This window comes from Microcoleus sp. SVA1B4, assembly GCF_036700545.1.
Classification (GTDB): Bacteria; Cyanobacteriota; Cyanobacteriia; order Cyanobacteriales; family Microcoleaceae; genus Microcoleus.
In genome coordinates this window covers 1-57,671 of record NZ_JAUBPB010000034.1, presented here as the reverse complement: position 1 = coordinate 57,671, position 57,671 = coordinate 1, and the positions used below count along the sequence as shown (strand labels likewise).

The following is a 57,671-nucleotide window of genomic DNA, read 5'->3' as shown; positions in this document are numbered from 1 at the left end:
CGATGCGATCGAGTTCTATATATTCCGGCGCCGTGAGTTCCCTCCAGTGAATCTGTCCCGAAACTAAGTCTTCCCTCGTATATCCAATCATTTCCAGCAAGGCGTCGTTAGCGTCAGTAACTTCCCCGTTGCCATCCCAGAAACCGATGCCTATCATGTTAGATTCTACCACACTGCGGAAGCGCATTTCGCTTTCCCGCAAAGCTAATTCTGTTTGTTTTGCTGCGGTAATATCTGTGATAATTAGGCCAACTCCGATTATTTCTCCCCTTTCATTTTTCACTGGGTAGTAGTTGGCTACCCAGTAGCCGAAATATCCTGGTTTTCCATCAGGTTCGCCGCTAAATTCTATGTTTAAAACAGGCTGACCGGTGTCTAAAACTTGCTGAATAATCGGGGCAAATTTGGCGGCGGATTCTGGCAACAATTGCCGGAAATCTTGGCCGATATGCTGTTCGGCGGGCAAACCGTGGAGTTCTGCTAAGACTTTATTGATACGGATGAAGCGCATTTCGCGATCCAGAAAGCAAATGGCTAGGGGAGATGCTTCTAACAGCGCGTCAATTAAGGCAAAGGATTGCGATGTTTGAGATAGTGCTTGTTGCGCTTCTGCGTAAAGTCTGGCGTTGTCTAGGGCGATCGCCACGCGGTATGCTAGGTCTTCTAGCATTGCCATGTCTTCTGCATTGTAGCGGCGGCCAAACTTTGAGGTAAAGCAAGTGATGGAACCCATTACCCGCCCGCGAGCTCTCAGCGGTACGCAAGCGTGAGATCCGATATTGAGCGATCGAAGTATTTCCAATTCTGCTGCATTTTCGGCTCCTGCTGCTAAAATCTCCTCATCCACTTCGGCAATTAGTTCGGATTTGCCGCAGCGGATTACCAGCGGATAGCCGTTAACAGCATTTTCGGCGATCGAACTGCGGATGCTGAAGTTATTAATAGTCTCAACTGTGGAGGGTTCTGCGTGAGCCACAGCGACTAGACGCACTTTTGACCCCGTTTCGGTCAAATGAATGCAGCACCCATCCGCGATCGAATTTATTGCTAATTCGGCTACCTTTTGCAGCACCGTTTCCCCGTCAAACGCATCAGCCAGCATTTTGCTGACTTCTGCTAAAAATGCCGAGCGCTGCTGTTCTATTTCCGCTTTTTCCCTTGCTGTTTGCTCAATTGTTAACTGCAATCTTTGAGTTTCTGCAAGTTTTATTTCTGTGATATCGCGGGCGACAATTAAGGCTGATTCTGGTACGCCATTTTTGTCAAATTCTGGAACTACGCGGGATTGATAACTTCGGATGCCGTTGATTGAGAAAGCCTGAAACTCGACAATTTCTTCTCTACCTGTTTCTAACACTTTGTGCAGGGTTTCATCCCACATCTGGCACTGTTCCGGCGGTATTCCTATTTCTTGACTGGTTTTACCAAGGAAGAATGAAATTGGTTTTCCTTGGCTTCTTTCAACGGCTTGATTGACATAAATATAACGCAGCTCTTTGTCCGTGCGGATAATTATATCTGGCGTATTTTCTAGCAGTGTTCTCAGTTGCTGTTCGCTATTTGCCAAAGCTGCTTGCGCTTGTTGTCTTTCCGTGACATCTCTCACCGTACCCACGTATCCGATGAGTTCGCCGGAGTCGGAAAACATCGGCGAGGAACAAACGTTAATCCAGCGCACAATCCCCTCTGGTGTTTGCAGGCGATACTCGATCGCATATTCCCCACCTTGCCGAGTATAATCCAGCCATCGGCTCAATACGCGATCGCTGTCTTCCGGGTGAATGCACTTCTCCCAACCGTCTCCTAAAAGTTCTGTCAAACTCAAGCCGCAAATAGCCTGACAGCGTGGGTTTGCATAGGTGTAGCGCCCCTGGGAATCGGCCATAAAAATGCCGACAGGCGAACAGGAACTTAAACAGCGAAATCGTTCTTCTTGAGCTTGCAGCGCTTCTTTAGCTACTGTCAGTTCTGCTGTGCGTTCTTTGACGCGAGTTTCTAGGTTAGTGTAGGATAATGCTAGGGCTATTTCTGCTTCTTTGCGATCGGTAATATCAATACCAGTTCCTATCACATATTCTACCAAACCATCGCCATCTATGGTCACAGTATTCGACCAAGAAATTAAGCGCTTGTCCCCATTTTTAGTGCGCCAATAATTTTGATACTCGCTGTTAAAGTTTTCGACATTGAGCTTGGTAAAAACAGTTTTAACTGGCTCTACTTCTTCGGAGATTAAGAACACATCCCAAACACATTTATTGAGCACTTCTGCTGTCGAGTAGCCTGTAATTTTTTCGCAAGCTTGGTTAAAGCGCACAATCCGTCCTTGGTTGTCTAGGACTACAATTAAGCAAGCCGTCGTGTCAATTACTTTGGAAATAATATTACGTTCAATTTCTAGTTCTGGTTCTGCGAACTTTAAGCCAGCATACCAAGCGATAACCGCAGCGGCAAAAAGTAAGATTGCAGGAACTTCCTCGAATAAAAAAAGTAACAGAGTTGTCAGCAGTAAAGCCGTGCCGGCACTAAATGTAGCAATACTGTAAGATTTAATGGGTAAGGGCAAGACCTGAAACCGACTCATTTTGGTTGACCTGTAGCGATGGCGCGATAGCACTATTGCTGATGTCGATGAAACAACTTAGTTAAAACTTAGTTAAAACTAAGTATTTATTTTTTCTATACAAAACCACATTTGTCGGCTCTTTGCCATCTTCCCAGAGACAGATTGGCTGCGGGATTGCTGCTGAAGCAACTGCTATCATAGATCAAGGGACAAATGAGATTATCTAATTTCTGGGAGCAATAAGCGAGTGAATCACAAGCTGGCCAAAATTATCGGATTATTTTTCGCAGCCGCCACCCTCTTTGGATTTGTCGGTTATGCGCTGCAAAATCCCAACTTCGCCAGCAGCTCAGCGATATCGATCGGCTTCCCCAATCTTACCACCGCGGCCGTCGGGGCGATCGACAACAAACGATCCCAAATCTATCTCAACGGAAATTGGCAATTTGTCCCCGCAGTTGGCAACCCCCAAAACCCCCCCGTCTCGCCAAATTGGGGCTCCATCCAAGTACCCGGAGACTGGCAAAAAGAAAACAACGAATCCGTACCCGGAATCATCACTCGCGGCAGCGGCAAAGATTGGGAAAACTTCAACAGTAAACAACTATCAAAAGCTTGGTATCAGAGAAAAATAGACATTCCCGGCGACTGGACAAACCGCCGAATTTTTCTCGACTTAGCCAGAGTTAGCACCGATGCAGTCATCTTTGTCAACGGCATTAACTGCGGTCAAATCCCCTGGCCCTACGGCACTATTGAAATTACCAAAGCAGCAAAACCAGGTCAAAACACCCTATCTATTTTAGTCGTGGCAGTATCCGATGAAAAGGAAAAAGCCGTCATCATGGGCCCCACAGAAATCTACACAGAAAAATCCCAGTTGCAATCGCGGGGAATCATCGGCGAGGTACGGCTTCTGAGCCTTCCCCCAGGCCCGCTAATTAGGGACGTATTCGTCCAAACTTCCACCCGAAAAAAGCAAGTTAAATTAGATATTGAACTCAAAGACGTTGCCCAAAGCGGTCAAGTAGAAATAATAGCGCAAATGCTCGACGAAAAAGGCAAACTAGAACAAAAATTTACAGGCACTGCCAACGTTAAAGCTAAACCTATTCAAACCCTACAAGTTCAGTGGAATTGGCAAAATCCCCGTCTTTGGGATGTCGGGGAACCAAACCTTTACACCCTACAATTAGAAGTAAAAGGCAGCGGCATTGACACGCAATACGACCAACCTTTTGGCTTCCGCGAATTTTGGATAGAAGGGCGCAAATTTTTCTTAAACGGAACTGAATTTCGGCTGCGACCAAACTTGCACTCCGATACTTGGCAAGGCGGGACAGTAGAAGTTGCTGACAGCCTAATTGATGGCTACGTAAAAGCAGGTTTTAACATAACAGAAATGTGGCCTTGGAATCACGACGAACGGGGTAGATGGCACTTCCGAGAGTTATTTTCCGAAAGAGCAGACCTCAAAGGTTTTCCCATTATGGCTCCCGCTTTAGACATTAGTCCTATCGCTTGGAACGGCAAGTGGAAGAACCCCCTGTGGAAAAACCGCTGGAAAGACCGAATGGTGACTGAAATGCGCCGTTACCGCAATCATCCATCAGTATTAATGTGGGCGACAAGTCCTAATTTTTTCGGCAACGCTGACGATTTAAATCCCCGTCGCATCGGCAAAAGCAAAGTAGAAGGAACTCTCAGTCCCTCGGAAAACCAGCGTTTGCGGGTCAACACTCCCCTAGGAAATGACGCTTTAGCGACGATTAAATCTGCCGACCGAACCAGACCTGTGATGGTACACCAAGGCGCACACTTCGGCGATGTTTATGCGCTGAATTCTTATTTAAATCTGATTCCCTTGCAAGAACGAGAAGAGTGGATTTCTGAGTGGAGCAAAACCGGGGAAAGGCCCTACATGGCAGTCGAGTTTGGGACTCCTCTGCACGCAACGATGATGCGGGCCCGCAAAGGTTTTGGTCAGGCAATTGTCAGCGAACCTTGGATGACTGAGTTTGCGGCAATTTATTTTGGCAAGCAGGCTTACGAGTTGGAAACTGCCGCTTATAAATCTAAAATTCGCGAGCAGTTTATCAATGGTCAGGAGTATCAAAACTGGCATATTAAAAAAGAGTTGGATTTTGCACCCGCTTTTCAAAAGTTGCAGCAGTTATTCAGTACAAATACTTGGCGGAGTTGGCGGACTTTTGGAATGTCTGGGGGGATGATTCCTTGGAATGACGGACATGGTTGGGAACTTTCCGAAGCTGGCAGAAAAAAGGTGGATATTGGGGCATTTAAACCTGGTCGCCGGGGAGTTTATTTGAAGCAAGTATCGAATAATCTTTTGAATTATTACCAGCCCGAAGCTTTCACTGTTCATCCTGGGGGCGAGGCAATTATGAATAATAATAGCTCGACTTTGGCTTGGATTGCTGGTGCTAGCCCGGTTTTTACTGCGAAAGATCACAATTTGTTTGTGGGCGGAAAACTGGCCAAGCAAGTAGTGTTAATTAACGATACGCGGACGGCGCAAGAATTTTCGTTTAATTGGCGGGTTTTGGTGGGGGGGAAAGAAGTAAAAAAAGGCGAGAGACAAGGCCGGATTGAGGCGGCAGGAACGCTGTTTTTCCCAATAGACGTAAATTTGCCAAATACCATTTCTAGCAAGGCTGACGGCGAAATTCGCTTGACTGCGCGAGTGGGCGATCGATCGCATTCTGATACATTTGCTTTCCGCGTTTTTCCCAAGCAAGCCAAAAGCAAGGATACGCTGACAATCTTCGACCCAGCAGGCAAAACATCGGCCATGTTAAAACAGTTAGGTCATCAGCTTGTACCGTGGAATGGTTCGCAAGTTTCATCGTTATTAATTATCGGTAGGGAAGCATTTTCTAGCGGGGAAAATTGGCCGGGAAGTTTAGAAAGTTTTGTGCGAAACGGCGGCAAAGCAATTGTGTTTCCTCAACGCAGGGAATGGCTGGAAAATACAGGTTTCCGAGTTGCTGCCCACGTCAGCCGCCGCGCTTATCCAGTTGACAGCAACCATCCCGCAATTAGCGGTTTAGACAGTGAAGATTTGCGGGATTGGGCGGGGGAAAGCACGCTGCTGGAAGCTTATCCAGATACGATTCAAACTGGCCCTAATTTGAGTCCGGCAAATAAACCTTGGTACGGCTGGCGTTGGGGAAATCGCGGCGGTGTCAGTAGCGCTTCTATTGAGAAACCGCACCGCAGCGGTTGGCGCCCCATTTTGGAATCAGAGTTTGATTTAGCTTATTCGCCGCTGATGGAATTGGATTACGGAAAAGGGCGACTGATTTTAAACGAGTTGGATTTGGAAGACCATTATTCTGTAGATGCTGGGGCGGCGCAGTTAGTGCAACAAATTGTGAGTTACGGGATGAATTCTCCGGTACTTGGAAAGCCGGATCAAGTGGTTTTAATAGGGGGAGATGGAGATGCCCAAAAGTTGGACAGTTTGGGGGTAATTTATCAGCGCGCTAGTTCGCTTTCTAATGATGTTGGTTTGGTGATTGTGGGGAAAGAAGCGAATCTGAAAGATGCAGATTTGCGCGGTTATTTGAATGCTGGCGGGAAGGCGTTTTTCTTGCCGCGTCAAGTGCCTGCTGCGGGTTTGGGTGTGGTTTTGCAGCAAGCGCAGGATTTCGGAGGTTCGCTGGCGGTTCCGAGTTGGGATGAGGTGAAGGGGGTTAGCAGTTCAGATTTGCGATCGCGCTCTTTTTATGATACTTGGTTGATTAAGTCTGGGGGAGATATCGGCGCTGACGGTTTGTTAAGTCGGGTAAAAGTTGGCAAGGGTGTGGCGATTTTTTCTCAGATTGAACCTGACAGTTTGAATGCTGATACTAAGACTTATTTGCGTTTTACTCGCTGGCGGCAAACCAGGGCAAATGCTCAGATTTTGGCTAATTTAGGGGCTAGTTTTAAGGCGGATGGATCTGTGTTTAACGGTTCGAGTCGGGAGTTTTATCACTGGGATTACAGAACGGATTTTGAGAATGGGGACGATCCTTATCGGTATTATCGATGGTAGGATTTTTTAACCGCAGATGAATGCGGATTAACGCGGATGTTATGGAGGGTATTACAGGTCAAAGTGACGGCGGAAGCGGGGGTCTAGTTTGTCGGTTTTCTTTTGGTTGCAGGTGCCGCAGAGGGTTTGCAGGTTGCTGATGTCGTTGCTGCCGCCGCGGGCTAGGGGGATGATATGATCGATCGTCAGTTGGGTTTCTAGTTTGGTTTGGCCGCAGCTTTGGCACTGGTATTTATTGCGGGTGAATACATATTTTCGGACTTCGGGGGGAATGGGGATTCTAGGGGTTTTAGACATGATTATTTTTAACCGCAGATGAACGCGAATGAACGCGGATGTTTGATGGATTAGCTGGGTAAATTTTCTTGATTGAGAAGTTGGCGGCGCAAATCGTCAAGGGGTGATTCTGGTTTGCTAGTTTCTGACTCGTTGTTTTCTGGTTTTTCTTCGACTTCTGGTTCGTCTGGGCAAAATTCCAGAATGACTCTGATTTTAACTTTACCTTTTTGCCAGCCTTTAGCCCCAATTTTTAAGGCTTCACAGTTTATCCCGTTACCAAACCATTGTTGTTGCTGGCTACGGTTAAACTGCTGATTATATTCATTCGTATTTATTTGTAACAATTGAGTTTTAGATAACTCCTGAACTGCGGATTCTAGCTTAGAAACAACTGACGATCTCATTACTTCCCTAAGCCTACCTACTTTAAATATCGTAGATCCAAAGGAAAAAACATCATCATTTCCGTAATTTTCTAGAAAAATATGTTGTGGCATATTGATGGTTGATTTTTGCAAAATACTCTATTAACGATTATCGGGTATTGCCTCATTTTTGGCAAGAATCCCGGCGAATAGAATTCGCGGCTATACAAACGATGTCCGCCTCCGCGGACTAAGAATCTCTTATCTCTTCAACCCGCGCAGGCGGGTTTTGTCTGTGTAGCCGCGAATTCTATTCGCCCGATTGCCAATCGCCGGATTTCCAATCGCCGCGAATTCTATTCGCCCGGTTTCCAATCGCCGCGATTTCCGATCGCCAAAATTGCAATCATTCACCATCCACCGAAACGCTATCATTTTGTGCAATTACAGGCAACAAATGCTCGTGCAACTTCATCGCCTGCAAACAACTATTAATCCCAGAAACCGCCCGATCGTACTCTTGAATTTTCTGCTCGTTTTCAGCTTGCCGCCGCAGATTCCCAGCAATCTTTTCCTCCGCCTCCTGTGCCAAAGTTTGCTCCAAATAATCGCGGGCTTGACTGTATTTCTGCAAAATATCATCAGCTTGCTTTTGGGCCAGCGGCAACAAATGCTCTTTCAGGGTTTGGTTGACAGTTTGGCGGAAAGTTTGCCGAATAGTTCTAGATACTTTAGGCTCAAAATCCAGCCGCAATAATTGCCGAATTGCTGGTTGCGCGTCTACCATGTTTTCGCAGTCGAAACCTTGAGAAGTTTGCTGCAATGTTTCCCGGAATTGATAAATCGAAAATGTGCCTTCGTCGTAAAAACGGGGACTTTCTCGCACGTAGCGATCGCACTCAACGCCCGCCGCATTTACCAAAGCATCCGAAACCCGCTTTGATAACTCCTCTAACTGCTGTTCAATTCCCCCGTCGTTCCCCAACAACCGATAAAGTAATCGATAGTATTCAGACTTGCGAACGCTATCTTTCAAATACTGGAAATAATTATCAACCAGTGACTTAGTAGCCTCTACTAAAATATCTTCCAACTGATTCGCTAAATAATAAAGTGCTTCAACTAAAACAGCAATTAAAGGTGCTGTAGCATTGCGGGGATGATTCCGCAAAGTGCGTCCGTAAGCCGCCTCAACAGAAAATCCATCTAACAACTCATCCAAGCGCCGGATCATCCGAGATTGCAATTGCCGAAAGTCTATATCGAAAATATCGCATCTGTTCATAATCATGTCATTGACTTCTTCGGCGATATGTTCGCGAAATTCCTCCCCAACTTGCTGCAATTCTTGATTTAACCGCAAAAGTTCCTGTGCTTTCATCGCCTCAATTTCGCGGGGCTGGCTGTCCAAATTCCGCTGAATTGTTTGGTAATGTTTCCGCAGTTGAATGCACAAATCTTCTAAATCGTCAGCTAAATTTTTGAACAGTTGCGGGCGTTTTTCTTCGGTGAGGTAGCGGGTGATGGCTGTGCGAAAATCTTCGATGCCGCTATCTTGAATTAATTGACCAATTAATGGTTGTCCTTGTTCTGCAAGAATCCGCACGTAGTTTTCATTGGGTGTTTCGTAGCTGTTCACTGAAATGCGAAATTTGCTGGGAGACAGTTTGCCGGAATTCGCACAGTAGCGATTAAATTCACTAACAAATTGCGGAGTTTCTTCACTAATACCGATAAATTCTGAATCTAATTTATCATCTACAGAAACTCGCGGTTGACTGGTGGCAAAGATTGTATTTAAACCAAATCGATCGCGCCCTGTTGTCCCTCGAATCAAACTCCCGTAAAATCCCAACAATCCGCTAGTTTTGTAAACTCTCGCAGTATCGCGAAAGTCAGAATTAATCAAATTTTCTAAGCGCTGTCGCAGTTGCGTGTTGTACCAAGTTTCGTCGATGCGGTTGAAAATGTAAAACAGTCGATCGCGAATTCCCGGATTTCCCCGTGTTTTTTCCATCAACTCGGTTTCCTCCGTCGTCATTTCCCCAGACGAAGCCGCTTTCAAAACGCAGACAACCGCCGAAGTATCGGGGCTTTCAATCTTATCATAAGTCAATTCTGCATCCCGTTGCACCGGTGCATCAATTCCCGGCGTATCGATAATAATATTGCCATCTTGCAGCAGCGGATGATAACAGTAATATTCAACTCGCTTGAGTACAGCACTGTTACTACCGCGACGGGCATAACTAGCAGCTTCCTTCAGATTGGAAAAGTTAAACTGTTCCATCGAGTAGGTAGCGTTTTCGAGAGTTTGGATGCGATCGCGATTTGCCTCAAACCCTTCTAACAGCAGCATCAAAGCCTTAGCTTTTTTGGCTACCTCGGATTTATTTTCGCCGCCTTCCGTTTCAATAATTATGTTACATCCCTGAGACAACAGGGACACTACATCTGTTTGATTAATATTAAGTTCAGTAGCTAAACCTAACTGATGGCACAGCACAGAAGCTTGCTGGCTAATCTCAAACTCGCTCAAAAAAGTGAGAACAACGCGCTCTTTTTCCGGCTCAGCAAAGGCGATATAACATTCCGTACCTGTCGCGTGTCCTTCTGCACTGTAGAGCAATTCCCGCTCCAGCAAAGCATTAATTAACATAGATTTTCCCGCACTGAAAGCGCCAGCAAACACAATTTCAAACTCAGGAGAAATTGCCTTTTTCAGAGAAGCTTGTACCGCCGTGATATCTTGTTGTCGCAAAGACGATTCCTGACGCAGCAGTTGCACTAAAGAATCAACTTGCTCTTGCAGACTGGTGCATTGAGGGGGCATTTGAGTCATGGCGGCAGACTGCTCCTGATTGTGGGAAAATTACCTTATTGTTAATTCTCTGCTAGTTCAGGAATAATCACAACAGTAATTTTACTTATGTGAGCGACGATTGCTGAAAGTGCGATCCTCTTCGAGGGCTGCGCTAACGGCTATTCTGCAGGTAAATCTTGTGTTTGCAGCCAAGCTGTTAAATCTGATATTTCGTTAAAATTTAACAAGGCTTCTCCTAAGTTTTCCAATTGGTCGATCGACAATTCCCCAATTAGACTTTGAACTTCGGGAGTGACAGCACCTACACGGCGTTCCAACAGACGAACAATCAGTGCTATTTGTCCTTCCTTAATTCCTTCTTGTCTGCCTTTTTCTGTTGCTATGCTGACGGCTTTAGTGATTGCTCCCCGACGGTCTTGGATGTAAATTTCCTGTTTTTGCAACTCGCTTAATTCGTCATAGCTCAAATTAGCTTTAGTCGCTATTGCAAATGCTTGACTAATCTCTGGCACCTCTTCCATTGTTGCAGGTACTGCGTTTAAGTCCCTAGCAGTTTTGAGAAAATAAATCCACTTATCGGTTAATGTTTCTAACTCGTTCAAACTTTTTTGGAACTTGGGTAACTCAACAAAAACCAATTCAAAATCGAAAATAGGATAATCGCTCAAGAACTCTCTTTCTTTCAGGACAAACCGCGAAATTACTTTCCTAAAATCCTCAAACATCTCAAAATCAGTGATGGTCAAGGCAATCACTGGATTCAACATTACATATTGTTCTGCTGTTTCTAATTGCGTTGAATAAGCTTTGGCTGCATTGTACAAAATCCGCTTTTCAAAAGCCTCTACGTTCAAAACCTGCATCTCGATAATTACATTTGTGCCGTCATTTAACTGAGCTCTAATATCGACGTAAGTATCCTTAAGACCTCGAATTAGCGGTAGTGAATGAGGATCGAGGATTTGCAAACTTTCGATGGTGGGCTGACTGTCATACAGCAAGGCATTCAAAAAACTCTTGAGAATGTCTTTGCTATTTTCAGAACCGAATATTTTTTTGAAAGCAAAATCAGTTTTAGGATTGATGAATGTGAACATATTGGTAATGGTAAATTTGTAATAGTTAAGGCTTCAGGTGCCGGAAGCTCACCCTATTACATTATACCAACAAGGTCTCCGGTGTGAATCGCGCACCCTAAAAATTTATACTGACAAATCTTGACGGGGTTTTAAAGACTCAACCTGTCGCAACTTCTCGTACAATTCTCGTTCCTCTTCACTAATTTCTTTGGGAATTAACACCTGAATTTCTACCAATTGATCGCCCCGATCGCCATTTCCAGTCGGATAGCCTTTGTTAGCCAGCCGCAACCGCTTTCCAGATGTTACTCCCGGCGGCAATTTCATCTTTACCAAGCCGTCTAGCGTCGGTACTTCAATATCTCCACCCAACACCGCTTCGCTGGGAGTCAGTGGCAATTCGCAGCAAATATCCGACATTTCCAAGCGAAAAAAGGGATGGGGAGAAACCGTGATTTTTAAATATAAATCTCCCCCGCCCATACCTTGATTTCGCAAGCGAATCCGCTGGCCTGATACCATAGCAGCAGGCAGATTCACCTCGATCGCTCGCCCATCTTCCAAACGAATTCGCTCGGTACCGCCCGAATAAGCCCTTTCCAAAGGCAGAGTTAGTCTGGCCTCAATGTCTCTTCTGGGTTCGCGATCGACTGCTTCCCGTCGAATTTCCCGATCGTCCACATCCCGTCGCATTTCGCGATCGACTGCTTCCCGTCGCATTTCGCGATCGACTGTTTCTCGTCGCATTTCGCGATCGACTGTTTCTCGTCGCATTTCGCGATCGTCAAAATCCCTTCTAGGTGGGCGAGAATTAGCAACATAACTCGTTTTCTTAGAAGCCGTACTCCACGGTTCAGAGGAGGCTACTCCCTGTGTATCATTCGCTGTCGCCATCCTCACTTCCCGGCGTCTTCCGAGCACTTGGTCGAGAAATTTATTAAAATCCGAGTAATCACTAAAATCGACATCTTCGGTCGGTTTTTTCCGGGTAGTTTTAGTGTTTCCCCAAGTTTTGAAATTGGGAAGTCGCACCCCTTGCTTTCCTTGAAATCCCTTTTGTTTCCAGAATTTACTAAACTGATCGTATTGAGCGCGCTTCTCGATATCGGAAAGAATATCATAAGCTTCATTAATATCCTTAAACTTATCTTCAGCAGATTGATCCCCTGGATTTACGTCAGGGTGCAACTGTCTGGCTAGCCGTCGATAGGCTTTTTTTATCTCATCAGCCGTGGCATCTTTGGGCACTCCCAAAATTAGATAGTAATTGCGAAAATTCTGCATAGTTAGTCATTAGTCATTAGTTATTAGTCATGAGTTATTAATTATTAGTCATTAGTCATTAGTCATCCTCCTTCCCTGCTTCAAACTAGGGATTAATGACTAGGGACTAATGACTAACCACTAATTAGAGCCAATCGTCGTCATCATCCCAATCGTCGCTTTGATTTTGATAAGGGCGAGTGGGGCGATTAGCACTGCTTCTACGATCGCCCATACGATCGCCCATACGATCGCCCATGCGATCGTTCATACGATCGCCGGTGCGATCGTAGGGGCGATCGGGAATTGGATCGACAGTCGATCGCCTGTACGGTTTAGCATTGGTATAATAGCTGTTATCATCGCTGCGCCGCTTGGTACCGTCGCCCGTAAAAGTCCGCTTCACAGACTCAAAGAAATCATCATCATCGTCATCCATCGCAAACGCCGAAACTTCCCGGCTCAAATCGTAAAGAGCATCCTGCAAATCCGAACCAACTTGGTCAACTCCCCGCTCATCATTGCGTTCCAAACTGTCTCGCAATTCCCGAATTAAAGTTTCAATTCGCTGGCGACTTCTTTGAGCAAACTGCATTCCGCGATCGAGCGCCACCTCTCGCAACTGCCGCTCAGCTTGATAAGCTAAAGCTTCAGCGCGATTGCGTTTTTCTACCCTTTCCCGCTGCAACTTATCAGCTTGAGCAAACTGTTCCGCATCGCGAATCATTTGATTCACTTCCTGCTGACTCAGCGTGGAAGCACCTTGCACAGTAATGCTTTGTTCCCTGCCCGTAGTTTTGTCCAAAGCAGTTACCAACAGCATCCCGTTAGCATCAATATCAAAAGCTACTTGCACCTGCGGAATCCCTCGCGGTGCCGGCGGAATTCCAGTTAGTTTAAACCGTCCCAAAGACTTATTATCTCTGCCTAATTCCCGTTCCCCTTGGATGACGTGAATTTCTACCACAGTTTGGTTATTTTCAGCAGTCGAAAAAATGTCCGATCGCCTGACGGGAATAGTAGTATTCCGAGGAATCAGTTTTTTCATCACCCCGCCGATCGTTTCCAAACCCAGCGACAGCGGCGTCACATCCAACAGCAGCACATCGCGGACATCGCCACCCAAAATCCCCGCCTGAATTGCCGCACCCACCGCCACAACTTCATCGGGATTCACATTTTGATTGGGTTCTTTATCAATCAAGTTGCGAACAACTTCCTGCACCAAAGGAATGCGAGTCGAACCGCCGACTAGCACAACTTCATCAATGCGAGAAGGACTCAAACTTGCATCAGCCAAAGCTTGTTTGACCGGCCGCCGCAACCGCTGCACCAAATCTGTGCACAGCCCCTCAAATTGACCGCGAGTTAGTCGCGTTTCCAGATGCAAAGGCCCGTCTTCGTTCGCATCGATAAACGGCAAATTAATCTCGGTGACACCGACTCCCGACAGCTCAATCTTGGCTTTTTCTGCCGCTTCGATCAGGCGCTGCAAAGCTTGGCGGTTGCGTCGCAAATCAATTCCTTCTTTTTCTAAGAATTGTTCTGCCAACCAGTCAACAATTTTGGAGTCAAAATCATTGCCGCCCAATTGAGTATCGCCGCTAGTTGCTTTAACTTCAAATACTCCGTCTCCCACGTCTAAGATAGATACATCAAAAGTACCGCCGCCCAAATCAAACACTAAAATAGTTTGACTTTCTCGCCTCTCCAAACCGTAAGCCAAAGAAGCCGCCGTCGGCTCATTTAAAATCCGTTTGACTTCAAGTCCGGCAATTCGTCCCGCATCCCGCGTCGCCTGTCGCTGCGAGTCGTTGAAATAAGCGGGAACAGTAATTACAGCCCCCGTCACCTCTTGTCCCAGATAGCGGCTGGCTTCATCGGCCAGTTTCCGCAAAACCATCGCCGAAATTTCCTCTGGGGCAAAATCTTTTTTCAGGCGGGGACACTTGATTTTGATGTTCCCGTTTTCGTCGCGGCGAGTTGTGTAAGGGACGCGCTTTGATTCTGGAGTCAGTTCGGTATATTTGCGTCCGATGTACCGCTTGACGGCGTAAAAGGTGTTTTGCGGGTTGAGAACAGTCTGGCGTCGGGCCATCTGTCCGACAAGGCGTTCTCCTTCCTTTGTGAAAGCGACTACCGAGGGAGTTGTCCGCATCCCTTCTGCATTGGCAATCACAACCGGTTTGCCGCCTTCCATGACGGCTACTACTGAGTTTGTTGTTCCGAGGTCAATGCCAACTACTTTACCCATGCGTCTGTTGTCTCCTGTGGCGTTGTGTGTAACTTTTTCAATATAAGCGTTAAGTATGATTGCACTTATTGTACCGCGTCGAGAAGCGGGGGCTGCAGGGGGATTGCCTCACCTGCGGTTCAGGTTGCTGGGGTTGGCTGGGTGCGATCGACCTTTTTTCGATAGGGTTTGGCGCAGCAACTGAGAAGCAAATTGATTAGAATAGATAACAACTTAAGGAATTAATTATAATGACCAGTATCAAAGAAATATTAAAATCCGTTCAATTTGTGGTTGATGCTAACGGTAAAAAGAAAGCCGCACAGTTGAGCATATCGGCTTGGGAAGCTTTGATCGACTGGATCGAAGATCGGGAAGACGAACAGATTTTCAAAACGGCGATGGCCCAATTGCAAAAATGCGGTGGCAGTCCCGAAAAAGCGGGTTGGCTTGATTGGGAAGCCGTTAAAGATGAATGGGATGAAGATTGAGGTTATTAAATGTATCGAATTCGGCTATTGGCATCTGCTCACGATGAGAGGCGAAACTTACCAGGAGTCATTCGCCAGCGAATTAAGAAAATAATTGAGGCGCTGGGTGAAGAAGCACGTCCTGACAACAGCATTATGCTTCGCTTTTCTACAAACGCAAGTTGGGAACCCAGGCGAATTAGAGTTGATTTGTGGAGAATCCTTTACGCTGTTGATGATGAATTTAAACAAATCGCTGTCTTAGCTATCAGGAAGCGTCCGCCTTATGATTATGAAGATGTGCTTGATCTGTTGGCGGAGTTGGAGTGATTATTACAAAGCGGACGCCTGAACAAGATTAAATTTCAGTACAAACTTAAGGAGCCCAGAGTTATGCAAAGTATTAAAGTGCGATCGCGCGTTGGTTCCGACGGAATGTTGCATTTGCAAATCCCCGGTGGTATCAAAGATACAGATTTGGAAGTTATTGTAGTTTTCCAGCCCATAACACCAGCAACTGAGGCTAAAAAACCGGAAGATTTAGGCTGGTCTCCCGGTTTTTTTGAGACAGTAATAGGAAGTTGGGAAGGAGAACCGCTTGTTCGTCCTGAGCAGTTGGAATATGAAATTCGGGAAGAATTGCTGTGATTTATCTTTTAGACACCAATACTTGCATCCGTTTGTTAAATCCCGACCGCAACTCATCGGTATCTCGCCGACTAGCAATGATGCGGTCAGGTGATGTAGCAATATGCTCTGTAGTTAAAGCAGAACTTTACTGGGGTGCTTTTAAAAGTTCTCGTCAAGATAGCAATCTAGCTCGACTAGAACGTTTTTTCAATGAGTTTGTAAGTTTTCCTTTTGATGACCAGTCTGCCCTAATTTACGGTCAAATTCGCGCTCAATTAGCTGCATCTGGAACACCCATTGGCCCTAATGACCTTTTGATTTCCTCTATTGCTCTCGCCAACAACCTAATTCTTGTAACTCACAATACCCGCGAGTTCAGCCGTGTTGAGGGTTTGCATCTGGAAGATTGGGAGATAGAGGCATGAATCGGGACGGGCTAGAAGCCCATCCCACAAGAAAAAAAAGATATTTGTGGGATGGGCTTCTAGCCCGTCCTAACTATTTCTTCAAGAAGTCTAATCAAATCAAAATCTCGCTCCTATAATGCCTGCAATCAAAATAAAATCATGAAATTCACCCTCGATGTAGAAAACAACCCCACAGGCTGGCCGGATCACACTCAATTACCAGAATCCGACGGCACTTTTGTGAAGAATTTCCAAGAACATCCCCAAAGCATCCTGCTAACAGATTCAATTACTCCCGTCTTCCAAAGCATTCATCCAGATGATAACTATTGTATCGGTCAAGACAGTGGCATTTATTGGCGATTGACAGATCCGCTAGAAAAGGGCGCAGAAGCACCGGACTGGTTTTACGTTCCCAATGTCCCGCCAACAATTGACGGTCAATTGCGCCGATCGTATGTGATGTGGCAAGAATTTGTAGCACCGTTAATTGTGTTAGAGTTTGTATCGGGCAATGGTGCAGAAGAACGGGACAGAACGCCTTTGTTGCGATCGGGTCAACAGGAAACTAAGCCGGGTAAATTCTGGATTTATGAAAATGTCATCCATCCGGCATTTTACGGAATTTATGAAGTAACCAAGGCTAGTGTTGAAGTCTATCACCTGATCGAAGATAGGTATCAATTAGTTGCTGCCAATGAGCGCGGTCATTATCCGATTGCACCGTTAGGAGTGGAATTGGGAATTTGGCAAGGAGTGTATCAAAATGTGGAATTACCTTGGCTGCGCTGGTGGGATAGTCAAGGGAATCTGTTGTTAACCGGGGCTGAAAGAGCCGATCGCGCCGAAGACCAATTAGAGCAATTGCGCGCTCAATTGCGATCGGCTGGAATTGAACCGGAATTGTGAATTTTCTGCAAGGGCGATCGCCCCCATCCCCAGCGATCGCGATCGCACGTAAAAACTTTACAATGGCGATCGGGAACACCGATCGCTCCTCTTGAAGCTAAAATCAAACAACAACCCAAAATAAATCTATGGGACTCTTTGACAAGATTCGCGGCGAATTTGTCGATATCATCGAATGGTTGGACAATACCAGCGACACCATTGCCTATCGATTCGAGCGCCACCAAAACGAAATTAAACAAGGTGCTAAACTAACTGTACGACCAGGACAAATAGCAGTCTTTGTCAGCGAAGGCCAAGTGGCCGATGTCTTCGATCCGGGAATGTACGAACTTTACACCCGCAACTTACCCATTCTCAGCACTTTAAAAGGTTGGCCCTACGGTTTCAACTCTCCCTTCAAAGCAGAAGTCTACTTTTTTAACACCAAAATATTTACCAACCTGAGATGGGGTACCTCTAACCCTGTAATTATCCGCGATCCAGAACTCGGCCCAGTGAGAATGCGGGCTTTTGGCACATACAACATTAAAGTTTCCCATCCCGAAAAACTCTTAAAACAACTAATCAGCACTGACGGACTATTTCAAGTAGATGAAATCAGCGAACAACTACGCAATACAATAGTCAGTGCCTTTGCCAATTGGGTTGGGAATTCCCGCGTTCCCCTGCTAGACTTTGCAGCCAACTACACCCACATGGGCGAACAGGTGCGAGTTGCCATAGAGCCAAGTATCCAGCAGTTTGGGTTAGAGTTAACTCAGCTATTAATTGAAAATATCTCGATGCCTCCAGAAGTTGAAGCAGCACTCGACAAACGAGCCTCGATCGGACTTCTGGGAAATATGCAGCAATATACCCAATATCAAGCTGCTAACGCCATAGAAGCATCAGCAAATAACCCCAGCGGCGGCAATCAAGCATTAGAATTTGGCATGGGAATGGCACTAGGTCAACAAATGACAAATATGATGCAGCCGCCAGCATCGCAGACTCCGCCGCCACCTCCCCCACCAACACAAACTCAGTGGTATATTGCCCACAACGGTCAACAATTAGGCCCTTTTGAATTGCATCAACTTCTGCAAAATGGTTTGACACATCAGGTAATGGTGTGGCGTGCGGGTTTTGACGGCTGGAAGTTAGCATCGCAAGTGCCGGAATTAGCATCTTTGTTGGCGACAGTACCGCCGCCTCCCCCGCCAGCAGCAGCCTAAATTTTTGTTTGCATATTTAGTTAATTGGTAATTGGTAATTGGGATGCTTTCCAGATTACCGATTACCAATTACATCACCAATTAACCATTATGAATACTTCTGAACCTGCTGTTAAACGTTTTCCCTGTCCTAGCTGCGGGGCTTATTTAGAGTTCAACCCCCAAGCAGGAAAACTCAAGTGTGCTTACTGCGGCTGGGAAGATGCAATTCCCCAAGCGGCCCAAGAGGTAAAGGAGAACTCTTACGAACAATATCTCCAAGTCGATCGCACGACGCTGACAACTTTATCAACAACAGCCTTAGAAGTAAAATGCAATGATTGCGGAGCAAGTGTTACTTTTGAACCGCCAAAAGTAGCGGGCCAATGCCCATTTTGTGCTTCTCCAATTGTGACGCAACCTGCAAAGGCTAGCCCTAGCGTGCATCCAGAGGGAATTGTTCCTTTTGAAGTTACTGATAAACAGGCTAGAGAAAGCATTCAAAAGTGGCTAAGCAACCGCTGGTTTGCTCCTTCTGCTTTGAAATCCCTAGCGCAACAGGAGAAAATTCAAGGGGTTTATTTGCCGTTTTGGACTTACGACACTTATACCGTTAGTTACTATCAGGGTTCTCGCGGAGAACACTACTATGTGACTGAAACTTATACAGAAACAAACTCGCAGGGTGAAACTGAAACTAAAACTCGCCAAGTGCAACATACCAGGTGGTGGCCAGCTTCTGGCAGAGTCGATCGCTCTTTTGACGATATTCTGATTCCTGCTACAACTTCGATCGATCGCCCCCGCCTAGATGCGTTAGAACCTTGGCATCTCAAGGAGTCGCTGCGCCCTTACAATTCATCTTATTTAGCTGGGTTTGAAGCGCAGCGATCGCAAGTTTCTCTCACTCAAGGATTTGAATCTGCTAAAAATGTCATGGCCGGTACTATTCACTCGGATGTTTGTAGGAATATTGGTGGCGACGAGCAGCGGGTTCACAGCATTTCTACTGATTACAATGCTATCACTTTTAAGCATATTTTGCTACCTGTGTGGCTGTGCGCCTATCGCTATCAAAACCAACGATATCAAGTAATGGTTAATGCTCGCACCGCTGAAGTTCAAGGCGAACGTCCCTACAGTGTTTGGAAAATTACTGCTGCTGTTGTTAGTGGTGTCGTGCTTGCGGGTGTTATGTACCTATTATTTACTGGTAATTGGAGATATATCCGTGTTCCCGGTTTGCCTCAGCCCCAACCCCAACCAACTTCCATACCTGTACCAAGCCAAAAATTACCGCCAGCACCTGTTCCCTCAACCTCACCTGTACCTAACAAAAAATTACCGCCAGCGCCTGTTCCTTCTACCGCACCTGTACCTAACAAAAAATTACCGCCAGCGCCTGTTCCCTCTTCTAATTAGTTTGATTGTTCATTTTTTATTTAAACGAAGTACAACCGCGTCTATGAGCGATAGCCCTCACAGAAGAGCGCGATCGCTTGCTAAACTGTATTGCCAACATTCAACTGACCAAGGCGCTTCAAAATACTCAGCACGCTGTACAAATCATTCCCCGGATTGAAAAGGTAAAACTTCCGAGAAAAAGCGTACTGTGCTTTTTCCCGCTTAACTAACTTGACAAATAGAAAATCTGCCCCATTCATTAACAGTCCGTAAGTAGGTCGATCGGCACTGAGATTAGCTAACATATAAGCCAGCAACTGCGGAATCCCGACCTCCAAAGAAAACGCCGCTTGCTTGGACTCGATAACCACTACCCAAAACTCCTGAAACAAAGCCAAAACATCCAACTGTCCCCTGACAATCATTCCTTCATCTTCGTCAATAATTTCTACAGATTTTTCTGAAGTAACGTGAAAAGGAGCAAGATAGAAATCAGCTAAATCCAAAAACGGAGACAGCACAACCATTTTGACTGTATTTTCTAGAAGTGGCGGATGTTTGAGCAAATTCCTGTAACTTGCCTTCACTCTGTCCAGCCGCTGTTTTTCAGCTTCCGAGATTTCTGGCAAATCATCTTGCCACTCGCGAAAGAATTGGTCATCTTCAACCCACTCAATCTTGAATTTGGTTTCCAAATCATTCAGTGCAATATTTTTAGCTTGAATTGTTTGTACCATCGTTTTACACTAAGTTTAAAGTCTATACAGATTGTGTAGTAAGGTGGGCGTTGCCACCTTACAAATGGATTGTTAGCCTAATTACCGCCTCTATTAACTCTTGCTTTCCAACGCATCAACTCTCTTTTCCAGTTCTAGTATCCTCTGAATCATGGGTACACCTTCGACCGAATCTAGATGTTTAGCTAGGGCGCCAACTATGACATCAGTTTGAGATATGCCCGTTTGCTGAACATATCTTTTGAGCTTGCTAAAAAGACTAGGAGGAACTCTAACAGCTATTTGAGATTTTTTACTCGGAGGTAGACCCTTGAGTTTTGGTTCTACACTTAATGGTTCCACTGCTTCTACCGGGTAATCTACTTTGTAAACTTCAGGGTCTTTTTCTCGAATTGTGAAAATCCGTCTGTTAAAATACTCGTGATTTCCTTCAGTAAAAGTAGGGGGAGCACCATCTTTTAATTCTGCATATGCCAACAGGATTTCACCTTTTTGCTGAAACTCTGAAAGACGTTCTTTAGAGACCCCTTTTCTGCTACAAAAATCTACTTCGCTCTCTCGCACCCAAGGCATTTTACTGATCTCTTCCTCTTCTACAAGCCAGACAATTTTAGCTTCGTGCGCTAACGTCTCGTCTCTGACAAAACTGCCCATCATTTTTACCTCTATGTGGATGATAACCCGATTATAGCACGCATGGCGCATATGGCAACGCCATACCTAAATTACGCCAAAAATAACTCAGAGCATCCCCGCACCCCTCGCCTCACCTTCCCCAGTTCCCACAAAAATGTAACGAGTTGTAAAGTATAATTAAACCGAAGCGAACACAGAGGCCAAGTAGTATCAAATGCGAGTTGCGATCGCCGGAGCAGGCTTAGCAGGACTTTCCTGCGCTAAATATCTTACCGACGCGGGCCACACCCCCATCCTCCTAGAAAGTCGGGACGTACTCGGCGGCAAAGTAGCCGCCTGGAAAGATGCAGATGGCGACTGGTACGAAACCGGCCTCCACATCTTCTTCGGTGCATACCCGAATATGCTCCAACTCTTCAAAGAACTTGACATTGAAGACCGGCTGCAATGGAAAGAACACAGCATGATTTTCAATCAGCCGGAAACCCCCGGAACCTATTCCCGCTTTGACTTTCCCGACCTTCCGGCCCCCTTCAACGGCGTCGCAGCCATCTTGAGCAACAACGATATGCTCACCTGGCCCGAAAAAATCCGCTTTGGTATAGGCTTGATTCCGGCGATGCTTCAGGGTCAAAACTATGTCGAAGCAATGGACAAATACTCGTTTTCCGACTGGCTGAAAAAGCAAAACGTCCCCCCCAGAGTCGAAAAAGAAGTATTTATCGCCATGTCCAAGGCGCTCAACTTCATTGACCCCCACGAAATATCCGCAACCATACTGCTGACAGCCCTCAACCGCTTCTTGCAAGAGAAAAACGGCTCGAAAATGGCCTTTTTAGACGGTTCCCCCACAGAGAGGTTGTGTCAGCCGATGGTAGACTACATAACTGAGCGCGGCGGTGAAGTCCGGCTGAATGCACCCATCGGCGAGTTTTTGCTCAACGATGACAACACCGTGCGCGGCTTCCACATTCGGGGAGTAAAAGGGGCAGAGTCAGAAATTCTGACCGCCGATATTTACGTTTCTGCGATGCCGGTTGACCCGCTGAAGTTGATGATGCCGAAACCTTGGGGCGAAATGGATTATTTCAAACAGCTCGAAGGGTTGGAGGGAGTACCCGTCATTAATGTACACTTGTGGTTCGATCGCAAATTAACTGACATCGACCATTTGCTGTTCTCGCGATCGCCCCTGCTGAGCGTCTACGCCGACATGAGCAACACCTGCCGCGAATATGCCAACCCAGACAAATCCATGCTGGAACTGGTTTTAGCACCGGCCAAAGACTGGATAGGCAAATCTGACGAAGATATCGTCGCAGCCACAATGGTCGAGTTAGAAAAACTCTTTCCCGATCAAATCCCAGAACCCGCCAAACTGCTCAAATATCACGTAGTCAAAACCCCACGTTCCGTCTACAAAGCCACCCCCGGACGCCAGCAGTGCCGTCCCACACAAACAACTCCCATTAGCAATTTCTATCTAACGGGGGATTATACGATGCAGCGTTATCTTGCGAGTATGGAAGGTGCCGTGCTTTCTGGTAAGCTGACAGCGCAGGCTATTTCAACGGCCAATAACAAATGAAAAATTAAGAATTTTTCATAAAGACGTAAAAAATCTCCCGTTTTCTAAACGGGGGAATGTCAATTCTAATCTTTAAATTTCTTATTCTCGGATGCTGCAACTGTCAAAACTCCAGTGCATGAGAACTCTGGCCTCTGTGGATGACTCTTACGAACTGTGCCGCCAAGTCACGGCGAGTTATGCCAAAAATTTTTATTTAGGCACTCAACTCATGCCCGAAGCGAAGCGTCGGGCGATTTGGGCGATTTACGTCTGGTGCCGCCGCACCGACGAACTCGTAGACGGGCCGGGTTCTGATGCAACGACCCCTGAAACCCTCAATCTGTGGGAAAAACGCCTAGAATCGGTGTTTGCCGGCCATCCTCACGACGACTACGACGTAGCGTTGGTGGATACGCTGTCTCGTTTCCCGATCGACATTGGGCCGTTTCGAGAGATGATTGCGGGCCAGCAAATGGACTTGTACCGCAGCCGCTACGAAACTTTTGAAGAGCTCAATCTTTACTGTTATCGAGTAGCGGGTACTGTAGGGCTGATGTCGATGTCTGTCATGGGTGTAGGCGAATCGAGCTCCGCTGCTAACTGGAATTGGCACTGGGGGAATAGAATTCCCAAAGAAGAAGCGATAGCCCTGGGTATTGCCAAGCAGTTGACTAATATTCTGCGCGATGTCGGAGAAGACGCCCGCCGCGGCCGCATTTACATTCCCTTAGAAGACTTAGCCTTGTTTAACTACACCGAAGAAGATTTATTCAACGGTGTAATTGACAACCGCTGGCGGGAATTGATGCGGTTTCAAATTCAGCGAGCTCGCAAATTATACGCTAGCGCGGAACCGGGAATTAAAGTGCTCAGTCCCGATATCCGCTGGACAGTTTGGGCTGCTACAATGCTCTACAGCAGAATCTTAAATGCGATCGAACGCAATCAATATGATGTGTTTCAGAAGCGGGCTTATGTTAGCAATTCTCAGAAACTGCGGTGTCTCCCCGCCGCTTGGCTGAAGTCAAAAGTGCTTTAGCCGCGGGCCGTATTGCTGGCGATTCGGCAACGGGTAACGGGTATGTGTCAAGTTACAAATTATTAGGATGTCCAGCAAATTGCATATTAGGTTTGTGGGGACGCGGTAGTGGCGTGTCCCTACGTTTGGTGTGTTAATTTAAGTCAAATTCTAAGTCAAATTAGTGGAGTAGCGGGCGGAATTTTCAATTGGGCGATCGAACTTTCAAGCAATTGCTTTTCCTGCTGGAGTTTTGCTTCTAAATTTTGAATTTGTTCCCGGCGGGCTTCAACTTCAATCAAGCGGCGAGACAATTCTTGACTCTGCAAAGTGAGAGATTGCCGCCAATCTTCTGCTTTCTGGGCTTCTTCATGCAAAAAATCGGGAGTAAAGCCTGTTGTTAAATATTTCTCTACTAATTGTAGTACCCAGTTTGTAGCTGCTTGAATATCCAAAATCTGGCTATTTTCGCCAATGTCTGCTAATACTAAAACACCTTCATTTAAGAAATTTGCGGCGGAGTTATTTGGGTTGTTAACAAAATCTGTCGCTAATGTCAACACATTTTGTTCACCAATAATCGCCCAAGTACCATCAGCATTTTGACAAGCCAGCAATTGCAGACTTATCTCGCCTATAATTTCCTGATTTTGTACTTTGGCTAAATATAACATTAGGGTAATTAGTGATTGGTAATTGATAGTTGCGGATTCGTAATTGGTAATATTAGGACAAGTTGTTATATTATTGAAACCAAATTTGTAGGGGCGGGTTCGCCAACCATTTACGGTAAAAATGAATAATGTTATAAACCCGCCCCCACCCACCAACAATACAAATGTACGATGAATTTATTGGTAAAATGTTGATATAAATAATGGCGGTGATGGGGCGGGTTTATGATATTTTTTGTGAATTTCATAGATGTTGGTGAACCCGCCCCTACAGGATTTTGGGAGGTTTTTGATGAAGCAAGGCTTCACCATAAACAAGAATGGTAATAACCTCATCAACCGGGTTTCTTTCGAGATTTCTCGTGACTAAACACAAAATTTCAGAGAAACCCGGTTTCTCACCGAATGCGCGACTACTGTCAACTGTCAACTGTCAACTATTAAAACACCTTTAGCCGATCGCGCAAAATCTCAGCTTGTTTTTCGGCTTCAGCCAAAGCATCCCTCGCCCCCTGAACCACATCAGGAGTAGCCTTATCCACAAACTTCTGATTAGTCAAGCGCGCCGCAGTATGCTTAATTTCAGCTTCCACCTTGCTCAACTTCTTCTCTAATTTAGCACGCAAAGCCGCCAAATCCACCACCCCAGCCAGAGGAATCAATACTTGCACAGTACCAACAACACCAGCAATTGACCCCCCTTGCCCCCCCTTACCAAGGGGGGGATTAAGGGGGGGTTCTGCATCCAAACTAGCAGTAACTGTCAGATTTTCGACTTTTGCCAAATCCTGAATGTAAACACCTCCATCTGAGATAATTTGGCGTTCTTTCTCGCTTTCGCTTTGCAAAATCGCCGTCACCTTCACACTGGGTTTGATATCAGCATCTGCCCGCAAATTACGAATAGTGCGAATTGTACCGAACAACAACTCAAATTGCTGTTCTAATTCAGCATCAATTAGCGAGACATCAGCTTCAGGATAAGCTTGCAAAGCCAAACATTTATCGTCACCTGTTTGAGTCAGAGTGTGCCAAATCTCCTCAGTAATGTGCGGCATAAAAGGATGTAGTAGTTTCAAAATCCCTTCCAACACAAAAGCAAAAGTTTGCTGTGCCACTTTCTTAGAATTTGGTTCAGCATCCTGTTGCAAGCGAGACTTGACTAACTCAATATACCAGTCACAGAAATCGCCCCAAATAAACTCATAAAGTCCCTTCGCTGCTTCCCCCAAACCGTAATTTTCCAAACAATTGCGGCTTTGCTGCACAACTTGATTGTAGCGAGAAAGAATCCAGCGATCGCACAATTCCAACCCTTCTTCTCTCTTCCCCTCAACAAGGGAATCTTCTTCTCTCCCCCCCTCAACAAGGGAATCTTCTTCTCTCCCCCCCTTAGTAAGGGGGGGTTGGGGGGGGTGAGGAATTCCCAACTGCTGCGGAGTCTGTCCCTCCAAATTCATCATCACAAACCTAGCCGCATTCCACAACTTATTCGTGAAGTTCCGCGAAGCTTCCACCGATTTCGATTCATCAGTTTTGCGATCGTACTCCATGCGAATATTTTGACCCGCCCCAACCACTTCCTTAACCAAAGTGTAGCGCAAAGCATCAGTACCGTACTTGCCAATCAATAGCAGCGGGTCGATACCGTTATTTTTACTCTTAGACATTTTTTGACCGTTTTCATCCAACACCAAACCGTGAATGTAAACAGTATCAAAAGGCATCTTTCCAGTAAAATGTCCTGCCATCATCGTCATTCTAGCAACCCAGAAAAAGATGATGTCAAAACCCGTTACCAAAGTAGTTGTCGGATAGTAAAACTCCAAATCCTTAGTTTCGTCAGGCCATCCCAAAGTTGAGAAAGGCCACAACCCGGAAGAAAACCAAGTATCCAATACGTCTGGATCTCTTGCTAACTCTACGTCATTACCAAATTTAGCCGTCGCTTTTTCCCTAGCTTCAGCTTCAGTTTTCGCCACCACAAACGGCGTGGTATCAGTAATTTCGCCCTGGGTTTCGCTAACAGCATACCAAGCCGGGATTTGGTGTCCCCACCACAATTGCCTGGAGATACACCAATCCTTCAGCTTCACCAACCAATCGCGATAAACCTTTGTCCATCTTTCAGGAACAAAGACTGGTGAGTTACTTTGATCTAAAGCTTCTAAAGCGCGTTGAGAAAGAGGATCGATCTTCACAAACCATTGCGTAGATATCAAAGGTTCGACCGGGACTTTGCCGCGTTCGCTGTAGGGAACAGTATGCTTATAATCTTCTATTTTAACCAAAACCCCGTCAGTTTCTAACCGCTTCACCACATTTTTGCGGGCAACAAATCGGTCTTGTCCTTGGAACTCTCCGGCATTTTCATTTAAACTGCCGTCCTTATTCATGATGTTAATAAACGGCAAATTGTGACGTTTACCCATCTCGAAGTCATTCGGATCGTGGGCGGGAGTCACCTTGACACAACCAGTTCCGAAAGTCGGATCGACAAACTCATCAGCAATGATTGGGATTTCGCGATTTACGATCGGCAAAGTCACAGTTTTACCGATAAGATGTTTGTAGCGATCGTCCTTGGGATTCACCGCCACCCCAGTATCGCCCAACATCGTTTCCGGCCGAGTCGTCGCCACCTCCAAATAACCAGAACCATCCGTCAAAGGATAGCGGAAATGCCACAAATGGCCCTCAACTTCCTGCTGGTCTACCTCCAAATCCGACACAGCAGACTGACTAGCCGGACACCAATTCACCAGGTAATTACCGCGATAAATCAGCCCCTCATCGTACAGGCGGACAAATGCTTCTAAAACCGCAGCGGATAAGCCTTCATCCATCGTAAAGCGTTCACGCGACCAATCGACAGATACGCCCAAACTGCGTAATTGATTAGTAATAATATTGCCCGATTCAGCTTTCCACTCCCAGGCCCGTTCCAAGAATTTTTCTCGGCCTAAATCGTGGCGAGTTTTGCCTTCTGCTTTGAGTTGCTTTTCGAGAATAGTTTGAACTGCGATGCTAGCATGATCCGTTCCCGGCAACCACAGGGTATTGCGTCCAGTCATGCGGTGATAGCGGACGAGGACATCAATCAGCGTCTCTTCAAAAGCGTGTCCCATGTGGAGGCTGCCGGTGACGTTGGGCGGCGGGATAACTACGCAGTAAGGTTCGCCGCCGGCTTCTGGGTCAGCTTTGAAGGTTTGGTTGTCTTCCCAGTATTTTTGCCACTTGGCTTCGGTGGCTTGGGGGTCGTATTGGGGGGGTAGGTTTGCGGTCATTGGCGAGAGGGTGCAGGTTTTATATATAAGATTGTGCCACAGCGGGGGGAAGAGAAGAGGTTTGAACCGCAGAGGGCGCAGAGGGCGCAGAGGGAAGAGTGTTGGGAGGGTTTTGGATGTCGTAAAAAAACCTTTTATCCCTCCCCTCTCTGCGCTCTCTGTGTTCTCTGCGGTAAAATCCTCTTAATATCTATTCACGTCTTTACAATCCACTCCATTAAGAGAAGAGTTTTGAACCGCAGAGGGCGCAGAGGGCGCAGAGGGAAGAGTGTGGGGAGGGTTTTGGATTATGATTGTGATTATTGGTTTGAGAAGAGGAGAGAAGAGAGTTGGAAGATGATCTGAATGAGTTGACTTATGCGGTGATTGGGGCGGCGATGGAGGTTCATAAGGAGTTGGGGCCGGGGTTTTTGGAAGCGGTATATGAGAATTCGTTGCGTGAAGAACTCTCGCGCCGGGGAATTCCTTTTCAACCTCAACCTACAGTAAATGTAACTTATAAAGGTGTTGTGGTTGGGGAAGGCAGATACGATATGCTGGTTGCCCACACTATCGTAGTTGAATTAAAGTCAGTCCAAACTATACTTCCTATTCATGAGGCTCAAGTTATCTCCTACCTCAAAATGACTGGTTATCCTCTAGCCCTTCTCATCAACTTCAATGTCCGCTTTTTAAAAGAAGGAATCCGCCGCCTCATCCTCTCCTAAAAAATCCTCTCATCCCTCCCCTCTCTGCGCCCTCTGCGCCCTCTGCGGTTCATTCCTCTTAATATCTTTAATTATTTCACTTCCTTATAATCCACTCCATAACTCGTATCTTTCCCCGACAAATACGTCGTTTTCCCCGTTAAAGTCTCCAGAGCTTTTTTCGTTTCAGCCGAAGTAATCGAATTCAGCGGCACGCCGAACTTGCTAGCCAAACCAGCCGCCACGCCCACACCTTGTCCTTGATAAATATTCACCGTCGCTATTCGCCCGACGGATACAGCCATACCGACATAACCGGACGATCGCCCGACAATGGCTAAATTATTCACTTTGCTAGCCAAAGCGCTTTCTATCCCGAAATTATAGACTGGTAGCGGCGGAATTCTCGTAGATAAATGCTTGACTCCGCCCCGCATATCGAAATCGTAGGAAAAACTGCCGATCGACTTGGACGCTGCTGTTCCCCCTTTGATAATCTCCTTCCCCGTCAGTGGATCTACCACATCGCGAACGTTCAAACTTTGCCTGATATAAATCTCGTCTGGAATAAATACTCTCACATCTTTACCAGACTTCTTTTGTAGCCAGTGTTGGAGATGTGACATTTCTCTAATCATTTCAGGAGTCGGTTTTCTGCCGTTAGCTTCCATCTTCATGATTTGGTCAACTTGGTATTTAAACAGAAACCCGTTCCAGGACAGCACATTTTTGTTATAAACGCAGACATTGCCTTTATCAAAAAAGAATCCTTTATTTTGACTAAAGGGCAAATTTCTGTCTATGTGATACGCTGCTCCTATGGCTACACTTCTGATGTCGTAGCCGTCTGTATATGGCTGATAAATCGTACTCCAGAAATTCCTCATCCAGAATTTTGTACTGGCAGGATCTTTAGATTTTGTAATGCTCTCTTTAATCTTTTTTACCAAAAGCCGATTGTATAGAATGTCATCTTCTATTCTGCGGAATTCGGACATCGTTATACCTGTAATTCTCGGAACTATAGAGACAGCTAAAGTTTCATTTTTGGATTTTATATTTTGAGATTCATATCCTGTATAATAAGATAATCCGGCTTTCCTGGCTAATTCCGCGTCTTGAGTTACGTCAATAAAAGAGTTGGCTTTAATTCTTAAGGTGCTGCCTTTTACTTCGGCATATTCGATTTTTTTATCTACGACGTGGGGAGTAAGAGTTGAGTTGGAAATAACTCTGACTTTTGCTGCTGAAAGCATTTGCCTGAGAGCTTGATCTGCCCTTTTTGGATCTAAGCAAGATTCGGGCGCATTCGCTTTATCTAAGAATTCCTTAAAACATTGGGCGTAGGGTTGGCGATACCAACCGGGGATTTTATCTACATCGATGTAAGCTAAACCGCCGCGGGTGAGTAAGCCGCCCAAAGGTGCTCTTCCGTAGTTCGATCGCACGATCGCAACTTTGCCCTTTGGGCCTAAAGTTTTCTTCGCCCATATCGCCGCACATATCCCCGGTACTTCATCACCATATACTACTACATCAAAGGTTTGCTCTGGTGGTTTTTTGGGAAGTACCAGAGGCGGGCTGCTGGATTTTTGCGGCAGAGTTCCAGCGTCTAAGGTGGCACTTGCTGGGTCTCTATTTGCGATATAATTTTCTATTTCTCTGAACGGCGTATAATTACGTAAAAGTTCTAGGGCGGCAAAGATGATTGCAATTGAAGCTAGTTTCTTGAAAGTAGAGAGCATTCAGTTGACTCGTGGATAAATTTGCAATACCTGATAGGGAAGTTCAGGGTTTACGGAATTGAATATAGCACGTTTAGATTGTTTCGACACAGTTTTAACTTTTCCGGGAACCGTGGTAAACGAATCTTCTCAACCCAAACCTGGTGATGCTGTCCTTGGTGGCCAAAATGCTACAATTACATCAATCACCAATTGAAACATAAAAAACATGACTTTTGAGGCGGTTTTAAATCTTGTTAAGCACTTGTCTCTAGCCGAAAAGTTACGATTGATTAAGTGGATAGTTCCTGAAATAGAACGAGAATTAGTTGTTGGGCCGACTCCCCGCAAATCATTGTGGGGTTTATGTGCTGACTTGGGAATTGCACCTTCTGCCGCTGATATAGATGAACATCGCAGCGAAGAATGGGCGAATTTCCCAAGGGAGGATTTCTAATGCTGCGTGCTGTAGCTGATACTCATGCTGTGATCTGGTATATCTTTGCCGATTCACGACTTTCGGTGACTGCTAGAACGACTATAGAAGAGATAGCTGCCCAGGGAAATTAGGTGGCTTTTTCATCAATTACATTAGCAGAAATTGTCTATCTGAGCGAGTGAGGGCGGATTAATTCAACTACTCTCGATCTATTATTGAGAGAAGTTGAGAGCGATGATGCCTTATTGGTTGAAATTCCTTTCGATCGCAATATAGCTTTGACTTTAAGGCAAGTTGACCGATCGCAAATTCCCGATTTGCCCGATCGCATTATTGCTGCTACTGCTTTGTATGTTAATGTACCCGTTATTAGTCGCGATCGCCGGATTCAATTATCTAGTATAGACACAATTTGGTAAATCTGAGTCACTCGGCGCAAGTTTAAATTTTCCGGGAACTGTTGTTAGCGGTTTTGCCTGTGTTACTGGTTTGGGAGGGCTATTGATGTGGGTAAGGATGGTGGGTGCGATCGCATCTCAGATATCTGGTGTCGGGAAGGGCGATCGGCTACAATAAGTTAAGAACAACAATTGAGTCACCTTAAACATACAGAAAAAATGGAAAAAGTTTTTGTACATCCTGAATGTCCTTTTTCAGTAGAAACATTTAACTTATTGGCACAATTTTATGAAAATCCCAACTCAGATTTTTACATAGCACACAAAAAAAATTTTTTAAAATATGTAGAAGAGCCATTAAAGTATATTTACAGCCAGGTAGAAGAGCAGTTGCCTGATTTTATTAAAGAATATATAAATGTCAAACGTGAGGGGTTTGGCTCTATTAATGAAATAGGTAATTTGGAATCGACAGCCTACAGTATAATTTTTGATTTAAAAGATATCATTTCTACTGTGCATTGTATAAGTCGTGCTCAGTTAATGCTGAATCTTGAAAACCAGAAATTAACTTTTGGTTTTTCTTCTGAAAGTAACGATTTTGAGGCAGTAAAAGAATTTCGCCTACTGCCTTATATAGATGATGATATGATCGAACTCTTTAAACGTTCTCAACTTCCAAAAAATTATAGCTTCTGTTTGACTCAGAAAGCAACTGATTTTAAATTCACTAACTGGGATTTTGATTCCAGAATGGAACCCGCAAAAAATGTTTATGAACTATTAGAAAACATTTTCACTGAGTCACCTGGTATTCTACCATATGAAGTTAACATAGAACTTACTAAAATTCAGGTTCAAATCTCACTTGAATCACAAAAAATATTAGGATCTTCTGCTAATGGCTTAATTAGGAAAATAGGACAAACATTTAAAAAACTATTTCCATTGTTTTTGATTTTCAATTTTTACGATGACAATAATTATTTTACTCCAATTATTCTCAGTGAATATTTGTCAGTATATGAAAAGGAATTTAATCCAGTGTATCAACTAGAAGAAATTTCCGAAACTACTGGTTTTCAAACAACCCAACTAACCCAATGGATACACACCATTAACCGCAAAGGCCAAACCATCATTCAAGGCCCGCCCGGAACCGGAAAAACCTTCCTTGCCCAAAAACTCGCCCAACACTTAATCGGCGGGGGTGACGGTTTCTCAGACACGATCCAATTTCATCCAGCTTATACTTATGAAGACTTTATTCAAGGCATCCGCCCCCAAAGTCAAGACGGGCAATTAACTTATCCCATAGTTCCCGGTAGATTCCTAGAATTTTGCGAAAAAGCCGAAGCCTGTGAAGACATTTGTGTTCTGATTATTGATGAAATTAACCGTGCAAATTTATCTCAAGTCTTTGGCGAGTTAATGTATCTCCTAGATGACCGACCCGACACAGAGCGCTTTATTACACTAGCCAGCGGTAAACAGTTTAGAATCCCTACAAATGTCCGCATCATCGGCACAATGAACACCGCAGACCGTTCTATTGCCTTAGTTGATAATGCACTCCGTCGCCGCTTCGCATTCATTTCTATCTATCCCAACTCTGAAGTCCTGCGACTGTATCACCACAGAGAGGAAACAGGTTTTCCAGTTGATAAATTAACTAGCATTCTAGAAGATGTAAATCAGGCAATTAACAACAAACACTATGAACTAGGTATTTCCTTCTTTCTGACAAAAACCTTAGCTGAAGATATCCAAGACATTTGGCAAATGGAAATTGAGCCATACCTCGAAGAATACTTCTTTGATGACCAGGGAAAAATGGATGAATTTCTCTGGTATAAAATTAAACATAAATTGAGCCAGTGATAATCTTATGAATCGAGAATCACCCCAAATTATCGAACTTACAGAATATCAATTAGCAACTTTTGAACGAAATTTTATCCCCGAATCAGTAGGAGATAAAATATACCAGAATTATGGCAAGGAAATCGACATAGAATTTCCCAACCGTAAAACAAAAGATAAATGGGAATTAAAATCTAAAGGCAGAGTTGGCAACATTCCAATCACTCCCGACTTTCACATTGCCATCCGCCCAAAGGTTCCCATAAACAACTTATTCGGAATGCTTGAATATGCCTACAACCTTAAGATAAAATTTCCCCAAGGATCGATTCAGTGCCAATCTTTAAAACAAATTTACGAGAGATTAGCTAACATTCTTGCCCAAAAAATTCTAGAACGCTGTCGCAAAGGATTATATCGCGATTACTTATCCAAAACAGAAAGACTCGCCTACATTCGCGGCCGCGTCGATTTGCGGTCAGCCCTCCAAAAACCTTGGGATGTTAAACTAAAATGCCACTATAACGAACAAACAGGCGACATCGAAGACAATCAAATACTCGCTTGGACACTCTTCATAATTGGCCGCAGCGGTTTGTGCCGTGAATCTGTTTCATCTACTGTGCGAAAAGCCTTTCACGCACTCCAAGGATTTGTTACATTAAAACCTTTTAAATCAGAAGCTTGTATTGATAGAAATTATCACCGTTTGAATCAAGATTATCAACTTTTACACGCCTTATGTCGATTCTTTTTAGATAACACAGGGCCGAGTCACGAAAGTGGCGATCGCGAAATGCTCCCTTTTCTCATAGACATGGCTAATTTATATGAACAATTTGTCGCTGAATGGCTCAAAGCAAATACACCAAAAGGCTTTGAGGTCGAACCACAACACCGAGTTGAACATGACACAAATTATTTCGATAAGATTGACTTAATTATACGCGATAGTGAAACAAAAAAAGTCCAATACGTCCTCGATACAAAATACAAAGCTCCCGATAAAGTAGCCAATAATGACATTCATCAAATAGTTGCTTACGCAAATGCGTTAAAGTGCCAAAATGCAATTCTCATCTACCCGCAAAACCTCAAACAGCCACTAGATATAAAAAATGACGATATCCGAGTTCGCAGTCTAACTTTTTCCCTAGATAGCGACCTCAATCAAGCCGGAAAAACCTTCTTAACCTCTCTACTTCCAAACACCCTCCCCTAACTCTCCTCTGCGGCCTCTGCGCCCTCTGCGGTTCATGTATCCACAAAAAAAGAGGCGCGATCGCGCCTCTCAAATCTTTCATGTCTGCGTTCTAAACACTCATAGCCACTTTCGCTTCTTTTGCAGTCAACTTCTCGTAAGTCGCCCGCATCTTCAATCCGACTAACACTTGGAACAAACCAGTTCCATTGTTGGAACCAGGATATTCGCGGTGCTGGAGCAACAGGTGAGTTAACTCGCCTTCATACTTCGCAGAAGTCTTGCTCAAATGGCTTTCGATGTAAATAACTTCTTCGAGATTCTCGAATTGACCATCTACTTCCAAAATCGAGACTTCGTGGCCGTAGAAAGCATCGGGCCCGTAGTACATCTTAATTCCGGGATAGGAACAAGTAAGTTTGCGACCGCAAGGAACCCAGTTAATTGTTGAACCTTCGTCAAACAAATACGCAGGCTCAAAATTGGCGATGCCTTCGCGCTGGATCATCTGCACGCGCAGAACCTTCCGCTCTTTGTCATCTTTGATCAAGTTGGTCGGCAACACTTGAATTACCACATCAGCATATTGCTTTTGCGGGTCAATGTAGGCGGTAAAATCCGGTTTGCGAGCATTGATCGCAAACAGCACGTCTTCGTAACGGTGGCCCCGTTCCGCCATGTCGCGCTGGATTTTCCAAGCAATTTTTACCTCGTCGCTGATGTCGAGGTAGACGCTGAAGTCGAGGAGCGATCGAACTCGCTCGTCGTACAGGGGATGCAGCCCCTCAATCACAATCACATGATTCGGCTCTACCCGCTCAGGAGGATCGAGCAGACCGGTTTCGTGGTTGTAAATCGGCTTGTCGATCGCCCGACCTTCTTTGAGCGCCTTCATTTGCTCGGCCATCAGGTCAAAATTGTTCGCTCTGGGGTCAAGGGCTGTAATCCCTGTTTCCTTGCGCTGCTTGCGATCGAGACAATGATAGTCATCAAGGCAGATTACAGTAACGAAATCTTCCCCGAACAAATCTGTCAATCGGCGTAAAAAAGTAGATTTTCCGCATCCGGAATCTCCGGCAACGCCAATTAAAACCACGCGATCCGGCTTACTTGTCATAGTTTCCCTCTAACAAAATCACTGTTTACTAACTAACTCAAGTCTAGATTCCACAAAATTTCAGCCCGCAGGTAGCGGCAAGCAGGCTTTGTGCTGCTGTGCTACCGCGATAGCATCGAGTTCTCACCAGCATACAGCAGTGAGTTGATTGCCTGCCCGGGAAGACCCAAGCAATCTTCAAGGCAAGTAATTAATAGCTTGTAAAAGTATAGTCATTTATGTATGACATGGGAGGCGTGAATCCCTCCCCTTTCTTTTTTACTTCGAGCGGATTGACCCGCCTGGGCTGAACTACGCAGCTCCCTATCCCATCGCACAAGGCATTTGGGATTGCTTGGGGCATAAGATCCTAATATCTATTAACACTAACTTTAGTAGTTGATCTTACCAGAATGCGATCGCCCACTACAAGCTCAACGTCGATAGATTTTAGATTTTAGATTTTAGATTTTAGATTGTAGAATTGACCCGTCAGTCAGCCTGGGAGTCATAAATCCAGGATCTTGTACCTGGCTGCTTTCGGTCAATAGGAGCTATTTGTTGCCCGATGCCACACTCCATCACCGATCGGCAATCAAAACGACTTATCGGGGCAGATCCCCCGATCGGGTAAAATATTGGCAGTACGCAGACAACAATAGCTATAGGTCAACAGCCGAACGCAAAGCGGGCTCGGTGAGCGCGGCGTTCGGCTAGTAGGGATTTGATACGCGAGCGATCGCAACTTCAACCTTCCCGCCGACGTGGCGGGGCCCAAAAATTGGCGAGGCCAATTAGTCCCGATGGCCTTAAGAAAAAAGTAAATTGAGTCTAACGTCACATTCTCTTTCTTTATAACTCTGTATCGTGAAGGAAAATCAACCAATGTACAGCCCAAGCATATCTGGTGTGGCGGCCAACTCAGAATCAGGCAGCCGCATCTTTGTTTACGAAGTGGAGGGTATGCGTCAGAGCCAAGCAACTGACCAAATAAGTAACCCGATTCGCCGTAGTGGTAGCGTATTTATCTCCGTGCCCTACGATCGCATGAATCAGGAAATGCGCCGGATTGCTCGGATGGGTGGAAGAATTGTCAGCATCCGCCCCTCAAACAGCGCTCCCGAAACAAATGGCAAAGTCGCACCAGAAGCAGGGCTACAGAGTCAGAAATCTGGAGAAGAAACTAAGCCCATGACTCAAGCCAAGGAAAAAGTTCAGGTTCCTGTCAACCTCTACAAACCGGCCAATCCCTATATTGGTAAGTGCATTTCTACAGAAGAATTAGTCAGAGAAGGCGGCGACGGCACAGTCCGCCACGTCACCTTCGACATTTCTGGAGGCAATTTGCACTATCTCGAAGGTCAAAGTATCGGGATTATTCCCGATGGCACGGATAAAAACGGCAAACCTCACAAAATTCGGCTTTACTCGATCGCCTCCACCCGTCACGGCGACAACCTCGACGACAAAACAGTCTCGCTGTGCGTGCGCCGCCTAGAGTACAAAAGCCCAGAGACTGGCGAACAAGTGTTCGGCGTTTGTTCGACTTTTCTCACCGGTTTGCAACCGGGGGATGATGTCAAAATCACCGGCCCCGTAGGCAAGGAAATGCTGTTGCCCGACGACGAGGAAGCCACCATTATTATGATGGGTACCGGTACGGGTATTGCTCCTTTCCGGGCTTATTTGTGGCGGATGTTTAAAGAAAACAATCCCGATTACAAATTCAGAGGTTTAGCTTGGTTGTTCTTTGGAGTTGCTTACACTCCCAACATTCTTTATAAGGAAGAGTTGGAGCAATTGCAGCGCGAGTTCCCCGATAATTTCCGCTTGACTTATGCCATCAGCCGCGAGCAAAAGAATGTTGACGGCGGCAAGATGTACATTCAAAACCGGATTCAAGAGAACGCAGACCAATTGTGGGAATTGGTTCAAAAGCCGAATACTCACACTTATATCTGCGGTTTGAAGGGTATGGAAGGTGGAATTGATGAGGGAATGTCGGCTGCGGCTGGTAAGTACGACGTTGACTGGGCTGCCTATCAGAAACAGTTGAAGAAAGAGCACCGTTGGCACGTTGAAACTTATTAATGTGTTACCTGATTTAATCTGATTTGTAGGGTGGGCTTGGCTCGCCCTACAATTGTTTTAAACAGTTTTTAGTTTTGAGAAGCTTGAACTGCCCACAAAAAGTGTACAATATACAGTAAGCTCACCGAAAAAGGGAGATGACTGACATGACCCTAATTTCTACCCAACAACTGACCTTTAAAGAGTATCTGGACTACCAGGGAGAATCAGGTGTTTGTTATGAATTATATCGGGGACACATCATTGAAATGCCAACACCCACAGCTATACATATCAAAATCTGTGAATTTTTGGTTTACCAGTTCCGGCGCTTCTTTGCAGCACACAACCTCCCGCTAGTTGCAGTTGTCACTACCGCAGTCCGAACCGAGGAAAACTCTGCACGCGTTCCTGATGTTGTGATTTGCACTCAGAGTCTTTGGGAACAAGTCTGTGCACAACCTGGTTCCGCAGTCTTGGACTTTGAAGAAAAACCGCTGTTAGTTATAGAAGTTACCAGTCAAAATTGGCGGGACGACTACATCCGTAAACGCGCAGAATATGACTTAATTGATATCCCTGAATATTGGATTGTAGACCCCAATTTACTAAAAATACGAGTGTGTAGCCGTCCAGAAAATGAAGGCAGTTACTCTCACCAGGAATTTTTGCCGGAACAGCAAGTTCAGTCTGTACAGTTCGCTGAATTTATTTTATCGGTGAATCAAGTGCTATGTCCGCCCCTAGTAGAAGATTTAATTCGAGAAGAACAAGCGCAGCGACAGCAGCTAGAACAGCAAAATCGGCAGCTAGAACAGCAAGTTAATGCAGAACGCCAGCGGGCCGAAAGATTGGCGCAGCGGCTGCGAGAAATGGGGATAGAGATGGATACAGAACTTTAAATTGCCATGTAAAATCTGGATTAATTAGTCATGTAGATCCCGGACTTTTTTAAGAAGTCGGGTCTCTGGGTATTCAGTGAAGCCGCGGTTATCATACAATGATTCTAGATGAAGTGAGTTTCAACGGGTCAAAGTCGTGGCTTTCAAAATTGGTTTGTTAGGTTTGGGTACAGTTGGCGCGGGAACAGCAGAGATTTTGCTCTCCCCAGATGGCCGCCATCCGCTGTTGCAGGAATTGGAAATTTATCGGGTGGGAGTGCGCGATATTTCTCGAACTCGGTCTTTACAATTGCCAGAAAATGTGCTGACAACTGACCTAGAAGCGATCGCAACTGACCCGGAAATTGATATTGTAGTAGAACTGATTGGCGGATTGGAACCGGCGCGATCGCTCATTCTGCAAGCTATTGCCAGCGGCAAGCACGTCGTCACTGCCAACAAAGCAGTTATCGCCCGCTACGGGAATGAAATCTTCGAGGCCGCCAACAAAAAAGGCGTTTACGTAATGCTAGAAGCTGCTGTCGGCGGCGGCATTCCAGTCATTCAAAGCCTCAAACAATCTTTAGGTGCAAACCGCATTCAAACTGTCACCGGCATCGTCAACGGCACAACTAATTACATCCTGACGCGGATGCAAACAGAAGGCGCAGACTTTGCCGAAGTGCTCGCCGACGCTCAGCAATTAGGTTATGCTGAAGCTGACCCCACAGCAGATGTAGATGGATTAGATGCGGCCGATAAAATTGCTATCTTAGCCTCGCTAGCTTTTGGCGGACGCATCAAATTAGAAGATGTTCACTGCGAAGGTATCAGAAAAGTTAGTGCTGCTGATATTGACTACGCCGACAAGCTGGGATTTGTGATTAAATTGTTGGCTATTGCTCAAGAAACCTCCCGCTACAATGGCAAGCAAGCTGAGGGAGAAAGCGAACTGCTGTCAATTCGAGTGCATCCGAGTTTTGTGCCGAAAACTCATCCGCTGGCGAGTGTTAACGGGGTTTACAATGCAATTTTAGTCGAAGGAGAGCCGATCGGGCAATTGATGCTGTACGGGCGTGGCGCCGGTGCAGGCCCAACAGCTAGCGCCGTAGTATCAGACATCATGAATGTCGCGGCCATCCTGAAAACCGAAACTGTTCCGATTCCCCATCCTTTGCTGAGTTGCAGTCACCAACACTACTGCAAAATTGCTCCGATGCAGGAACTTGTTACTCGCTTTTACGCCCGTTTTCTGACGCGCGATACTCCGGGGGTAATTGGCAAACTCGGCACTTGTTTCGGCAACCACAAAGTTAGTTTGGAATCAGTTGTGCAGACGGGAATTCACGGCGATTTAGCAGAAATTGTCGTCGTGACTCACGATGTTACGGAAGGTAATTTTCAACAAGCACTCGATGAAATTCGCGCGATGGAAGCAGTCGATAGTGTTGCTAGCACGTTGCGAGTTTTGTAAAAGTGATTTGGTAGGGGCGGGTTTTACCTACAATATTTGCCAATAATTGACAATCTCTAAAACCCGCCCTCGCCCAACGGTAAATCAGAATGTACCGGGTGCTTGTAGGGGCGGGTTCACAAACAATAATTGCCTGAAACAAACAATCTCGAAAACCCGCCCGAACCGAACCATAAATCATCATGTACCTTTCCGAGGCGATGCAAATTTCGGGTTGACGTAGGTTATCGGTAGTGGGGGGCGGGTTTATCTAGATTGTCGGTAATCGTTAGATATGGTTGGTGAACCCGCCCCTACCAAATCTGGCTAAAGGTATTTTGCCAAAAGAAAAATACCGGGTTTTCCCCCCACAATCAGTTAAAAATGAGATTTGGGATGAAAGGAACAGAATTCGATTTTGTCGATCGCCAAACGGGAAGGCACTTGCTAGATTCCCTGTATGAAAAATTTGCCAAACCCCAACTGCACGATACTTTTAAACCCAATAATCCTTCAATTTACATTCGGCACGAAGAAGGGCAAGTTATTGATGGAAATTATATCATAAAAAAAGTCTTTGAAGACTCTCGCACTGGTTTTTATGCTGAAAGTCGCTTCCCCATTTCTGGCAATCATCCACCTGTTTTAGTGATTCGCGGCTACGGTTCTTGGTATCCTTTCGATCGCGTTTTGGAAGATACGCCCGATGTATTTATGGCAAAACTAGAACGCCAGTTAAAATCAGCGCAAACTGCGGGTGCTATTGATTGGATAAAGCAGCAATTTCACAGCGGGAATCCGCCCGATGTCATCGGAGAAAGTTTGGGGGGCAAAGTTGCTCAGCAAATAGCAGCAAAATACCCGGATTATATTAGATCCACTGTAGTTTTTAATTCTTTGGGCGTTTCGGAAAAGTTAGCTAAAACTTCCACGGCTAACAATGTTTTTCACTACTTTACTTTAGGCGAAAGGTATGCTTTCTGGGCAAATGAAGGTGATTACATACCGGGAACGATTTTTGTGATTTCCCAGAAAGGCAACAACTGTGGTTATAAAATCGAAGAGGCGATCGTCCGAATGGCGCGTTTTGAAGGCAAGTTTCTCAAAAGACGCGCGATTGTGGCAATATTGGCTCAGTTGCTTTTGCTAAACAGACACAATGCGATCGTCCTCAACAAGCGACGGCCAGTAGTCGTTGAGATCGATCGCACTCAATTGCAAGTTTTCCGAAAAAAGCGCTTTGTTTAAACTCAGACAGAATGGCTTCAGGCCGCAGATGGCTGATTTTCCCGCGCTGCGACGGCGAGAAGCAGACAAAGTGCTGCGATCGCTATTAGCAAAATTGTAACATCTCGATCGCCAAACAAGCATCTAAATCTAGCTGCCTGCATCTGCGGTTAATAATTCTCTCTTAAATATTCTACACAAATTCTCCCTTAGCAACCATCACCACCTTACCACCAACCAAAACTGCTATTTCCCCTTCATTTTGGGCTGCTTGTAACAACAGCAAAGAAGGTCGATCGATTTCATAACCCTGCTCAACTCTGACATCAATCTTTGCTGACCCATAATAAGCGTATTCTACCAAATATCCAGCCAAACAGCCGTTAGCGCTGCCAGTCGCCGGATCTTCTGGAATTCCTAATGAATGGGCAAAAACTCGCACGTTTAAATCATTAACGTCGCTGTAAGTTTCTGGGCAAAATATCAAAATTTCTTTCGCTGACCTTGTATCAACTAGCTCAAAATATTTATCTAAGTTGACCTGAGCTTTTTTGAGCGAAGCGAGAGTTTTTAATGGGACAATTATAAACGGCACTCCGGTCGAAACTTCTTGAATTGGGAAGTTGGAATCAATTTCATCGGGTTCTAAATTCAAGACATTTGCCAGACTTTCGGCTGATAAAACTTGACCAAAACTAGGCGGGTTTTGTCGCATCCACAAAATAGCTGCCGATTCATTGTGATAATTAAAAGTAACTGGAATTTGACCGACGGCTAGATTGAGAATTACTCGATCGACCTTTTCGCGAATAATCTCTTGCTGCAACACAAACGCAGTGCCCAAAGTCGGATGACCGGCAAAGGGCAATTCCTTCTTGGGCGTGAATATCCGCACGTCATAGCCGCCATCTCGCGGATCGGGCGATCGAATAAACGTAGTTTCTGAATAATTGATTTCCCTCGCTATCAGCAGCATTTGGGCCTCAGATAGTTCAGCAACTCCTGCACCGCAAAATACAGCTAGTTGATTGCCAGCATATTTTGACTCCGCAAACACGTCAACTATATAAAAATTCATAATTATGCCTTTGGTAAAAGTCGATAACTGATATTTTACATCCAGGGCAAGACAGCCGTTAAAATAACAATAAAAACATAGGAGTAATCGCCGTGAGCGTCACGACTGTAAAATGGACGGTTGCAGACTACCACCGCATCATTGCAGCCGGCATTCTGGAAGGGCGAAACGTTGAATTAATAGGTGGAGAAATAATCGAAATGGCTCCCGAAGGAGAATCTCATGCTTACTCTAGCGATGAGGCTGGAGAGTACCTCATTTATTTGCTGGGTGATCGGGCTAAAATCCGCCAAGGTAAACCGATTATCTTGCCGCCAAGCAACTCCGAGCCACAACCCGATATCGCTGTAATTCAACGTTTGGGACAAGATTACCGAGAACATCATCCCTATCCAGAAAACATCTTTTGGCTGATAGAATACTCGGATCATACTCTGAGCAAAGACTTGGGAATCAAGAGCAAGATTTATGCGGAAGCCGGCATTTCTGAGTATTGGGTTGTCAATTTGCGAACTAGGGAATTAATAGTATTTCGAGAGCCTACCAATGAAGGATATCAATCGAGAGAAACTCTGACTCAGGGTAATATTAATCCGCTGGCATTTCCTGATGTTGCAGTTTCGGTCGCTCGAATATTAGGGGCTTAGGTAAATAGGACTTACGCAAAGAAACCGGATTTTCTTGTTACCAGGCTCTGCCTGGTAACACAGATCCAGAGGCTCCGCCTCACTATTTCAAACAGCGAATTGCTTCCAACATTCCCCTGGCTTTATTGAGCGTTTCTTCGTACTCCATATCCGGGTTAGAATCGGCTACCAAACCAGCACCTGCTTGCACAGAAACCGAATGTTTGTCACCACCTAAAGAACGAACAACCATAGTCCGAATCGCGATCGCACTATTCAATTGCCCCTCAAAATCATAATACCCGTAAACCCCAGAATACGGCCCCCGGCGACAACCTTCCAACTCGTGCACAATCTCCATCGCCCGAATCTTCGGAGCACCGCTAACCGTACCCGCAGGAAAACCAGCTTTCAACAAATCCCAAGCTGTCTTATCCTGGGCCAATTCTCCCACCACATTGCTCACAATGTGCATGACGTGAGAATAACGCTCAATTTCCATTAATTCGTCAACTTTTACAGTACCGTTTCGGCAAACTCTTCCTAAATCGTTCCTGCCCAAATCAACTAACATGACGTGTTCCGCAATTTCCTTCGGATCTTGCAGCAATTCAGCAGCCAAAGCATCATCTTCTTGAGGAGTTTTACCCCGGCGGCGAGTGCCGGCGATTGGTCGCAAAGTTGCTATTTTTTTGCCATCAGCAGTGTTTTCTGCCTTCACCATGATTTCGGGACTCGAACCGATAATCTGCCAATCTCCGAAATGAAAATAAGCCATGTACGGAGAAGGATTAATCAGACGCAAAGAGCGGTAAAGTGCAAAAGAATCGCCACTGTATTCAGCCTCTAGTCGCTGCGAAATAACTACTTGAAAAATATCTCCGGCTTTTATATAGTCCTTAGCCTTTAAGACATTGGCACAATACTTTTCACGGGTAATATTGCTAGTGTAAGCCAATTCTGTATTTCCGGTTGTGGAACGGGCATCTTGCCCGTTATTGGGAGGTGTCCATTCTATCAGAGTAGATTGCCGGGAAAGCGGCGATTGCAGCTTCTGAACTAACTTACCAACGCGATCGCACGCTTGCTGATAAGCATCGGCCAAATCAACCCCAACCTCCCGCAAATCCGCATAGGCGACGACCCAAATTTTCCGCTTCACCTGGTCGAAAATCAGCAAATTATCAACCTGCATCCACAATCCATCCGGCAAATCATTCTCGCTGGCTGGATGCACGGGAACTCGCGGTTCTATCCACTTAATTAACTCGTAACCCCAAAAACCGAATAACCCGCCAATTCCCGGCGGTAACTGTGGCAATTTGACCGGTTGATAAGACTCCAAACATTCAGTTAAAGCTACAAACGGATCGCCCGTAAATACTTTTTCGGAACCGTCACGGTAAACTTGAGTTGTGCGAGATCCCTTTGCCTCCAAAATCCACAACGGATCGCACCCTAAGAAACTATAACGCCCAAGTTTTTCCCCACCTTCCACCGACTCCAGCAGAAAACTGTAAGGTTGACCCGCACAAACCCGATACCACGCAGACACCGGCGTATCCAAATCAGCAACCCATTCTTGATACACGGGTACAAAATTGCCTTGTTTCGCCAGTTCCGAAAATTGTGAGAAATCGGGGAATATCATATACTAACTTCGCTATACAATCAATAAACAAAAGACGGAAAGCAACATCCCTCCGGCGACTGATACTCGCCAACCGCCATCACCGCCATCGGCTTGAGGGCGCGCAGCCCCTCTTGCAAGCACCAGCGAAACAAACTTGCGTAACGCATCGGCAAGTGGAAAGAAACCTGTGCTTCGGAACTGTACGCAACCGCCCCCAACAGCAAAGCCTGCATATCCGCCTCAGTTTCCGCGACGCTGTGCCCCAAAGCCGACACCGCACAAGTATAAGCCACAATCCGACCTTGTTGACAAGCAACGAAGGGAGAAAAGTCATTCAGGGCGTATTCAATCTCCGAAGTTCGATCGCACCTGTATAATTTCTTGCACAAAGCCGCACATTCACCAACATCCTCACTAGCCAGCGGTCGCACCTCAAATCCATGCGGAGGCTGGCTGCGAAACTTCCCTTCCATTAACACGAAAGGTTCCTTTACCTCAAAACCCAAAGAAGCGTACAGCGACAGCGACGCCATATTAAAAGATTCCTGAACCAAACGGATACCCACAGCGTCCTGTCCCCGTTCCAGCAAAGCTTTCATGATTTCCCGTCCCGCGCCGCGGCCTTGAAAAGTTCGATCGACACTGACGGGCCCGATACCGCGAATCGGGTTGCGTTCGTCCATAAACCCGCAGCCGACAACCGCACCCTCACTCTCGGCTACTATGCCAAAAAACAACGGACTTTCGATCCGAAGACCAATAATTTCAGTTGAAAACTCCAGCGTCGGAAAATCTGTAGGGAATTGATGGCGATCGGAAATACATTTAAAAGCTTCATAATTAATGCGGGCGCAAACATCGATATCCTGATGAGTTGCTCGCCTGATTACCAGATTCATGGTTAATGTAATTATTAATTTTTATTAAATTTTAATCGCATTTGAAGTTTGCAGTGGCGATTGGGCGATAAAGAAAAAGCTTCTGCCGTCCAAGCGCTACTACAAACTATAAAATGCAAGCTGAGCTTTTCAGGACATACTACCCGAAAATAGCTCAGCAATTCGCTCAAAACCTAAACTTCGTAGGTTTTTTTACCAGTGAACTTGACCTTAATCGGATTGGGATTGCTGCCAATATTGCGGTCAATCTTACCGTTGTAGGGACGACCTTCGTTCACCTTCTCAGGGAACACGCCATCTTTGGGATGCAGGTACTCAGTAGAACCGTCGGGAAACACGCGGTAAATTTTGTAGTTCGAGATTTTGAATTTAGCCCGCAGTTGCTGGCCGCCCAAAGCGATGCACTGCTCCTTCCGGGGCAGATACAGCAGGTTGTCGCCTTGACGCATGATTGCAGCGCCGCCTGTAGGCATTTCAAACACCTGTTCCTTGGGGCTAGTCCAAGTGATCGCGTACTTCTCTTCAACTAGCGCCTTGGTCAGCAAGCCGCCGGTGCTGCCGCCGAAAAGAGGGGGTTGTCCAGTGAGTTCTTCTGCCATAAACATATCCAAAGGATTTTTACGGCATCGTATCATCATGAGGCGACACCGCTGTCGAAATTGTAAGGAAAGTTAACAGTTTTTTGCCGATCGATCTCTTCTGATAATTGATAATTAGTAATTAATAATTGATAATTGGTAATTTCCACCCAAGTTATAAAACAAAATTAGGCAGCACGAATTCCGAAAAAACCATCAAAAAAAAATAGCAATTATTCTGGTGCTTGTGGGGCACCAGAATAATCGCATATTCTCCCAATTTATCCCCACACACGATCGAACAATTTACCGCGTCAACCCTAAGTCAAGAACCAATTAGGGTCATAGCCACGCGGGATTTGGCTCAAAGCAGTCCAAGTTTCTCGATCGACAATCCCGTCGGCCTCAATCCCAAAGCTTTTTTGAAATGCGCGAACAGCTTTGTCCGTCAAAGTAGCAAAGTCGCCGTCAACTTTACCGCCATAATGCTGGGAAGTTTTGAGAACTTCCTGAACAGTAGCGACTGCTTCCCCATAACTGCCGAATTTGAGTATCGGCATATTAACTGGAGCTCCAGTATAAAGCGCCTGCCAAGTCAGCGGCCCGACAATGCCGTCCGGCGACAAGAAAACCCGAAACTGAAACAGTTTCACAGAAAACTCAACTGCTTTGTTAAAAATTCCTTTAGCAGGATGCCGATAAAGTTGCAACTTGGTTAGCAGTTGTTCGAGTTCCAATACCGCTTTACCTTGAGAACCTAATTGTAGCTGTGGCTTTTTGGCCATAGGTTGAGTAGATTTCATCTGGATTGTAGGTGACATAATCGATTTTTCTAACCTCTAGGTTTGAGTATTCTTATGGAAAAAAACTTTTTCCGGGCGAAACATTTGCATTCAAAACTTTTCACGAATCAACACTGGCGTCGGCAGTGCCTCAACAGATTCGAGCGACTTTTACCATCTCGCGACTTGTGAACAGGAGAGTTATACCATTTTAGATTTTAGATTTTAGATTTTAGATTTGGCATGACTGATTACTATGGGGGTTTGCAGCTTACCTACAGTTTGATTCTTATTGTAAACTGGTATTAATTTTGGGCAGCATCCCTAGGTATTCCGTCGCCAAACCGGGTTTAAGACGGCAAGCGCATCCTGAATCTGTTTTGATACTTTCGATATTAAAGGTGAACACCGCGTGGCCACATCTCCTTTAAGGCTGATCTCACAGGGTGAGGATTGAGGCCGATCTCCTTGACCTTTGCATCAGAATTATTCATCTCTCTCTTCTCTTTCTCTGCGAGCTCTGCGTTCTCTGTGGTTAAATCCTTCCGATGCCATCGGCATTAATATTAGTCGTTAAGTCCGACAGGTGTTGAAACAAGAGCCTCATAGCTCAAGTCGTCTCAAGACGACTGTAGATTAGTATTTGATATCAAGTCCGGCGTAAATAGCCCCTCATATCAAATTTGTTAGCAGCAGATTTGATATCATGCCAGCGCAGCCGGATTTGATATCACTCGATCGCTACTTGCGCGCTCAGACGCCCACCAACCCGGTTTTTTACAGTATATTCCATGTAAATTTAGTACGGAGAAACCGGGTTTCGAGCAACAGAATCAGTAATCATGCGAGAACTGTAAAGAAACCCGGTTTCTGGGGTATACCTCATAAACCTTGAATACGCTGTATCAATTTAGTCTAAACAATCGGAATAGTAAAGTGAAATTCACTTCCTCGGTCTTTTCCTGCGGAATCTACCCAAATTTTACCGCCCCAGCCGGCAACAATCTGTTTGCAAATTGCCAATCCCAAACCGGTACCGCCGGCGCTGCGGCGCAAAGCTCCTTCTTCTTGATAAAATCGATCGAACACTACTTTTAAACTGTTCGCCTCGATTCCCCTCCCCGTATCGGCTACGAGCACTTCCACCATCTGAGAACCGTTGCATTTCGCTCTTATGGTGACGCTTCCTTGAGGTGTGGTGAATTTGCAAGCGTTGTCTAGCAGTTTGGAGAGCACCTCCACCAACCACTCTCCGTCTGCTTGCACTAAAGGCAATTCTGCCGACACCTCGGCGATAATTTCCGGTAACTGTCGATCGAGTCCGCCCCCTGATCGCACGCTGCTAAGGGCCAAATCAACGCATTCTTGCAGCGTCAGCGATTCTACATTCCATTGGACTCGCCCGCTTTCTAAGTGAGAAAGAGTTAAGAAATCCTGCACGAGTTTCCGCATTCTATCGGCATCACCGAGGGCTGTTTCTAACATGATTTGCCGCAATTGGGCAGGCATATCTGGTTCGGAGTTCAAACTTTCCAAACACACTTGAATCGTAGAAAGAGGGGTGCGGAGTTCGTGTCCGGTGATGGCAATTAGATTGCTGCGAGTGCGGTCTAATGCTTCTAATTGTTGGTTGAGTTCTTCTAAATGAGCGTAGGTTTCTGCTTGAATTAAGGCTGCTCCGAGTTGGGTGGCGATCGCCTCTACTAAAGCAATTTCGTCTTCTTCCCAAGCCAAAGTCGAGCGGCACTGGTGCATTTCCACCATGCCCAAAACCCGCCCCTGATAAAGCACTGGCACCATTAACCAAGAGACAATTTGCCAATTTTTTACAATTTTTTCCAGGAATTTTGTATTGACAATCAGTGGGTGTTGTGCTGTGTCTTGGATGTAAACTCGCTCTTGCCGCGCCACCGCGTCGCTCCATATTTGATTTTCCTGCAACAGCCAAGTCTGATCCAGCATGGAACTAGCGCCCTGCCCCAAAAACTCGCGATCGATTTTGACCGCCACATCTGCAGCCTTGCACCGATAAATCAAACATCGGCTTGCCGACAGGGCAGTGCCGAGTTCTTGGACTGCAACTTCGACGATTTCTTGTGGGTTGAGAGACTGTCGCATTGCCGTGGTAATTAAGTTTACCAGGCGTTCTTTGCGTTCCTGAGCGGCGATCGCGGCGTATGCTTTAAGCAGTTTGTGCTGGCCTGCTTGCAAGTAGGTTACTAAGCGTTCGGTAAAAGCATCGCTCAATTTTGGATTGGGAATTTTTGAGTTTTTTCTCGTACTTATGTCGGGTTTGGTGGCTTTGGAAGTGGCGGATTTCCTCGTTTTTTTCGGTGTTTTGAGCTTGTAAGTAGTTCGCGCTCGATCGATCTTTTCTGCCAATTCCGGGCGATATTTGACAATTCTATCGAGCAACAATGCGGCCGCTTTGGAGCTTACCTCGCGATCGAACGTCCAAATTCCTTCAAATCTGCGAGCTTGATCCATTAACAGTGGCCCGCGATCGTCCTGGTTGTCGATCGGCACAATTTTTTCTTGACAAATCAGGCAAGTTGAGTAGTGTTGCCCCAGTACCACTAAGTGCCACTCTTTACTTAATCCGTCCTCCGGTTCAAACGCCACAGTTTCGTGACACTCCGAAGAATTTTTAAAGTCAGTTTCCGGTGCTGCCAGCACATATACCTGAGAGGAGCGTGAGGCAATTCGCCGGTAGCGGTGAGCTTCCTGGCGGTAGAAGCGCTCTCGCTGAAAGCTGGCAATCACTAGCGGTTCGTCGTCGGAACCCGCCAAAACTAAGTCTTCCATCGCGTGAGACAAGGCTGTCATGGAAGATTTGAAATAAATTTGTGCCCGCAGTTGGGGCAAAGCTTGCAGAAGTTCTGCCAGTAGCGAAATAGGGACGATCATCTAGCCTTAAACGTGCATTTTTGCCGATGACAAAACAGGATCGATAGGAGGTTTAGAGCGCTCCTTCTTCAGTATCTGATAGATTTACAGCACTTGGTAAGTAAAGTACAAAAAAATTGGTTTCGCTCTCCTGGGGTGCCCCGGTGTTCGCCCAAATTCGCTCCGCCGTGCCCGCCCCGATTCCTAGTTTCCCTGTACTTGAGTGTCAAACTATCCTCGCTCTCTTGGATATCAGTGCCATAATTATCGCTTTTTGGCGATCGATCTTGTTAATCGGTAATTAAACTTTAAAAAAGCGCAAATAATTAGCCATTAGTTAAAAACTAACGACCAATTATTTTGACGACTGATCCCAAGAAACCCGGTTTTTACCCACCATCTATGAATAAACCGGGCTTCGGACACCTAGCGTGTAAGTCCTATATTTTTTTGAGGCATCGCGCCTAAGTATAAATGCTGCGGCTGTGGTTGTATCAGGCTAGTTCGCCCCCTTCGTCGCTGCCGCCCGGAGATGATTTGTAGAGAGCATCTAATTGTTCGCGGGCGTCTTGGACAGTCAGCGAACGCATCACTAAAAGCGGCTCATTGACTATGTTTCCGTATTCATCTAAAAGTTCTGGATGCGGTACCGGTTGAGAGCGAGGATAGGATGGGTAGGGATTATTTGCCCTGAACTGTTGAGGGCGCTGGGACTCCATACCAACGGTGACTAGACTGCGGATTAAGTTACCGACCGCCAGAAAGGCAAGAACGGTAAAAGCTAAAATATAAAGCAGGTGCAACATTATCTTCTCCTCCGGGCTAAACAGCCACACAGCAATTTACAAAAGTGTTTCAGCAAGTATTGACACTCCCGGCCGTAAACGCGGGGATTCTTGGTTCACTGACATACCTTTAAACTATTCATCCCTTCGGCAATATTTAAACCAAAAACCCGTCCAATTGAACGAAGCTTCCAGCCTAATTTGAATAGTCCCAGAGGGCTTGTCTCCCCAAGCGTTAAGGGATTATTCCCTTTGTTCCCGTATGCCCTACGGTACATCTAAACTACTAAGATTTTGAGTTTTCTGGTATGGGTGCGCGATTGCTACCCTAGCTATGTTTTTGTGGTTTTCCCCACCCACGAGACATTATTGTTTCCTAGCCAGTCATTTTGGGGTTGGTTATCCATTCGATGCTCGCGGTTATTCTACCTGTATCTCTTTGTAGTATAGGGTACTATTTGGGAAACTTTTAGAACTTTTTGGAAATAAAGCCTTCCTAAAAGGACGGGGTTTTAAACCCAATTTTCTGATAACTTATTAACTGGAAATCTGGTGGAGGTTGTCAAGTGGGCCGCCACATTTCCCAAGGTTGGGGATTTGACTGCAAATTTAACTTGAACTCGCTTCCTTATTTTCCAGGGGGAGCTGACTGCAATGAGCGAAAGCGCGCCGATACTTGCCAGCATTCGGCGAGCAGTCTGTGCCACGGCATCAGTGCTGCTGTTTCAATCCCAACTTGACCTCCGGTTGCTTGAAATAGAGCTTTAGCAGCGCCTACTTCTTGCTGAGCCTGTTTGACTCGCGCCAGCAAGTCAGATTGATCTTCGTCGCCCAGAAAGGGAATTTCCTCAGTTTCTAAGAGCTTTGCCGATCGGTCGAACCAGTAAGTGAAATCCTCTAACAGCGGTTCCAGTAACGCTTTGAGCAATTCTGGCTCGGGCAAGTTGGAATTAAGCATGGATCAAAATTGGGTTATTTATCTATTATAGTCTTAGACGGTCTTTACAAATTGTAACATATTTTTAACAAAAATTCAATAATTTAACAACAATTAGCAGGTGGGTGTGAATAAATTAAACTATGCCAGCAGCGATTTTTGAGTCGAAATCCCCAAATTCTGCCAAATTAGGAATGAGAATTAAATAACTTGCATTTTTTGTAGGTTGGGTTGAGGAACGAAACCCAACGCTACGCGGGAATTGTTGGGTTTCGTTCCTCAACCCAACCTACGGAAGTTATTTAATTCGCGATCCTTAGTTCGCGAGCTCACGGTTGCTGAGAAAACAGGTTTTTTCATAGCAAGACGGGTGACAGCCCACCAAAATAGTAAAAAATCCGGTTTCTGAGAGTCGCAGTGCGGGACGCACTAAACGTTGCCACCATCAGGGCTGTTGCTGTAATTTCCCGGAGTGTCCCCCAACCTGAAGTCGGCGCTTACTGCCCCAATCTGAGTAAGATAGAAGCAACTGCAACTAAATTAATTGCTAATTCAGCCGATGTCTAGCTCAGAATCCATGTCCGCTCCAGAAGAGTCCGCTAAAATTGAGTTGCCCCGCACGAGTGAGTCGGAGGCACTAAAAAAAATTCGCCACACCACCTCCCACGTTATGGCGATGGCGGTGCAGAAGTTATTTCCCAAGGCGCAAGTGACCATTGGCCCTTGGATTGAAAACGGTTTCTATTATGACTTTGACACTCCCGAACCTTTTACGGAACAGGATTTAAAAGCCATTAAAAAAGAGATGATCAAAATCATCAACCGCAAATTGCCTGTAATTCGGGAAGAAGTCAGCCGCGAGGAAGCGGAACGCAGAATTAAGGAGATTAATGAACCTTACAAATTAGAAATTTTAGAAGGTTTGATCGAACCGATTACTCTTTACCATGTGGGTGAGGAATGGTGGGATTTGTGCGCCGGGCCTCACTTGGATAATACCAGTGAGTTGAATCCAAAGGCGATCGAGCTAGAAAGCCTAGCAGGCGCGTACTGGCGCGGCGACGAAACCAAAGCTCAGTTACAGCGCATTTACGGCACTGCTTGGGAAACTCCCGAACAATTAGCAGCATACAAACACCGCAAAGAAGAAGCATTAAGGCGCGATCACCGCAAATTAGGCAAAGAATTAGGCTTGTTTATCTTTGCCGATCCAGTTGGGCCGGGTTTGCCTTTGTGGACGCCGAAAGGCACTGTTTTGAGAAGTATTTTAGAAGATTACTTGAAACAAGAACAAATCAAGCGCGGTTATTTGCAAGTAGTGACTCCGCACATTGCCAGAGTCGATTTGTTCAAAATTTCTGGACATTGGCAGAAATACAAAGAAGATATGTTTCCGCTAATGGCGGAGGATGAAGAAGCGGCAGCAAACGAACAGGGTTTTGTCATGAAACCGATGAACTGCCCTTTTCACATTCAAATTTACAAAAGCGAATTGCGTTCCTATCGCGAATTGCCGATGCGCTTAGCGGAATTCGGCACAGTTTACCGCTACGAACAATCGGGAGAATTGGGCGGTTTAACGCGGGTGCGTGGCTTTACGGTGGATGATTCCCACTTATTTGTCACGCCGGAACAATTGGATGCTGAATTTTTGAATGTAGTGGATTTAATTCTGTCAGTATTCAAGAGTCTGCAACTGAAAAACTTTAAGGCGCGTTTGAGTTTCCGCGATCCGAACAATTTAGAGAAATATATCGGTTCCGATGAAGCTTGGGAAAAGGCTCAAGGTGCAATCCGCCGCGCGGTGGAAACTTTGGGAATGAATTATTTTGAGGGAATTGGGGAGGCGGCTTTTTACGGGCCGAAACTCGATTTCATTTTCCAAGATGTTTTGGATAGAGAATGGCAATTAGGAACTGTTCAGGTAGATTACAACTTGCCCGAACGTTTTGATTTGGAATACGTTGCTGAAGACGGCACTCGCAAGCGCCCGGTGATGATTCACCGCGCTCCTTTCGGTTCTTTGGAACGTTTGATCGGGATTTTGATCGAGCAGTATGCGGGGGATTTTCCGCTGTGGTTGGCGCCAATTCAGGTGCGATTGTTGCCTGTCAGCGCGGAGTTTTTGCCGTTTGCAAAGGAAGTGGCGGCGAAGATGAAGGCGCTAAATATTCGCGCAGAAGCTGATGAGGATAGCGAGCGTTTGGGCAAGTTGATTCGCAATGCTGAGAAGGATAAAATTCCGGTGATGGGTGTTGTGGGTGCGAAGGAAGTTGAGGCGAATAGTTTGAATATTCGGACGCGGGCTTCTGGGGAGTTGGGGGCGATTTCGGTTGATGAAGTGATTGGGAGGTTGCAGGCGGCGATTAGTAGTTACGGCGATTTTTAGGGGAGTTAATTACTGATTTGAGAACGGGCGAGACGCCCATTCCACATTTTTGAAAACGGGCGAGACGCCCATTCCACAACTAACGCAGATGATAGTTTGATATTGTCTGCGTTTTTCTAATTGAGCTGCTAAAATGATAGTAGTAAACGGAAGGTACATCCATGCCTAATCCATTTCCGGGGATGAATCCCTATTTAGAAAGTCCTGACTTTTGGCCCCAAGTACATCACTTGCTAATTAGTAGCATTTTTGAATCATTAGTGCCGCAGTTGCTGCCAAGATATATCGTCGATATTGAAAAAAGAGTTTATGAGATTAGTGGGGACAATTCCCTATTAGTGGGGATTCCTGATGTCACGGTGCAGCGTTCTCCTAGTCCAACCAGCCCTACTTCTTCTAATGTGGCAGTTGCCGCACCGCCTGTGACAGCTTTGAAAGTCAGACTGCCAGTACCTGTGGAATTTAGGGAAGCATATTTAGAGGTGCGAGATACAGCAACTAGGGAAGTTGTGACAGTGATTGAAGTGCTGTCACCAGCCAATAAGCGCCCTGGCAAAGGGCGAGAAATGTATGAAGCAAAGCGAGAAAAGGTGTTTGGTAGTCGAACTCATCTGGTTGAGATTGACTTGCTGCGAAGTTACCAACCCATGTTAGTTTTTGATAACGATATTGAGGCAAGTTATCGAATTTTAGTGAGTCGGGGAAATCAAAGGCCTTTGGCAGATTTGTACCTTTTCAATTTACCCGATATGATTCCTCCGTTTCCCCTGCCTTTGCGCGCGGGCGATGCGGAACCAACTGTAGATTTACAAGCGTTATTAAATGGGGTTTACGATCGCGCCGCCTATGACTTTAGAATAGATTACACCGCCGTACCCGTACCTGCGCTTTCAGAAGCCGATACTGCTTGGGCTGCTTCTCTGCTTAGGGAGTAGTAATCTTGGACGCATCTCAACCAAAGAAACCGGGTTTGTTGCGGTTTTTGCGGGCTGTAACGAAGTCTTGGAGCAAAAACCCGGTTTCTGGCCACCCGTGCATAAGTCCTAAGCAGGTAAATCAACAGGAGTTAAATCAATGCCTAATCCATTTCCGGGAATGAATCCTTATTTAGAAAGCCCTGAGTTTTGGCCCGAAGTTCATCATTTACTGATTAGTATCCTTCAGGAGTCATTGGTTCCTCAACTGGTGCCAAAATATCGAGTTGCGATCGAAAAGCGTATTTATGAAATTAAGGGAGAACAATCTCTTTTAGTTGGGATTCCCGATGTTTCAATTGTGCGCCCCCCTACTCCCAGAAATTCCAGTGCATCTAATGTAGCTGTCGCGACACGAACTGCTACGCCTTTGAAAGTCGGATTACCGATGTTTGAGGAGGTGAGAGAAGGGTATTTGGAGATTATAGATATAGCAAGTAAGGAAGTTGTGACGGTGATTGAGGTGCTTTCACCTGCTAATAAACGTCCGGGACAAGGGCGGACAATGTATGAGGAAAAGCGGGATAAGGTGTTGGCAAGTCGATCGCACTTAGTGGAAATTGACCTGCTGCGAATTTACGAACCTCTGCCAGTTTTGGGTAACGATATTGACGGAACTTATCGGCTTTTGGTGAGTCGGGCAGATTGTCGCCCCACGGCTGATTTGTATTTGTTTAATCTACCGGATGCAATTCCGGCTTTTCCTTTGCCTTTGCGCGGAGACGATGCTGAACCAATGGTCGATTTACAGGGGTTATTGAATACATTGTACGATCGCGCCGGATATGATTTTACGATCGATTATATGGCTGAGTTAGTCCCTGCGCTTTCAGAATCCGATGCTGTTTGGGCGGATGCTTTGTTGTCCGAAACCAGTCTGCGGTCATCTGAAACCTAAAAACACCTACACAAAACGTTACATATTTGTTAACATCGGGACGAGCCTGTCCTCAACAGCCCCTCTATTAACCTTCTAAACTAACCGTTATGAGTCAACCTCCCTCAGCAATTCCAGCCTCAGAAGAGTCCGCCGAAACTCCAACAGCGCCGACAAACAATGCACCTCCACCGAGTTATGTCAAGCTGGCGATGCGGAACATGGTTCGCAAGCGGGCGACTTCTTTGTTTCATTTTGCCTTGACAGCCGCCGGACTTTTGGGCGTACTCGTGGGTTTGGCATTTCTCGATCGCTATTTCAATTCTTAATCGAGGATTCCAACAATCAGCCTCTAATTTCTGCTGATGTTTTTGATCTTTCTTAATCTGGAGTTAAGCTGATTGTTCTGCCTGACTGTTGCAATCTCTAACAGATTACTGTATCTTGCCAGCAACAGCAAAATCCCCTGCCGTTCGATCGCGCCATTGGAATTTGTAAAAAATTGAATATATCCCTTGACAGGAGAGCAAAAAAATGTTAATAGAGGTGAACGTCGAGGACTGTTACGGGATCGCCCAGCAGTCAGCCGACGCTTCCAACCTCCCTGAGAGTGCAGCCAGCGGGGAGATTGCAGCCGAAACCTGGGAAAATTGGTTTAGCGTTTGGCTGGAAAACCAGGCGGCGGATGTGCCAGTGGCCCCAGGCTACGAAGTCAGTCTGCGTTTAACCGCCGATACGGAGATGCAAGCCCTCAACCTCCAGTACCGCCAGCTCGATCGACCGACCGATGTACTAGCTTTCGCAGCTTTAGAGGTAGACTGTCCTCAGCTAGAGGAAATGCAGTCATCTGAACCCCTATACTTGGGTGATATCGTCATCTCGATCGATACAGCTAACCGACAAGCCCAGCAGCAAGGACATCCCCTGAAGACCGAACTAGCTTGGCTGGCAGCCCACGGTTTTCTGCATCTTTTGGGCTGGGATCACCCGGATGAAGAAAGTCTGACTCAAATGCTCGATCGACAAGAAACTTTGCTGCGGGCGATCGGTCTTGCGATCCAAACAGCATAACTGAAGTTGATGGTTACTTAACAAAGTATGTCAAGCCCAATATAACTTTCTGAAATTAAACCAAAACTTTAGTAAAAACTTAGAAAAGTTACCTAGACTTGATGAAGTTAATTTCAAAAGTTTAGCTTTCATTCATCTCTGTAAATTAAAGTTGGTTCTTTATGACACTAGATAGACCCTCAATTTCATCACAAATCGCACAGTTTCTGCCCATGCCTCAAGACTCTTCTAGCCAGACAGTCCAGGAGCCTAAAAAAGCCTTGAAATACAACCGAGAGCTGTCCTGGAAAATCGCATCTAGCTTAGCTACGAGTTTTAGATACGCTTGGGGGGGTCTGAGTTATGCTTTTGAAACTCAGCGCAATTTTCGGATTCACACAGTTATTGGCACTTTGGCGATCGGACTCGGCCTATTTTTGCAACTGAAACCTGTAGAAATATCTGTGATCGGCGTCACCATTGGCATAGTTTTAGCAATGGAACTGTTGAATACGGCGATCGAATCGGTGGTAGACTTGACAGTCGGGCAATCTTACCACGAACTAGCCAAAATTGCCAAAGACTGCGGTGCCGGAGCAGTTCTGGTATCGGCAATGGCTGCGATCATCGTCGGTACTGCACTTCTGCTGCCTCCTTTGTGGGCAGTCGTTCAAATTGCGATCGGCCGTCAGTAAATTATTGGCCTCAGCAAATTTTAGGTTTTAGATGACCAATGGGAGGTTTTTAGTTTTATTCGTCTATATTGCAACTATTTTTATCTTGGGCATCTATCTAAAATCTTAAAACCCTTGCTTTCAGGGAGCGAGTTAACCTAAAATCTAAAATCTAAAACCTAAAATCCAACTTAACCCGTGATTATAGTAATCGATAACTACGACAGTTTTACATACAATTTGGTACAGTATCTAGGAGAACTCGGTGCCCAGTTGCCCGTAGCCAGCGAAGTGCAAGTCTACCGCAACGACCAAATTTCCTTAGCAGAAATTAGGCAATTGCAGCCGGCAGCAGTGGTGATTTCTCCCGGCCCGGGACGGCCGGAAGATGCGGGAATTTCTCTGGAATTAATCAAAGAATTGGGGCCGACTCTACCAATTTTAGGCGTGTGCCTCGGACATCAAAGTATCGGTCAAGTATTCGGTGGCAAAATTGTTTCTGCACCCGTGTTGATGCACGGCAAAACTTCTCAGGTAGAACACGCAGGAGTCGGAGTTTTTCAGGGCGTGGAATCGCCGATGATTGCAACTCGCTATCACAGTTTAGTAATTGAAAAGCAGAGTTGTCCAGAAGTTTTGGAAATTACCGCTTGGGTTGAAGACGGAACTATTATGGGCGTGCGACACCGGGAATATCCGCACATTGAAGGTGTGCAGTTTCACCCGGAAAGTATTTTGACGACTGCGGGAAAGCAATTATTGCGAAATTTCTTGGAACGGCTTTAGGAACGCGAATTAAATAACTTACAATTTTAATTGTTATTGTGGGATGGGCGTCCCGCCCGTCCTTTTTGGACG

Annotated in this window: 51 protein-coding genes (1 of these 51 running past the window's edge); 29 read left to right on the top strand and 22 right to left on the bottom strand. The window is 45.7% G+C overall.

Annotated features, from left to right (window positions below):
• Positions 1-2,584, bottom strand: the 5' portion of a protein-coding gene (locus tag QT987_RS16880) for a PAS domain S-box protein (protein ID WP_333241940.1). It extends 2,534 nt beyond the left edge of the window; only the first 2,584 of its 5,118 coding nucleotides appear in the window; the start codon lies at positions 2,582-2,584; its stop codon lies off the left edge, out of view.
• 229 nt (positions 2,585-2,813) lie between these two features.
• Between QT987_RS16880 and QT987_RS16875 the strand changes: the two genes are divergently transcribed.
• The gene (locus QT987_RS16875) at positions 2,814-6,626 is read left to right on the top strand and encodes a sugar-binding domain-containing protein (protein WP_333241938.1); all 3,813 of its coding nucleotides are present in this window, start codon (positions 2,814-2,816) and stop codon (positions 6,624-6,626) included.
• A gap of 51 nt (positions 6,627-6,677) precedes the next feature.
• On the opposite strand, the gene QT987_RS16870 is transcribed toward QT987_RS16875, so the two are convergent.
• The 6 genes from QT987_RS16870 to dnaK all read right to left on the bottom strand — a co-directional run bounded on the left by QT987_RS16870 (position 6,678) and on the right by dnaK (position 14,690).
• Positions 6,678-6,923 carry an HNH endonuclease gene (locus QT987_RS16870; protein WP_015179287.1) on the bottom strand — a complete coding sequence of 82 codons (246 nt, stop codon included), beginning with the start codon at positions 6,921-6,923 and terminating at the stop codon, positions 6,678-6,680.
• A gap of 50 nt (positions 6,924-6,973) precedes the next feature.
• Positions 6,974-7,423: a KGK domain-containing protein gene (locus tag QT987_RS16865; RefSeq protein WP_333241936.1), complete on the bottom strand. Its 450-nt coding sequence runs from the start codon at positions 7,421-7,423 to the stop codon at positions 6,974-6,976.
• A 253-nt stretch (positions 7,424-7,676) separates the two neighbouring features.
• Positions 7,677-10,112, bottom strand: coding sequence for a dynamin family protein (locus QT987_RS16860; protein ID WP_333241934.1), 2,436 nt, complete (start codon positions 10,110-10,112; stop codon positions 7,677-7,679).
• A gap of 140 nt (positions 10,113-10,252) precedes the next feature.
• The gene (locus QT987_RS16855) at positions 10,253-11,191 is read right to left on the bottom strand and encodes an Rpn family recombination-promoting nuclease/putative transposase (protein ID WP_333241932.1); all 939 of its coding nucleotides are present in this window, start codon (positions 11,189-11,191) and stop codon (positions 10,253-10,255) included.
• Between the two features lie 105 nt (positions 11,192-11,296).
• Positions 11,297-12,457 carry a J domain-containing protein gene (locus QT987_RS16850; RefSeq protein ID WP_333241930.1) on the bottom strand — a complete coding sequence of 387 codons (1,161 nt, stop codon included), beginning with the start codon at positions 12,455-12,457 and terminating at the stop codon, positions 11,297-11,299.
• A 124-nt stretch (positions 12,458-12,581) separates the two neighbouring features.
• The gene (dnaK, locus tag QT987_RS16845) at positions 12,582-14,690 is read right to left on the bottom strand and encodes a molecular chaperone DnaK (RefSeq protein WP_333241928.1); all 2,109 of its coding nucleotides are present in this window, start codon (positions 14,688-14,690) and stop codon (positions 12,582-12,584) included.
• Between the two features lie 55 nt (positions 14,691-14,745).
• Here dnaK and QT987_RS16840 point away from each other — a divergent pair, with 55 nt between their 5' ends.
• The 8 genes from QT987_RS16840 to QT987_RS16805 all read left to right on the top strand — a co-directional run bounded on the left by QT987_RS16840 (position 14,746) and on the right by QT987_RS16805 (position 19,703).
• Positions 14,746-14,874 carry a hypothetical protein gene (locus QT987_RS16840; RefSeq protein ID WP_333241926.1) on the top strand — a complete coding sequence of 43 codons (129 nt, stop codon included), beginning with the start codon at positions 14,746-14,748 and terminating at the stop codon, positions 14,872-14,874.
• Between the two features lie 46 nt (positions 14,875-14,920).
• Positions 14,921-15,160 carry a hypothetical protein gene (locus QT987_RS16835; RefSeq protein ID WP_333241924.1) on the top strand — a complete coding sequence of 80 codons (240 nt, stop codon included), beginning with the start codon at positions 14,921-14,923 and terminating at the stop codon, positions 15,158-15,160.
• 9 nt (positions 15,161-15,169) lie between these two features.
• Entirely contained in the window at positions 15,170-15,469 is a 300-nt protein-coding gene (locus QT987_RS16830) for a plasmid stabilization system (protein WP_333241922.1), read from the top strand.
• A gap of 63 nt (positions 15,470-15,532) precedes the next feature.
• The gene (locus QT987_RS16825) at positions 15,533-15,787 is read left to right on the top strand and encodes a hypothetical protein (RefSeq protein ID WP_333241920.1); all 255 of its coding nucleotides are present in this window, start codon (positions 15,533-15,535) and stop codon (positions 15,785-15,787) included.
• The gene (vapC, locus tag QT987_RS16820; protein WP_333241918.1) at positions 15,784-16,194 is read left to right on the top strand and encodes a type II toxin-antitoxin system tRNA(fMet)-specific endonuclease VapC; all 411 of its coding nucleotides are present in this window, start codon (positions 15,784-15,786) and stop codon (positions 16,192-16,194) included. The genes QT987_RS16825 and vapC overlap by 4 nt, the downstream gene beginning before the upstream one ends.
• 141 nt (positions 16,195-16,335) lie before the next feature.
• A complete protein-coding gene (locus QT987_RS16815; RefSeq protein ID WP_333241916.1) occupies positions 16,336-17,085 on the top strand; it encodes a Uma2 family endonuclease in 750 nt (249 codons plus the stop codon).
• A gap of 128 nt (positions 17,086-17,213) precedes the next feature.
• Positions 17,214-18,302 (top strand): SPFH domain-containing protein, encoded by a 1,089-nt coding sequence (locus tag QT987_RS16810; RefSeq protein ID WP_333241914.1) that lies wholly within the window; start codon positions 17,214-17,216, stop codon positions 18,300-18,302.
• Positions 18,303-18,392: 90 nt separating this feature from the next.
• On the top strand, positions 18,393-19,703 hold the full coding sequence (locus QT987_RS16805; protein WP_333241912.1) for a hypothetical protein: 1,311 nt from the start codon (positions 18,393-18,395) through the stop codon (positions 19,701-19,703).
• An 80-nt stretch (positions 19,704-19,783) separates the two neighbouring features.
• Here the strand turns inward: QT987_RS16805 and QT987_RS16800 are convergent, their stop codons facing one another.
• Both QT987_RS16800 and QT987_RS16795 read right to left on the bottom strand, forming a co-directional pair.
• Positions 19,784-20,422 carry a restriction endonuclease subunit R gene (locus QT987_RS16800; protein ID WP_333241910.1) on the bottom strand — a complete coding sequence of 213 codons (639 nt, stop codon included), beginning with the start codon at positions 20,420-20,422 and terminating at the stop codon, positions 19,784-19,786.
• A gap of 93 nt (positions 20,423-20,515) precedes the next feature.
• Positions 20,516-21,079 carry a DUF6009 family protein gene (locus tag QT987_RS16795; protein ID WP_333241908.1) on the bottom strand — a complete coding sequence of 188 codons (564 nt, stop codon included), beginning with the start codon at positions 21,077-21,079 and terminating at the stop codon, positions 20,516-20,518.
• A 193-nt stretch (positions 21,080-21,272) separates the two neighbouring features.
• Between QT987_RS16795 and pds the strand changes: the two genes are divergently transcribed.
• Positions 21,273-22,646 carry a 15-cis-phytoene desaturase gene (gene pds / locus QT987_RS16790; RefSeq protein WP_333241906.1) on the top strand — a complete coding sequence of 458 codons (1,374 nt, stop codon included), beginning with the start codon at positions 21,273-21,275 and terminating at the stop codon, positions 22,644-22,646.
• 91 nt (positions 22,647-22,737) lie between these two features.
• The gene (crtB, locus tag QT987_RS16785) at positions 22,738-23,667 is read left to right on the top strand and encodes a 15-cis-phytoene synthase CrtB (protein WP_333241904.1); all 930 of its coding nucleotides are present in this window, start codon (positions 22,738-22,740) and stop codon (positions 23,665-23,667) included.
• 155 nt (positions 23,668-23,822) lie between these two features.
• Here the strand turns inward: crtB and QT987_RS16780 are convergent, their stop codons facing one another.
• On the bottom strand, positions 23,823-24,320 hold the full coding sequence (locus tag QT987_RS16780) for a hypothetical protein (protein ID WP_333241902.1): 498 nt from the start codon (positions 24,318-24,320) through the stop codon (positions 23,823-23,825).
• A 440-nt stretch (positions 24,321-24,760) separates the two neighbouring features.
• Positions 24,761-27,607, bottom strand: a complete 2,847-nt coding sequence (locus tag QT987_RS16775; RefSeq protein ID WP_333241900.1) for a valine--tRNA ligase — start codon at positions 27,605-27,607, stop codon at positions 24,761-24,763.
• A 329-nt stretch (positions 27,608-27,936) separates the two neighbouring features.
• Here QT987_RS16775 and QT987_RS16770 point away from each other — a divergent pair, with 329 nt between their 5' ends.
• A complete protein-coding gene (locus tag QT987_RS16770) occupies positions 27,937-28,314 on the top strand; it encodes a GxxExxY protein (RefSeq protein ID WP_333241898.1) in 378 nt (125 codons plus the stop codon).
• A gap of 71 nt (positions 28,315-28,385) precedes the next feature.
• Here QT987_RS16770 and QT987_RS16765 read toward each other — a convergent pair whose 3' ends face one another.
• Positions 28,386-30,038, bottom strand: a complete 1,653-nt coding sequence (locus QT987_RS16765) for an FAD-dependent oxidoreductase (RefSeq protein ID WP_333241896.1) — start codon at positions 30,036-30,038, stop codon at positions 28,386-28,388.
• A gap of 208 nt (positions 30,039-30,246) precedes the next feature.
• Here QT987_RS16765 and QT987_RS16760 point away from each other — a divergent pair, with 208 nt between their 5' ends.
• From QT987_RS16760 to QT987_RS16745, 4 genes are all read left to right on the top strand, one after another.
• A complete protein-coding gene (locus QT987_RS16760) occupies positions 30,247-30,474 on the top strand; it encodes a hypothetical protein (protein WP_333241894.1) in 228 nt (75 codons plus the stop codon).
• 197 nt (positions 30,475-30,671) lie between these two features.
• On the top strand, positions 30,672-30,875 hold the full coding sequence (locus QT987_RS16755; protein WP_333241892.1) for a PIN domain-containing protein: 204 nt from the start codon (positions 30,672-30,674) through the stop codon (positions 30,873-30,875).
• Positions 30,876-31,073: 198 nt separating this feature from the next.
• The gene (locus QT987_RS16750; RefSeq protein WP_333241890.1) at positions 31,074-32,735 is read left to right on the top strand and encodes an AAA family ATPase; all 1,662 of its coding nucleotides are present in this window, start codon (positions 31,074-31,076) and stop codon (positions 32,733-32,735) included.
• Positions 32,736-32,742: 7 nt separating this feature from the next.
• On the top strand, positions 32,743-33,939 hold the full coding sequence (locus QT987_RS16745; RefSeq protein ID WP_333241888.1) for a 5-methylcytosine restriction system specificity protein McrC: 1,197 nt from the start codon (positions 32,743-32,745) through the stop codon (positions 33,937-33,939).
• Between the two features lie 91 nt (positions 33,940-34,030).
• Here the strand turns inward: QT987_RS16745 and QT987_RS16740 are convergent, their stop codons facing one another.
• Positions 34,031-35,035 (bottom strand): phosphoribulokinase, encoded by a 1,005-nt coding sequence (locus QT987_RS16740; protein ID WP_333241886.1) that lies wholly within the window; start codon positions 35,033-35,035, stop codon positions 34,031-34,033.
• 864 nt (positions 35,036-35,899) lie between these two features.
• Between QT987_RS16740 and petH the strand changes: the two genes are divergently transcribed.
• From petH to QT987_RS16720, 4 genes are all read left to right on the top strand, one after another.
• Positions 35,900-37,105 (top strand): ferredoxin--NADP reductase, encoded by a 1,206-nt coding sequence (gene petH, locus QT987_RS16735; protein WP_333241884.1) that lies wholly within the window; start codon positions 35,900-35,902, stop codon positions 37,103-37,105.
• Between the two features lie 137 nt (positions 37,106-37,242).
• Positions 37,243-37,986 (top strand): Uma2 family endonuclease, encoded by a 744-nt coding sequence (locus tag QT987_RS16730; protein WP_333241882.1) that lies wholly within the window; start codon positions 37,243-37,245, stop codon positions 37,984-37,986.
• A 136-nt stretch (positions 37,987-38,122) separates the two neighbouring features.
• Positions 38,123-39,439 carry a homoserine dehydrogenase gene (locus QT987_RS16725; RefSeq protein WP_333241880.1) on the top strand — a complete coding sequence of 439 codons (1,317 nt, stop codon included), beginning with the start codon at positions 38,123-38,125 and terminating at the stop codon, positions 39,437-39,439.
• A gap of 375 nt (positions 39,440-39,814) precedes the next feature.
• Positions 39,815-40,666 (top strand): alpha/beta hydrolase, encoded by an 852-nt coding sequence (locus QT987_RS16720; RefSeq protein ID WP_333241878.1) that lies wholly within the window; start codon positions 39,815-39,817, stop codon positions 40,664-40,666.
• A gap of 17 nt (positions 40,667-40,683) precedes the next feature.
• On the opposite strand, the gene QT987_RS16715 is transcribed toward QT987_RS16720, so the two are convergent.
• Both QT987_RS16715 and QT987_RS16710 read right to left on the bottom strand, forming a co-directional pair.
• Complete coding sequence (locus QT987_RS16715) at positions 40,684-40,809, bottom strand: hypothetical protein (RefSeq protein WP_333241876.1); 126 nt, start codon at positions 40,807-40,809, stop codon at positions 40,684-40,686.
• Positions 40,810-40,838: 29 nt separating this feature from the next.
• Entirely contained in the window at positions 40,839-41,723 is an 885-nt protein-coding gene (locus tag QT987_RS16710) for a PhzF family phenazine biosynthesis protein (protein ID WP_333241874.1), read from the bottom strand.
• Positions 41,724-41,815: 92 nt separating this feature from the next.
• Here QT987_RS16710 and QT987_RS16705 point away from each other — a divergent pair, with 92 nt between their 5' ends.
• Entirely contained in the window at positions 41,816-42,370 is a 555-nt protein-coding gene (locus tag QT987_RS16705; protein ID WP_333241873.1) for a Uma2 family endonuclease, read from the top strand.
• An 82-nt stretch (positions 42,371-42,452) separates the two neighbouring features.
• Here QT987_RS16705 and trpE read toward each other — a convergent pair whose 3' ends face one another.
• From trpE to QT987_RS16670, 7 genes are all read right to left on the bottom strand, one after another.
• On the bottom strand, positions 42,453-44,000 hold the full coding sequence (trpE, locus tag QT987_RS16700) for an anthranilate synthase component I (RefSeq protein ID WP_333241871.1): 1,548 nt from the start codon (positions 43,998-44,000) through the stop codon (positions 42,453-42,455).
• 20 nt (positions 44,001-44,020) lie between these two features.
• On the bottom strand, positions 44,021-44,881 hold the full coding sequence (locus QT987_RS16695; RefSeq protein ID WP_333241869.1) for a GNAT family N-acetyltransferase: 861 nt from the start codon (positions 44,879-44,881) through the stop codon (positions 44,021-44,023).
• A gap of 173 nt (positions 44,882-45,054) precedes the next feature.
• Positions 45,055-45,480 (bottom strand): photosystem I reaction center subunit II PsaD, encoded by a 426-nt coding sequence (locus tag QT987_RS16690; protein ID WP_333054697.1) that lies wholly within the window; start codon positions 45,478-45,480, stop codon positions 45,055-45,057.
• Between the two features lie 299 nt (positions 45,481-45,779).
• Positions 45,780-46,280: a peptidoglycan-binding protein gene (locus QT987_RS16685; protein WP_333241867.1), complete on the bottom strand. Its 501-nt coding sequence runs from the start codon at positions 46,278-46,280 to the stop codon at positions 45,780-45,782.
• An 876-nt stretch (positions 46,281-47,156) separates the two neighbouring features.
• Entirely contained in the window at positions 47,157-49,148 is a 1,992-nt protein-coding gene (locus tag QT987_RS16680) for a DICT sensory domain-containing protein (protein WP_333241865.1), read from the bottom strand.
• Between the two features lie 473 nt (positions 49,149-49,621).
• Complete coding sequence (locus QT987_RS16675) at positions 49,622-49,933, bottom strand: DUF2973 domain-containing protein (protein WP_333054700.1); 312 nt, start codon at positions 49,931-49,933, stop codon at positions 49,622-49,624.
• A 607-nt stretch (positions 49,934-50,540) separates the two neighbouring features.
• A complete protein-coding gene (locus QT987_RS16670) occupies positions 50,541-50,870 on the bottom strand; it encodes a DUF2605 domain-containing protein (RefSeq protein WP_333241863.1) in 330 nt (109 codons plus the stop codon).
• 396 nt (positions 50,871-51,266) lie between these two features.
• Here QT987_RS16670 and QT987_RS16665 point away from each other — a divergent pair, with 396 nt between their 5' ends.
• The 8 genes from QT987_RS16665 to QT987_RS16630 all read left to right on the top strand — a co-directional run bounded on the left by QT987_RS16665 (position 51,267) and on the right by QT987_RS16630 (position 57,599).
• Positions 51,267-51,416, top strand: a complete 150-nt coding sequence (locus QT987_RS16665) for a hypothetical protein (protein ID WP_333241861.1) — start codon at positions 51,267-51,269, stop codon at positions 51,414-51,416.
• Complete coding sequence (gene thrS, locus QT987_RS16660; RefSeq protein WP_333241859.1) at positions 51,409-53,238, top strand: threonine--tRNA ligase; 1,830 nt, start codon at positions 51,409-51,411, stop codon at positions 53,236-53,238. Before QT987_RS16665 ends, thrS begins: the two co-directional genes overlap by 8 nt.
• Positions 53,239-53,399: 161 nt before the next feature.
• Positions 53,400-54,173, top strand: a complete 774-nt coding sequence (locus QT987_RS16655) for a DUF4058 family protein (RefSeq protein WP_333241858.1) — start codon at positions 53,400-53,402, stop codon at positions 54,171-54,173.
• 139 nt (positions 54,174-54,312) lie between these two features.
• Positions 54,313-55,110, top strand: a complete 798-nt coding sequence (locus QT987_RS16650) for a DUF4058 family protein (RefSeq protein ID WP_333241856.1) — start codon at positions 54,313-54,315, stop codon at positions 55,108-55,110.
• Between the two features lie 89 nt (positions 55,111-55,199).
• A complete protein-coding gene (locus QT987_RS16645; protein WP_190662634.1) occupies positions 55,200-55,418 on the top strand; it encodes a DUF3285 domain-containing protein in 219 nt (72 codons plus the stop codon).
• A gap of 205 nt (positions 55,419-55,623) precedes the next feature.
• Positions 55,624-56,160: an rRNA maturation RNase YbeY gene (gene ybeY, locus QT987_RS16640; protein WP_333241854.1), complete on the top strand. Its 537-nt coding sequence runs from the start codon at positions 55,624-55,626 to the stop codon at positions 56,158-56,160.
• A gap of 161 nt (positions 56,161-56,321) precedes the next feature.
• Positions 56,322-56,834: a diacylglycerol kinase family protein gene (locus tag QT987_RS16635; RefSeq protein WP_333241851.1), complete on the top strand. Its 513-nt coding sequence runs from the start codon at positions 56,322-56,324 to the stop codon at positions 56,832-56,834.
• A gap of 177 nt (positions 56,835-57,011) precedes the next feature.
• Complete coding sequence (locus tag QT987_RS16630) at positions 57,012-57,599, top strand: aminodeoxychorismate/anthranilate synthase component II (protein ID WP_333241849.1); 588 nt, start codon at positions 57,012-57,014, stop codon at positions 57,597-57,599.
• Positions 57,600-57,671 lie beyond the last annotated feature (72 nt).

Excerpts from the sequence above, each read along its gene's own strand:
- QT987_RS16870 (WP_015179287.1), bottom strand. The coding sequence starts at position 6,923 with ATGTCTAAAACCCCTAGAATCCCCATTCCCCCCGAAGTCCGAAAATAT.
- QT987_RS16860 (WP_333241934.1), bottom strand. The coding sequence starts at position 10,112 with ATGACTCAAATGCCCCCTCAATGCACCAGTCTGCAAGAGCAAGTTGAT.
- QT987_RS16855 (WP_333241932.1), bottom strand. The coding sequence starts at position 11,191 with ATGTTCACATTCATCAATCCTAAAACTGATTTTGCTTTCAAAAAAATA.
- QT987_RS16850 (WP_333241930.1), bottom strand. The coding sequence starts at position 12,457 with ATGCAGAATTTTCGCAATTACTATCTAATTTTGGGAGTGCCCAAAGAT.
- dnaK (WP_333241928.1), bottom strand. The coding sequence starts at position 14,690 with ATGGGTAAAGTAGTTGGCATTGACCTCGGAACAACAAACTCAGTAGTA.
- QT987_RS16840 (WP_333241926.1), top strand. The coding sequence starts at position 14,746 with ATGATTGCACTTATTGTACCGCGTCGAGAAGCGGGGGCTGCAGGGGGA.
- QT987_RS16835 (WP_333241924.1), top strand. The coding sequence starts at position 14,921 with ATGACCAGTATCAAAGAAATATTAAAATCCGTTCAATTTGTGGTTGAT.
- QT987_RS16830 (WP_333241922.1), top strand. The coding sequence starts at position 15,170 with ATGTATCGAATTCGGCTATTGGCATCTGCTCACGATGAGAGGCGAAAC.
- QT987_RS16825 (WP_333241920.1), top strand. The coding sequence starts at position 15,533 with ATGCAAAGTATTAAAGTGCGATCGCGCGTTGGTTCCGACGGAATGTTG.
- QT987_RS16815 (WP_333241916.1), top strand. The coding sequence starts at position 16,336 with ATGAAATTCACCCTCGATGTAGAAAACAACCCCACAGGCTGGCCGGAT.
- QT987_RS16810 (WP_333241914.1), top strand. The coding sequence starts at position 17,214 with ATGGGACTCTTTGACAAGATTCGCGGCGAATTTGTCGATATCATCGAA.
- QT987_RS16805 (WP_333241912.1), top strand. The coding sequence starts at position 18,393 with ATGAATACTTCTGAACCTGCTGTTAAACGTTTTCCCTGTCCTAGCTGC.
- QT987_RS16800 (WP_333241910.1), bottom strand. The coding sequence starts at position 20,422 with ATGGTACAAACAATTCAAGCTAAAAATATTGCACTGAATGATTTGGAA.
- QT987_RS16795 (WP_333241908.1), bottom strand. The coding sequence starts at position 21,079 with ATGATGGGCAGTTTTGTCAGAGACGAGACGTTAGCGCACGAAGCTAAA.
- pds (WP_333241906.1), top strand. The coding sequence starts at position 21,273 with ATGCGAGTTGCGATCGCCGGAGCAGGCTTAGCAGGACTTTCCTGCGCT.
- crtB (WP_333241904.1), top strand. The coding sequence starts at position 22,738 with ATGCTGCAACTGTCAAAACTCCAGTGCATGAGAACTCTGGCCTCTGTG.
- QT987_RS16780 (WP_333241902.1), bottom strand. The coding sequence starts at position 24,320 with ATGTTATATTTAGCCAAAGTACAAAATCAGGAAATTATAGGCGAGATA.
- QT987_RS16775 (WP_333241900.1), bottom strand. The coding sequence starts at position 27,607 with ATGACCGCAAACCTACCCCCCCAATACGACCCCCAAGCCACCGAAGCC.
- QT987_RS16765 (WP_333241896.1), bottom strand. The coding sequence starts at position 30,038 with ATGCTCTCTACTTTCAAGAAACTAGCTTCAATTGCAATCATCTTTGCC.
- QT987_RS16760 (WP_333241894.1), top strand. The coding sequence starts at position 30,247 with ATGACTTTTGAGGCGGTTTTAAATCTTGTTAAGCACTTGTCTCTAGCC.
- QT987_RS16750 (WP_333241890.1), top strand. The coding sequence starts at position 31,074 with ATGGAAAAAGTTTTTGTACATCCTGAATGTCCTTTTTCAGTAGAAACA.
- QT987_RS16745 (WP_333241888.1), top strand. The coding sequence starts at position 32,743 with ATGAATCGAGAATCACCCCAAATTATCGAACTTACAGAATATCAATTA.
- QT987_RS16740 (WP_333241886.1), bottom strand. The coding sequence starts at position 35,035 with ATGACAAGTAAGCCGGATCGCGTGGTTTTAATTGGCGTTGCCGGAGAT.
- petH (WP_333241884.1), top strand. The coding sequence starts at position 35,900 with ATGTACAGCCCAAGCATATCTGGTGTGGCGGCCAACTCAGAATCAGGC.
- QT987_RS16730 (WP_333241882.1), top strand. The coding sequence starts at position 37,243 with ATGACTGACATGACCCTAATTTCTACCCAACAACTGACCTTTAAAGAG.
- QT987_RS16720 (WP_333241878.1), top strand. The coding sequence starts at position 39,815 with ATGAAAGGAACAGAATTCGATTTTGTCGATCGCCAAACGGGAAGGCAC.
- QT987_RS16715 (WP_333241876.1), bottom strand. The coding sequence starts at position 40,809 with ATGCAGGCAGCTAGATTTAGATGCTTGTTTGGCGATCGAGATGTTACA.
- QT987_RS16710 (WP_333241874.1), bottom strand. The coding sequence starts at position 41,723 with ATGAATTTTTATATAGTTGACGTGTTTGCGGAGTCAAAATATGCTGGC.
- trpE (WP_333241871.1), bottom strand. The coding sequence starts at position 44,000 with ATGATATTCCCCGATTTCTCACAATTTTCGGAACTGGCGAAACAAGGC.
- QT987_RS16695 (WP_333241869.1), bottom strand. The coding sequence starts at position 44,881 with ATGAATCTGGTAATCAGGCGAGCAACTCATCAGGATATCGATGTTTGC.
- QT987_RS16690 (WP_333054697.1), bottom strand. The coding sequence starts at position 45,480 with ATGGCAGAAGAACTCACTGGACAACCCCCTCTTTTCGGCGGCAGCACC.
- QT987_RS16685 (WP_333241867.1), bottom strand. The coding sequence starts at position 46,280 with ATGTCACCTACAATCCAGATGAAATCTACTCAACCTATGGCCAAAAAG.
- QT987_RS16680 (WP_333241865.1), bottom strand. The coding sequence starts at position 49,148 with ATGATCGTCCCTATTTCGCTACTGGCAGAACTTCTGCAAGCTTTGCCC.
- QT987_RS16675 (WP_333054700.1), bottom strand. The coding sequence starts at position 49,933 with ATGTTGCACCTGCTTTATATTTTAGCTTTTACCGTTCTTGCCTTTCTG.
- QT987_RS16670 (WP_333241863.1), bottom strand. The coding sequence starts at position 50,870 with ATGCTTAATTCCAACTTGCCCGAGCCAGAATTGCTCAAAGCGTTACTG.
- thrS (WP_333241859.1), top strand. The coding sequence starts at position 51,409 with ATGTCTAGCTCAGAATCCATGTCCGCTCCAGAAGAGTCCGCTAAAATT.
- QT987_RS16655 (WP_333241858.1), top strand. The coding sequence starts at position 53,400 with ATGCCTAATCCATTTCCGGGGATGAATCCCTATTTAGAAAGTCCTGAC.
- QT987_RS16650 (WP_333241856.1), top strand. The coding sequence starts at position 54,313 with ATGCCTAATCCATTTCCGGGAATGAATCCTTATTTAGAAAGCCCTGAG.
- QT987_RS16645 (WP_190662634.1), top strand. The coding sequence starts at position 55,200 with ATGAGTCAACCTCCCTCAGCAATTCCAGCCTCAGAAGAGTCCGCCGAA.
- ybeY (WP_333241854.1), top strand. The coding sequence starts at position 55,624 with ATGTTAATAGAGGTGAACGTCGAGGACTGTTACGGGATCGCCCAGCAG.
- QT987_RS16635 (WP_333241851.1), top strand. The coding sequence starts at position 56,322 with ATGACACTAGATAGACCCTCAATTTCATCACAAATCGCACAGTTTCTG.